The organism is Enterococcus sp. M-BR2 (assembly GCF_056612775.1).
On sequence record NZ_CM152743.1, the window covers coordinates 2,330,858 to 2,388,528 of the forward strand.

A 57,671-nucleotide genomic window follows, 5' to 3' on the forward strand; every position below is an offset into this window, starting at 1 on the left:
TCAATGTCTCTTTGATGATCATGCGCGGAGACGGCGGGGTAATGGAAATCAATGAAATGAAAAAGCGACCTGTTTTAACCATGCTTTCCGGTCCAGCAGCATCAGTCATGGGCTCTTTGATGTACTTGAGAGCGTCTAATGGGGTTTATTTTGAAGTAGGCGGAACAACAACCAATATCGGGGTCATTAAAAATGGACGTCCAGCAATCGATTATTCAATTGTAGGTGGCCACCCAACATATATCTCTTCATTAGATGTTCGGGTTCTAGGTGTGGCAGGCGGTTCGATGGTACGGGCCAATCAGTCAGGAATCATCGATGTCGGTCCACGTTCTGCACATATTGCCGGTTTAGATTATGCAGTATTTACGGAGACAGAAAAAATCAAAGGTCCTAAGGTTGAATTTTTCTCTCCTAAAGAAGGAGACCCTGCTGATTACGTCAAGGTAGTGATGGAAGACGGAGAAGAAGTGACTATTACAAATACATGTGCAGCCAATGTCCTTGGATTAGTGCAAGAAGAACATTTTTCTTATGGAAATGTCCCATCTGCACGAAAAGCCATACAGGCATTAGCAGACTATTGTCATACGACGGTTGAAGACATCGCAGAGCAGATCATGGAAAAATCCTATGCTAAGATTGAACCAGTGATTTTAGAATTGGCAGACAAGTATCATTTGGAGAAAGATCAGATTTCTCTTGTAGGTGTAGGGGGCGGCGCTGCCTCTTTGATTACTTACTTCAGCAATAAAATGGGTGTGAAATATTCCATCCCTGAAAATGCTGAAGTGATCTCTTCTATTGGTGTGGCACTTGCAATGGTCCGAGATGTTGTAGAACGTATCATTCCTTCACCAAGTAAAGAAGATATCCGATCATTGAAAAATGAAGCGATGAATAAGGCGATTGAATCAGGTGCTACGCCAGAATCGATCGAAGTCCACGTAGAAATCGATCCACAGACTTCAAAAGTAACGGCTATCGCTACTGGTTCTACGGAAGTGAAAGCAACCGATCTAACCAAGGAGATCACAACAGAAGAAGCACTAGAGCTTGCTGCAGAGGATATGCGATTAAATAAAAATGAAGTTTGCTTATTGGAAAATACACCTTTCTTTTATGTATGCGGCGAACAGCATCGTTCAAAAAATGCTGGAAGTCTTCGGATCATCGACCAAAAAGGATTTATCAAGGTCCAACGTGGACATGCTTCTTGTCTGAAAACAACTGCAGCCAATTATATGGCAGCAGTCGAACAACTTTGGGAAGATATGGCAGTTTATCAAACGGAGTTGATCGCCCGACCAGAATTTTATCTCTGTTTAGGAGCAAGAGTCTATGATTTTACAGCGACGGATCTGGAACAACTCCAGCTTTTGATGGATCTGGAAGTATCTACTATGGAACCAGAGGAAGAAGTGATCGTCGTTGCCGGAAATATCAAACAAACATAAGTTAGAAGAGTTACTAAACAAATTACAACAGATCCCCGAAGAAATTTGGGGATTCTATCAGTTTCAGCGAGATTTGTTTTGGAAAAAGATTCCTTTGTCCAAGCAGAAAATCCTCATACAACAATCAATCGATTGTGGTATCGAAACGGCATGTAGCATCCAAAAAAAGTACCCTTTTGCCGATGTAGGAGAAATTTGTGAACAAATGGCTATTCCAATCGTTCCTTGTGAATCAGAGCAAATAAACGAACGAATCACTTTTGCAACTTATGCAGAAGATGAAGGGATCCGATTGATGACGGAGCCGTTAGAAAAATTAAAATGTTCAGGACTTACTTCGATCTCTAAAGAAACAGCGCAAGCTTTGATTATTGGACATGAACTATTTCACCACATTGAAGCTTCTGTTAAGGGAATTTATACGCAAAACGAAAAAATTGTGCTATGGCGGCTGCCTTTTTATACACACCAATCAACCATTCGTGCATTGAGCGAGATAGCAGCGATGAGTTTTTCAAAAGAGATGAATCAAAGCCGTTTTTCGCCTTATGTATTAGAGGCAGTCTTGCTTTGGCCATATAATGAAACGCGTAGCCAAGGGATTTTAGAAGAAATAAAAGAAATAGAAAAAAGATGTGCGGAGTATGATTTTGCTCACAAATAAAGAGGTTGTGACAGAAGTAGTCAGCTTCAAGAAATAAGAAGGAATTTACGAAAATGGCTTCTTAAATTTTTGTGACATTTCGGCTTATTTCAAAGAAGCTACTTCTGGAACACCGTGTATAAGAGGTTGTGAAATCAGCGTTTGAGCTAATACCGAGGGTCAGCTGATTGAACACTGTTTAAGAAAGAGGTCGTGAGCCTGCCGTTTGACTATGAGTCACAAGTCACAATATTCAATAAACATGAGAATCTGTTTTTGGAAATTGCTCCTTGTGACTGAGGAGTTGGCAGGAGAAAACTGAAAGGGACTGTGACACGATTTTTGTCACAGTCCCTTTATTTGATGGGTCTTTCCTGAATATCTTCAAAATAATCGGGGTAATTATGAATCACGTATTCTTGCTCTTCGATAATCATATGTAAATGCATCGTACAAAGAAACCCGACTTCATCAAAGTTATGATCAATCATTGATTGAAGCATTGTCTGATGTTCATCCAATACTCGACCCCAATCTAATTCTGAAATCGTCAAACGCAACCATCTGAAACGGTTCAAGTGCGTACTATAACTTTCCAGCCAGTCCCAAATCTCTCGTTTTCCTGCAATTTCATAACAAGTTCGGTGGAAATCAGTATCCAAATCAAAAAAAGCTTTTTTATTTTGAGCGATCACTGCCTGATCGGTTTGTTCTAATATTTTTTCTAGTTTAGCTTGATCTTGCGCTGTCATTTTCGCACTACATTCTTGCAGGATCGGTTTTTCCAGCTTTTCCCGCGTATAACGGGCTAATGAAGCAGATCGGATATCGATTTTTGAAACATAGGTGCCGGACTGTGGAATGGTTTTTACAAGCTCCTGATTACGAAGCTGGATCAGTGCTTCCCGAATCGGTGTGCGCCCGATAGCTAGTTGTTCTTCTAACACTTTATCGGAGATTTTACTTCCAGGTGCTAACTCGGAATAAATGATCTGTTTACGGATAGATTCATAAGCTTGCTGCTGTAAATTATTGATACCCATTAAAACTTCCTTTCTGTGTAAGTATAATCTATTATAACATAAATCGCTTACAAAACGTGTGGGTGCAAAGACGTATTCTTGAAAAAAAGCCCTGATAGGCATGCCTATTAGAGCCTCGAAAAGAAAATACTGAATCAATCTGGTCGTACCTCTTGGATCGGTTTGACATGACCGCCAATTCTTTTAGCAAAAGCTTCGGATTCTTTTTTGTCTTTGAAAATGAGCAGATTGTCTAAGTTTTTTTCCCGAGTACGGCAGCCAGTTTTATCGATGTAACCGTGCATTACTTTAACGACATACATGGGGATCACCTGCTTTTTTCTTTTCATTATACGAACTACTCGACACAATACAAGAAAAATGCTTAGACGGTTTTTTATTAAGAAATAGCATTATCCAGAGAAGCGTACGCTTGGAATAACTGATCTAGCTCCGAATTGACTTTGCTCAGCTTCACTAATCGTTGCGAATCAGAAAGTAAGAAACAGTGTTTACTGCTACCAATAGTTTTTAATTTTTTGTCTTCAGTTCCCACAATTTCGTAGCTAAAATCCAAACGTGTCCCCGTATATTTTTGGATAGTTGGATGGATGCTCACTTTTTCTCCGTAATGGATCATTTCTTTATAGCTGCAATTTACTTCCAGAACGGGGATAATGATTCCAGATTCTTCGATTTTTTTATAGGGAAACCCTAGATGTACCAATAAGGCTACCCGAGCCTCTTCGAACCAGCGGATATAATTGCTATGATGAATAATCCCCATTTGATCTGTTTCATAATAAAAAGGTTCTCGTACATAACCTGTAAATTTCTCCATGATTCATGCCTCGTTTTCCATTGATTTTTTACAAAAATAATTCATCCACTTCGGAAGTGCTTCGCTGATCTGTGTCGGCAAAACGACATATTGTTCTCTTGCTAGCTGGTCTCCGATGAAACTATGAAGATAAACAGCTGCCGCAATCGTTTGGTCATTTTGAGGGAATTGGGCCAAGAACCCTGTGATCATCCCTGCTAAAGTGTCACCCATTCCGCCTGTTGCCATAGCAGCTGAACCTAAAGGATTGGTGTAGAAGTGTTGGTGACCATAAATTTTTGTCTCATGACTTTTCAAAACGACCGCAGCACCGATTTCCTGTTGCTTCTTTTTGTTTTCTTCATCTTGCTGTTCTTGTATCGGTAGAGCACTCAACCGTTGCCACTCCATTTGATGAGGTGTAAGTACTGTTTGTTCGGGATAGGGTAGCGAAAGATGGTTAGCAGCCAGTAAACTTAAAGCAGAGCCATCGATCACCAGCCATTGTTCTTTTGATTGGTTTTCTAGTACTTGTTTGAAACGTTCCAAACTCTTGGAAGAAGTACCCAATCCGGGACCAATCAAGAGTACATCTGCTTGCTTTATCACGGAAAGAAACTGGTCAGTATCCGTCCAATCTACGATCATTGCTTCTGGCAGATGACTGTGAAGGGCACTCCGATTTTTTTCATCCGTTACTACTGTTGTGAGACCTGCTCCACTGTGTACGGCAGCTAAAGCACTCATGATGATTGCTCCGCCGTATTGTTCATTGCCGCCAATCAAAACGACACGTCCAAATGTTCCTTTATGTGAAATTTTTGGACGAGGTGTGATGACTCTTTTCACTAGTTGTTCGTCTATCAGCATCAAAAAACCTCCTTTTACTCATTATAACGTATATTTTTTTTAGAGAAAAACAGATAAGAAAAGGAATTGTCAGATTTTTTGAACTATTTTTTTCTGTAATTTGTGGTATCATGAACACGAAGACTTAAATAAGTGGAGGATTAACTTTATGACAATTGATTGGCAAAAAGAAGTAGAAGCACGTAAAGAAGACTTGCTTGAAGACTTAAAAAATCTTTTACGTGTCAACAGCGAGCGAGACGACTCAAAAGTAACACCAGATGCACCATTTGGACCTGGACCTCGCGACGCATTGAAACATATGTTAGCTTATGGTGAACGTGATGGATTTAAAGTAAAAAATGTCGATAACTATGCAGGGCATATTGATCTTGGCGAAGGAGACGAAACACTAGGGATATTTGGACACATGGATGTCGTTCCTGCAGGAGATGGCTGGGACACAGATCCTTATGAACCAGTGATCAAGGATGGAAAGATCTTTGCACGCGGATCAAGTGATGACAAAGGCCCAAGTATGGCAGCTTACTATGCGATGAAAATCATTAAAGAACTTGACTTGAAACTATCGAAAAAAGTACGTTTCGTAGTCGGTAGTGATGAAGAAAGCGGCTGGGGCGATATGGCTTATTATTTCGAACATGAAGAAGAACCAGATTTTGGTTTCTCGCCAGATGCTGAATTTCCAATCATCAATGGTGAAAAAGGAAATGTTTCTTTAGCTTTACGATTCAAAGGCGACAATGCAGGAGATTACGTATTGAAATCTTTTGTTTCCGGACTTCGCGAAAACATGGTGCCAGGAACAGCAACTGCAGCACTTCAAGTACCAAGTGCAGATGCAGCTATCGCGATGGAAGAAGCATTTTACCAATTCATCGAAGCCAATCCAGTAAGCGGAACAATTGAAGCAGACAATACGTATGTAAAAATAGAATTAGTTGGTAAAGGCGCACATGGTGCAAGCCCACAATCCGGTATCAATGCTGGTTCTTTCTTGGCATTGTTCTTAGATAACTATGAATTCTTAGGATCTGCTAAACAATTTATCCATGTAGCAGCTGCTTATGTTCATGAAGATTTCTATGGAGAAAAACTAGGAGTCGCTTATGAAGATGAAAAAATGGGCAAATTGACAATGAATGCTGGACTATTTGCTTTTGAAGAAAATGGTACAGAGGAAGCGAACTTCATCAATATGAATTTCCGTTTTCCAAAAGGTGTAACAGTAGACGGATTGCAAAGTGATATCGAACAAACAGTCGGTCAAGAAGGTGCAACAGTTACTCGAGGTGCTCGCGTAATGGAACCACATTACGTACCGATGGATGATCCCTTGGTGGCTACATTATTGCAAGTCTATGAAGACCACACTGGAGAAAAAGGCTACGAACAAATCATCGGTGGCGGAACTTACGGACGTTTGTTGAAACGTGGCGTTGCTTATGGAGCGATGTTCCCAGGATATACTGATACAATGCACCAAGCAAACGAATTTATGAGTCTTGATGACTTGTTCAGAGCAACAGCAATCTATGCAGATGCCATCTATCGTTTGGCGAAATAAAAATACTAAAAAACTCCGGCTATCTCTGATAGCTGGAGTTTTTATGTTTAAAAATGAGTCAGTACATCGGTCTTCCTAAAAGTAATTCAGTTCGTCTTTTGATTTATCAGGAGGGATCAAAAAGGCGAAAGCACTAAGTATAGCAAAACTTGTGATGATTTGCGTACGATACGTAAACCAATAATGAATCTGTGAGTGATTAGCTAAAATGTTGTACCAAATATACGGCGTTACAGCAGCTAAGACAAACAAAACTAGAAGTTGGAACGGATGCCAGCTATTTCGTTTACGATAAGCAAAATAGAGAAAAACAAGGCAAGTAATCAATAGCAATAATATTGCTACTTTTGGATACATCAATCTAATATTGCTTTTCAGCATCTCTAATCGATGCAACGGGTATTTGTCGTTTCCTTCCGTTCGAAAGAGGATTTGGTTGATTGCATCTTTTACAATGTTTTTGTTCAATATGATCGATGATAGGATCCATTTAGTCACCCATGTCAAACCATAGCCTAATCCCCAAAAGATACCGGTAAAAACAAAACTGCCTACTTGTTTGCTCAATGAACTGCGTTTATCCATTAAATACTTATTTGTTACATAATAAATAATGATCACAGGTATTCCCCAAGAGATGACCGGTGTTGTCAACAAGTCAAAAAAGTTAGCTAAAGAACCAATGACAAAGAAATACAAGAATAATTGTTGATTGGTCTTGAACAATTGTGGTTTTGTTAAAAATAGTAATACAGACAATAATGTCAAAATCCAAATATTTGAAAACTGCATACTGAAGAAAAAGATTGCGGCATTTCCTATAACAAGCGAGATTAATAAGGCTATCGCTAAATAGATGTCGCTACGCTTGATTAAAAAGTAGCTCGTGAACCCAATCAACAGAAAAAGAACAGCTTCGTAGATCATCCGAATGCTACCTAAACTCATCACTAGCAATAAAGGTCTCAAAAAGAGCTGATAACCATGCCAATAACGAGGATAATCCGCCATAGACATCGCATTCTCCAATGGGTTCAATTCAGGGTCTGCTTTTGTTTTTCGTATCATCAAATGATCAGTAAAGTTATCTAACCGAGTACCTAGCATATTTCCTTGATTGATAGAAGGATACATCCCTTCTTTTTCAACCATCTGTAGAGATTTTTCTGCATTTGATTCAATAGAATGCTGCGGAATGACAAAAGTAATTGTCAGTAGTACGCAATAGCTAGCAATCAAGAAAACAAAAGCAAAAAATATCTTTTTAAATAGTTTCATGAGTATCTCCTATATCTGTTTTCATTTTTTCTCTTTTATCTAGTAAAAAAGGAGAGAGGATATAGACAGGCAAACTTAATGCTAAAACAAACACATACCGTAAACTAAAAGCCACAGGAGTAGCAATCATAATAGTAGCAAAAACAAGCATACCGGGAAGAAAAAGGAGTAAATACCGATATTTCTTCTTAAAGATTGCTAAAAGTGCACTGCCGATAGCTAACCACAATAATGTGCCGGAACCAAAGAAATCACGAGCATCAATGATTTTTTTCATTCCTGACAATCCAGTAAGATGTTCAATCAAATCTACTTGCTTTATCCCATAATTATTCGTATTTACACGAGTATCTAAAAAGCCGTAACTATTTTTTGTACCAGGTACCCAGAACCCGAACGTTTCTAAAATATAAGCATCAGTATAAATTTTTATATTATTTGGTAAATTTCTTGCCCATAGTGATAAAAATTCTTTTTTATGTGTATTCAAAAATTCATTGTTAAAATTTTTATGCCACTTGATTGAGTCTGCGAGACTAGGAGAATACGATTCATAATCTTTTATCGGGAGTAGCTGATTCATGAATGCTTTATCTTTCTTAGACAAGTCACCATCCATAACAATGGTTCTAGAAATTTGCTGCAAAGGAATACCTAATTGTTCGGCAGTTTCTGTAGGAATAGCATAACGAGCCAGCAACGGGTGGATGAGTAGTCCAGCAATCACTGTATAACCGAGTACCACTTGAAAGAACGCTTGATACCTTTTTTGTTTCAAAACAATCAAGCCGCAAATCAAACCTGTGCCGATTACTACATAAATCCCATTATTTCTTAGATAGGTAGTCAGTAAAGCAAGGATGATTACGTAAATCTGATTGAGAATCGTTGGCTTTTCTCGTTGAAAAATAAAGTCAAAAACCGCTAAGGAAAATAAAAAGCAGGCGATAGAGAACAAAGTATCTTTTTGCATGTTCAAGGCGTAGATTGGAAAAACCGGTGCAAATGCAAAATAGCATAAACTAATGAGTACCGGAAAAAAATGGATATTTCTTTTTAACAGCCAGCAAAGAGAATAGCTTATCGCTGAAGCTGTTATCAATGTTTGGAAAATAGAAAATAAAAATACACCGTGATTGATCGTATCAGTTGGTAAATCATGAACAAATAGCTTGACCAGCAAGGTGAATAAGACTGGATGATGATTGCTTATAGGAACATCACCCATAGATTGGGCGACCGAACTTAACGAATCAGGCAAAACCACTCCAGGATACAATGCCAACAGATAAGGAAGCCAACACAGAACTAAAAAGACAGTAAAGAATAAAAAATATTTTCTTGAAGAGAAAGCCTGTGCGTTTTTAGCAGTAAAAAATATTTCCAGTTTTGGCATTGATAAATAAATCGATTGTAAAAATAAAAAAGAATACACAAAAACGGAGAAAAAAACAAGAAAGTAAAAAATACTTCCATCAGCAATCGTTGTCTTTGTATAGTTTGCTGAGACATACTGAAATTGTATCTGTCTGCCAATAGAAAGTGTAAGAGCAAAAGCTACAGAAAAAAACAATCGGGCAATAGCTGCAACTTTGTTTTTTATTGAAAACAACTTTATTCTATATTGCTTAAAAGCAAGTAGCAAAACCATGGCTAAACCAATGATTACTACTGGATTCAAAGTTCCTAAACCATAAGAAGTAAAAAAAGCAAAACCTGACGCAAATAAAGTGGCAAAAAAAGCAGGAAATAGATTCTCCTTTTTCTTATGCATAAAAAAGGCCTCCTACTTCATTTCTTTATTTTGATATTCGTGGTAGACATGGTATAAATTCAATTCATATTCTTTCTTGGCATTTGTGACGACCGTATCCAAAATCAACCCTGTTACTAATGAAAGAAGGGCTAAAGTCATCAATCCCGTACTTAAAATCGCAGAAGGGATGCGTGTAATAAAGCTTGTCAGCATATATTCACGAATCACAGGAATCCCCGTGACCAATCCAAATAAAAAGAAGAAGATGGTCCAGACCCCAAAGAAAAGCAAAGGTTTATAATCTTTGCACATTTTGATGATCATCATGATCACTTTGAATCCGTCAGAGAATGTATTCAATTTTGATTCGCTACCTTCAGGACGATCGCGATAATCGATTGGGATCTCAACGAACTTGAATTTTTTATCTAAAGCATGGATCGTCAATTCTGTTTCGATTTGAAAACCAGAACTCATAATAGGGAAGCTTTTGACAAAAATTCGATTGAATCCTCGATAGCCGGTCATGACATCGCGAATTTTTGTTTTATATAAGTAAGTAATTGTATTTTTAACAAGATTATTCCCAAAATCATGGAAAGGACGCTTATTTTCATCAAAATAGGTTCCATTTGATAGACGATCGCCAATGACCATATCTGCTTCGCCAGAACGTAATTTCTCAAGCAAACCATGTGCAGCTTCTGCAGGATAAGTATCATCACCATCTACCATCAAATAATAATCGGCATCAATATCAAAAAACATTTGACGGATTACATTCCCTTTTCCTTGACGTGGTTCTTTCTTTACGATTGCTCCGCCTTGAACGGCCAATTCGTATGTTCGATCGGTCGAATTATTATCATAGACATAAATATCTGCTTCTGGCAATTCCCTTTTAAAATCTTCAATAACAGTTGAAATTGTCGCCTCTTCGTTATAACAAGGAATGAGCACGGCAATTTTTTCACGTGATTCCATTTGTCACTCTCCTTATATAATAAAACTAATCTTATTTCAAGAATACCGTATAATAACTACAAATACTAGCTATTCCAAGAGGAAATAGCCCTATTTTTATAAAAATCACCCACTATAAAAGAAGGATAGGATACCTCTCTTTTAGATAGTGGGTGCGTATTCGTTATTTCATTTTTTTGACGTATTAATCTATTGCGCCCTTTTTTCTTGAAATGTCTAATACGGTTCCTGTATGAGCATCTGCTAAAAATTCATAATAAACAGTTTCGCCATCTTCTATCCGGGAAAGCCCACCCCGATAAGCACTCGACCGAACGGCGAATTTCCGAATAGGTTCTTTTTCAAAAGAGATCCAAGCACCTTCGATTGCGCCTTCTTTTAAAAAAGATGTTTTGATATTTTCAAGCACTTGGTCTGCTGATAACACTTTTTTGCGATGATACCAAATCGTTGAAGCTACCCCACTCAATAATCCTAGACCGATCCCAACGGCTAAACCGCCTTTAAAATAGCTTAATTCGCTTTCTTCATACATGTGGATATACCTCCTTCTTCTCACTTGCTACTCTTTGTGTTTATTTTACCACACTCTCATATTTTCTTTGAAATAAATAACCGCTACCAGAAAAAATAAGCTATAATAAATACGATCGGTCTGCAGAAAAAATCATATTTTATCCGCAGATCAATATAAGTCTGAGAGGAGTTTAGTCTGAAATTTAGACGAATAGCATATGGAAGAAAAAACATTTCAACGAATCAAAGAGTTAACAGAATTACAAGGAACAAGCGGTTTTGAACAAGACGTTCGCGCCTATATGGAAAGTCATATGGAACCGCTGGTAGATGAGTTACAGTTAGATGGTTTGGGCGGCATTTTTGGGCTGCGCCACCATGAAGAAGCGGATGCACCTCGTGTAATGGTCGCAGCACATATGGATGAAGTCGGATTCATGCTGACACAAATCCAAGAAAACGGGCTTTTTAAAGTCGTACCTCTAGGCGGATGGAACCCTTACGTTGTTTCTGCTCAACGTTTTACACTTAAAACCTCTACTGGTAAGAATTATCCATGTATTTCTTCTTCCGTTCCCCCACATTTATTACGAGGAACAAGCGGACAAAAATCAGTAGAAGTAACAGATATTTTGTTCGATGCTGGGTTTGAATCAAGAGAAGAGGCAATGAGTTACGGTGTTCTTCCAGGAGACACAATCGTTCCTTACGCTGAAACGATCAAAACAGCCAACGGGAAGAATATCATCAGCAAATCGTGGGACAACCGCTATGGCTGTACAATGGTATTAGAAGCTTTAGAAGCGTTACAAAATGAAACATTAGGTCATACATTGATTGCAGGCGCGAATGTCCAAGAAGAAGTAGGCTTGCGTGGTTCTAAAGCTTCTGTCAATAAATTCAAGCCAGATCTGTTCTTTGCAGTAGACTGCTCTGCAGCAGATGACACAGTGACGAAAAATGGCACATTCGGACATTTAGGAGAAGGTACATTGATGCGTATCCAAGATCCAGGTTTGATCATGCTTCCTCGTTTGCGTGAGTACTTGCTAGATATCGCTGAAACAAACAACATCCCTTATCAATACTTTGTTTCAAAAGGCGGTACAGATGCAGGTGCTGCTCATACACAAAATGAAGGAATCCCAAGTACAGTGATTGGCGTAGTGGGACGTTATATCCATACGCATCAAACGATGTTCAGTATTCGCGATTTTGAAGCTGCACGAGAAATGTTGATTCAAACATTGAAAGGTTTAGATAAATCAACAGTGAACACAATCGTATACGGGAAATAACGCGATAGTGAAACTATAAAATCTGGCAAAAGCAACCTTTTGTCAGATTTTTTTTATAAAAAGAGGATCAATGTTTGTTAGTTCGAAAGAAAGGTGTATAATTTAATTGAAAAATACATAAACAGAAAGTAGAGGAAAAAGAATGATTATCCCAAATAGTTTAGAAGAATTAGCAGGCTACGTAGAAACTGGAAAAAGTGTATTTTTCTTTACTGCCGGCTGGTGCGGAGACTGCCGTTTTATCAAACCGCAAATGCCTGAAATCGAAAATGACTTTTCTGATTGGCAATTTATTGAAGTAGACCGTGACAAGTACATAGATGTAGCCGCTGAATGGAACATTTTTGGTATCCCAAGTTTTGTCGTGATCCAAGACGGAAAAGAATTAGGTCGTCTAGTGAATAAAGATCGTAAAACAAAACAGGAAATCGAATCGTTCCTAGAAAGTGTAATAAAAGGCTGACATCTGTTAGGAGGGGTCAAGATGAATCAAGAATATAAGAACATTTTAGTAGGTATTGACGGTAGTGAACAAGCACTTGCTGCTTTCAAAAAAGCGGTAGAAGTGGCTCGCCGTAATAATGGGAAAGTATATGTAGCAAATGTAATCGATCAGCAATTTTATAATTTTATGGGCTATGCTCCTATTGATCAAAATCTAGTCGATCAGCAAACTGAAACAGCCAAGCAAATGATCGAAGAATGTAAAGAATATGGAAAATCTGTTGATTACACAAATATAGAAGGAATTATTGCATACGGCTCTGTTCGTGAATCCATGGCAGTCAAATTGCCAAAAAAATATGCAATCGATCTAATCATGGTTGGGCAGTCTGGACTAAATGCAGTCGAACGCTTTATGACAGGAAGTGTAGCCAGCTACGTCATACGTCATTCACCTTGTGATGTCTTGATCGTTTCTGACGAAGAAGAACAGCCAAGTAATTAAGCAAGTGGAACTTGTATAACCTTTTTAATCAAACAGTAAAGGGACTGTGACAAAAGTCTTGTCACAGTCCCTTGTTACGAATAAATGGTGTTCCAGAAGAAGCTTCTTCGGAAATAAAGCATGAAAAAAATCTCATGCAGTGAATGCAATTTTTTGTTAAGATAAATCTCAGCAAAGGATAATGGAGGAAAGAACATGATTTTTGCTTATAACAAAGCACACGTCGGAGACACTTTGATGGTTATCATAGCCGACGATAAAGGAACAGAAAACACTGTCGAACGTAAATGGAATGTTGCTCGGATCAAAGATGAACAAGGTCAAGTTGTTGCTTGGAACTTTTTCCATATCTCCGATCATCTAACAATTGAAGGGAACGGCCAAGTAAGCTTAACAGATGAAGAATTAGCAAAATTGAATCGATTGATTAAAGAAGCAGGATTCGAAGAACAGCTTGAAGCTGATCATGAACCGAAGATCGTTGTCGGGTATGTAAAAACATGCGTCCCGCATCCTGACTCTGACCATTTATCGATTACTGAGACAGAAGTGGACAATGGGACAGTATTGCAAATTGTTTGCGGTGCACCAAATATCGAAGCTGGACAAAAAGTTATCGTTGCAAAACCAGGAGCCATGATGCCAGATGGAATGATGATCTGGCCAGGAACTTTGCGAGGGGTAGCCAGCTATGGAATGATTTGTTCTGCTCGTGAATTGCATTTGCCAAATGCTCCAGAAAAAAAAGGAATCTTAGTATTGCCTGAGGATGCCGTAGTCGGAGAAGTATTTCCAAAATAAAGAGGTTGTGACAAGTCTTTGTCACAACCTCTTTTTTATTAATTTTCACTATTTTGATTTTGTTTTAATGCCGATTGATCGATCGTCAATTCAACAGTAGTTGTTTTTTCTTTCGAGCCTTCATAGTAAGTGATTTTGACAGAATCTCCCACTTTTTTCTTATACAAAGCAGATTGAAGTTCTACACCAGAAGAAACTTCTTTGTCATCGATCTTAGTAATGACGTCGTATTGTTTCAACCCAGCTTTTTCTGCCGGTGTAGCTGTTTGGACATTTGTCACGATGACACCGTTAGTTACAGATGAAGGAATCTTCAAGATTTGTTCTTGTTGCTGAGTAGAAACGGCAGATAAGTCGACCATTGTGATACCTAGAGCTGGACGTGTCACTTTTCCGTCTTTTTCCAGTTGGTTGATAATATTCACTACATCGTTACTTGGGATGGCAAATCCCATTCCTTCTACGCTTACATTAGAAGTCGATTCAGAAGTACTTGCGATCTTACTTGAGTTGATACCGATAACTTGTCCTTCGATATTCACTAAAGGACCACCAGAATTTCCCGGGTTGATCGCTGCATCTGTTTGGATCGCATTGATATTGACTGTTTCGTTCGATTCATTCGTACTTGTTACTTGTCGGTTCAAGGAAGAAATGATTCCTGAAGTGACAGAATTCGCATATTCAGATCCTAATGGGGAACCAATCGCAATCGCAGGTTCACCAACCTTCAAAGCACTTGAGTCCCCAAAAGAGGCAACCGTTTCGACTTTGTCTGAACTGATCTTCAACACCGCTAAATCTGAATAGGCATCTGTTCCAACTAATTCAGCTTTTACCTTCGTACCGTCTTTCATCATGACTTCCAAACCTTGCTGTCCATCTACTACGTGATTGTTTGTGACTACATAAGCAGTATTCCCGTCTTTTTTGTAGATTACGCCGCTTCCTTCACTATAAGCTTCCAAATTACTATCATCTGAGCTGCTACTTTCTTCTTGCTGCCCGAATAATCCGCCAAAACCGCTTGATTGGTTTTGACTTTGTAAGTTGATAACAGAAACGACAGCGTCTTGAACTTTATCTACCGCTTTGGTGATATCAGAATCTACATTGACTTTGACATTTTCCACAACTGTTTCACCGGCAGAATTTTGATTGCCGCTTGTAGCAGTAGAACTATTGTTGCCAGTGCCCATCGCTGCATAAAAAATGCCAGCTGTCAGTAGTCCTCCAACGATCCCTCCAACAAGCCCCAGACCCAACTTACGCCAGAGGCTATTATTTTTATTTTTTTTCATCTTTGGTGTCACATTTTTTCTATCCATGTGTTCCTCCTCCAATTACATTCATTTATCTACTGTTAGTATAGTCTTATTTGTTGACTTTAGTCTACTTTGAGACTTTGAACTTTTTATGAAAAACTTTAGGAAAAATCATTGTTTTCAGATGAAAATATTTGATTTTCTTTTTCCACAGATATTGTGTAAAACTACGCGGATAGGATTGGAAAAATAAGGGATAAAACATATCCACAGCCTGTGTATAAAGTGGATAAATTCTTATAAAACGTATGTTTGCCTAATGAATGTGATGAAATAAGGTAAAACAATGCTGTTTTCTGTGGATAAACCTGTGGATGTTGTGCATAACTGTTGGGGAAATCTTTTTAACAAAAATAGTCAAAATAAACATATAGACGAAAAAATTGATTATAATAAACAAAGTGAGCGTGAAGATCAAAGGAGAGAAAACATGAATATCAAAATTATTTCAGTAGGAAAATTAAAAGAAAAATACTTGATCCAAGGTATCAATGAGTATGTCAAACGGCTGAATGCCTATGCGAAAATCGAATTGATCGAAGTTCCTGACGAAAAAGCCCCGGAGAATTTAAGCGAAGCGCAAATGAGACAAGTAAAAGAAAAAGAAGGAGAACGGATCTTAGCGAAAATCAAAGAACAAGAATACGTCTATGCCTTAGCAATTGAAGGGAAAAATCCCACAAGCGAATCTTTTGCTAAACAAATCGACCAATTAGGTATCCAAGGAAAAAGCCACCTTGTTTTTGTTATCGGCGGTTCTTTAGGACTCAGCGAAGCCGTCATGAAAAGAAGCAATGCTCAGATCTCTTTTGGCAAAATGACGTATCCACATCAATTGATGCGCCTGATCCTCGTCGAGCAAATCTACCGTGCCTTCCGGATCAACGCGGGGGCTCCATACCACAAATAATGATATTTTTTAAGAGAAAAAATTATCCCTATTTTAAATAATAGCAATAGGTAGTGGTAGGGAGAAATTTATAAATAACTTTTTTATTTGCTTTGGTAGCCAAGTAAGTTGCAAAAGAAAAATAGATACTGTTAAAAAGATAATGTAGACATAGAAACAAATACGTAAAATTTTAGTTAGAATAATGGCAAGGAGAAAAAACATGATAGATGAAAAAAAGTGTTTAAAAAATCTATTGGAGGATATGGATGATATTGAAGAAAAACTATCTAAATGGACTAGGAAAACAAATATATTTCAGATACTTAAGCTATCTAAAAATGAAATAAGACATAGTAATTTTTTAGCTTTTTTGTTTGCTCCAAATGAAACCCACAATTTATCTGATGAGTTTTTTAAAATGTTTTTGAAAAGGTATATAGATTCTAATGATGATACCAAAGTTGCTATCAATTATTTTGATGCTTTACTTAATAGCTATGAAGATTTAATTGTTTATAGAGAAAATAAGAATATTGATATTTTATTGGTATCGGAAAAAAATAAAATAGTGGTGTGCATCGAAAATAAAATTCTGTCTTCGGAGTCTGGAGGGCAACTTAATAAATACCAAAGATATATAGAACGCAATTATTCTAACTATAAAAAAATTTTTGTTTTTTTAACTCCAGATGGAAATGAACCCACAAATCCTAGTTGGGGCATAATTACTTACAAGAATATCGTTGAAGAGAGTGTAAAATATTTTTAGTAAAAGATCATCTTATAATTTCAATGTTAGTAATGAAGCAATACAAAATATGTATTGTTTATTCTAACTACAAAAGGTTATTGGAAAAAACAATAACTATTTAGTAAGATTTACCCGTGGTGCTAGTTAATTTTTTCCTAGAGGAAAATGTCTAAACATGTTGGTAAATCAACAAAAAAAACGCATATAGTAGTCTCAAAACTCCCAAGAAATGAGGACTACATATGCGTTCATCAAAATATACTGAACATTATACAGATACTTTTATAACATTCAAGGAAATTATGAGAACTGTTTCTAACATATACCACAATTGTGTACCAGATAAGATTAAAAACCGAAGAAATACTGATCAACTGAAGCAACGCGATACAGTGATTATTGCTTGTGTTATATGGGGCATAATTAATGGCTATACTAGCCAAAGAGCCACGTATAGAGCGGTTTGTTCCGTCTTATTTCCTAATGGTGACTTTCCTAGTAGGAGTCGATTCACTCGCTTAAGTTCAAACTTAGCTTACACTATCAAGATTATTCGATACTTTTTCATCAAGAAGCTCACCAAAGGTGAACTAGTCGGAATTATAGATAGTTTTCCTAGTCCATTATGTAAACCAGTTAGAAATAGACAAGCAAAACTATTGAATCAAATAGCCAAAGTTGGCTATAACTCAACAAAAAAATCTTATTTTTATGGTCTTAAAATTCATATGATCGTTACTAAGACTAGCTTTCCGATTACTTACTCAATCACGAATCCAGGTGTCCATGACGTGAAAGTGTTAGAGACTTTATCGGAAGAAGCGAATCTTCCCAATATCCTAGGGGACAAAGGATATATTAGCCATAAAATCCATGAAAAGCTTGCCCTTAAGGGCATTACTATATCCGTTCCGCCACGTAAAAACATGGATAAATCAGAAAAACTAGACCACAGCTTACTTGGAAAACAAAGAAAAACAGTTGAGACTGTTTTTTCTTCCTTAGAAAAATTAGGTTGTCAAAATTTCAACTCACGTTCTGTTAAAGGGCTTGAGAGTAGATTTGAAAGCATATTACTGGCTTACAGTGTTCTATTAAGTCGAGCACAACGACGTTTTGAAGGAACTTTGAGATATTCTTTAGGATATTAAAATTAACTAGCACCACGGGTGATATTATGTAATAATATAAACATGATGAAACAAAAATTATCCAAATCTAACTTAGGAGGACTAATATGGAAAATTCTCTATATTTAGTGAAAGAGCCTAATACCCATTTGAGAGATTGTTACTTTAATTTTTGTGGATACTCAAAAACAGAACCTAGACATAGTTTTGGACCAGCTATTCGAGAACAGTACTTAATACACATAGTCTTAGAAGGTGAAGGTTATTATTCAATTAATGAACAAAAATACTATCTGAAAAAAGGACAAGGTTTTGTGATTCCACCAGGAGTATCTACTTTCTATCAAGCAGATGAAAAAAATCCTTGGTCGTATGTATGGTTGGGATTAAGTGGAGAACTTGTAGAATACTATCTAAAAGAAATCGGTGTTGGAAAGGAACATCTTGCTTTTAAAGTCGAAAATTTAAATTCATTTAAAGGATTAATTTTTGAAACCTTATCGTATGATCAGGACAATCTAGTTAGTGAATTGTCCAGACAAAAACAAGTTTATAAATTTTTAGAACTCCTCTTAAGTTCAGCTAGTTATCTGAATGAAGGGATAATTACTAAAAAGATGAATCCTTTTGTTCGTCAAACAATTAAAATAATCCGCGAAAATGCGTATCAAAAATTATCTGTTAAAGATATTGCTGTCAGTCTATCGATACACGAAAATTATTTATCACGATTGTTTAAGAATGATATGGGAATATCAATAAAAGAGTATATTAGTGAAATCAAAATTTCTATTGCAAACGATCTGTTATCATCAACTGAATATTCAATCCAGCAAATCAGTGACAAGATAGGATTCTCAACAGTACAATCTTTTTCTAAAGCCTTTAAGAAAGCAAATGGTGTTTCACCGGTAGTATATCGAAAACGTAGATTAGGTCTAGGAATCATTAATGGTGAATAAACTAAACATTTGATTTTGATAAATATTCGTTACTTTAAACGCTTACTATTTATGTGAGCGTTTTTTATAATGCAATAAAGAAACGGAGGAGAGCTTATGTATAAGGATAATGAAATGAATATTATTTATCGATCAGAAAACCAACAATTTCATTTGTTTAATCAGGAGATAAGTTACATTTTTAAGATATCGGAAGATGGTAAATTATTGCATTTATATTATGGAGAAAACTTGCCAGATAGCGATTATAGCCATCTAATTGAAATGCACCATCGACCTATGACTACTTATAGAAAGGAAAACGATTTATTATACTCCCTAGAGCACTTGAAACAAGAGTTTCCTGAATATGGTACAACAGATTTTAGACATCCTGCCATTTCACTACTACAGAAAAATGGCTCTCGTCTAACAGATTTTATATATCAAGGATACGAAGTAGAAGAAGGAAAACCAAAATTAGAAGGTTTACCTGCTACCTATGTTGATAATAATGATGAAAGCAAAACATTGAAAGTTTATGTTTTAGATTCAGTTACAAATGTTCAAGTAGAATTATTATATACAATTTATAGAGATTATCCTGTTATTACTCGTAGCGCGCGAGTTATGAATAAAGGAAAAGATATTCAAATAATCGAGAATATTAGCAGTTTATCATTGGATTTACCCGATGCAAATTATGAATGGCAACAATTATCTGGTGCTTGGGGAAGAGAAAGAACTATTAAGTCGCGTACTTTACAACAAGGAATTCAATCAATTGAATCTACTCGAGGTATTTCAAGCCATCAGCATAACCCATTTGTTACTTTAAAAAGAAAAAATACTGATGAAAATCAAGGAGAAGCTATTGGTGCAGCACTAGTTTACTCAGGAAACTTCTTAATTCAAGCAGAAGTAGATACATGGGATGTTACTAGACTACAAGTTGGCATCAATCCATTTGGATTTAATTGGAAACTCAATCCAGGAGAAATATTTACAGCACCAGAAGCGATTCTGGTTTATTCAAGTAAGGGTTTAAATGCCATGAGTCAAACTTTTCATCAACTATTTAGAAAACGCTTAGCTCGTGGTAAGTGGCGAGAAAAAGACCGTCCTGTCTTAATTAATAATTGGGAAGCAACATATTTTGATTTTGACGAAGAAAAGTTGGTAAATATTGCTAAAAAAGCATTTGATGTTGGTATTGAATTATTTGTATTAGATGATGGCTGGTTTGGAGAAAGAGAAAACGATTGTGCAGGATTAGGAGATTGGCATGTAAATCCTAAAAGACTACCTAGAGGGATCGGCAGCCTTTCAGAAAAAATTCGTAGTTTTGGTATGAAATTTGGTTTATGGTTTGAACCTGAAATGGTGAATAAGGATAGTGAGTTATATCGCACACATCCGAATTGGATTATTTCTACACCTAATCGAAAACCTAATCATGGTAGGAACCAATATGTATTAAATTTTGGGTTAGATGAGGTTGTTGAAAATATTTTTGATCAAATGTGTGAGATTATTGATGAATCTAACTTAGATTACATTAAATGGGATATGAATCGTCCATTAACTGATGTATTTGATAGTCACTTGTCAGCAAACCAACAAGGAGAAGTATTTCACCGATATGTACTAGGTGTATATCGCTTATATGAAAAACTCATAACAAAATATCCTAACATATTATTTGAGTCTTGTTCTTCAGGTGGTGGACGCTTTGACCCAGGAATGCTGTACTATGCTCCTCAAGCCTGGGCGAGTGATGATTCAGATGCAGTTGAAAGGTTAAAAATTCAATACGGAACCAGCATGCTTTATCCTGTTTCATCTATTGGCGCTCATGTGTCAATCGTTCCAAATCATCAAACAAATCGTGTAACACCTATAAAGACTAGAGGAAATGTAGCTTTTTTTGGTGCATTTGGATATGAGCTTGACTTAAATGAACTAAGCGAAGATGATTTGAGTATTGTCAAAGAACAAATTAGCTTTTATAAAAAATATAGAACCATAATTCATAATGGTACTTTCTATAGATTATTATCTCCTTTCGATGATGATAATCAAACCGCATGGATGGTTGTTAGTCATGATAAGAAGATTGCTATTGTAGCCCATTATAAAACATTGAATGAGGTAAACGCTCCTTATCGCCGACTGAAATTGAGAGGGTTAGATAGTGATAGATTTTACAATGTGGGACAAAATAATTTACGATCTGGAACGGAATTGATGAGAGCAGGACTAGTCTGTTCAGATGCATCTAGTGGACAAATAAATGATCAGAATCGACGCCCAGAAACATTTGATTTTGATTCTAAAATTTGGGTTATAACACAGGAGGAAAAGTAGAGATGAATAACCAAAAAAGCTTACTTCAAAAAGGAGCAATCTTAAGTATTTCACTAATGTTAACAAGCTCTCAAGCAATTAATGGTGTTATTCCACAAATGAAACAGTCTTTGGGGATATCACAAAGTCAAAGTGAACTTTTAGGAACTGCACCAAGTATAACTGTTATTGTGTTTATCTTATTATCTAGTTACTTTGCCAAAAGAATAGGAATGAAAAATACAATAATTTTAGGTTTATTATTAGCTGGTATAGGAGGAATTATCCCAGTATTTACAGCTACCTTCCAAACCGTTCTTATTAGTCGAGTAATATTAGGAGCCGGTTTAGGATTATATAATTCATTGGCTGTGACATATATCAGTTCTTTATATTCTGGCAATACTAGAGCAACACTATTAGGTATTAGAAATTCAATGGAAGCTTTAGGTCAGACAATTCTTATTTTTCTTGCTGGAGTTTTAGTGAACATTAATTGGACGGCTTCGTTTTTAGTCTATGCAATTGCGTTTCCTGTAGCTCTCTTATTCGCGCTAAAAGTTCCTGAAATTAGAGATGAAAATAGCGACATACCTGAAAATCATATAAAAGAAAAGATGAATCCAATGGTTTTTGCTCTAGTCCTATTTGCAATCTTACTCGTAATGAATAGCATTGCTATTTCTGTCCGATTTGCATCGATTGCAACTGAAATTAAAGGGGTAAACTTTAATGCTAGTAACTATTTAGCTCTAATGCCTATCTTAGGAATACTAGCAGGATTTATGTTTGGACCAATAAATAAGTGGATAGGAAAAGGAACCCTATACTTGGGAATTATATTCTTTATAATTTCAAATTTGTTAATTGCTACGTCAAATGGTAATATGGCGTTCCTGCTAACAGGTTTATTTTTATCAAGTATAACAGGATCGTGGTGTTTCCCATTTATCTTTAGTAACTTAGATAAAGTAACTACAAAGGATACAATTAATTTTGCTACTTCATTGATTTTTATTGGCTGTAATATTGGCAATTTTATAGCTCCTATTTCTATGCAATTAGCACAATTGCTAACTAGAAGTACAAACTTAACTGCTCCATTTTTTGTATTTGCAGGAATATTTATGGTGGTCTTATTTGTAACGTTTTTTGCGACAAAGAAAAAAACTACCAGAGTAATGACAAACTTATAAAAAATAGTTAAACCTAATCTATGATATTGAATAAAGGTCAATAAATTCGTTAGTTAGCTAACATATTGTTTGTGTTGTTATAAAAAGCATTCCTTCAACGGAATGCTTTTTAGTATGTTAATAATATGTTATCTAATAAAAAAATTATATAAAATACAAATTCAAATACCTATAGAGAGTGTATAAAATATTTTGTGTAAATAGAAAAAAGGAAGTCCCTTCTGTAGAATAAAGTTACCACACCCATTCACAGAAAAGAGGACTTCCCTATGAACGATTGGAATGGCAACAGTTTTTTTGACAAATTTTATAAGGTGCAGAACTTCTTTCCGTATGCTATTCCGATTGTCCTTGACAATGAGCCTCCTCGGATGTGACGATCTTCGGCAGGAGCTAACAATTAAAGTTAGACTGCCTCGCTAGCGTTAGCACATCCGAGCTCATTATCAAGGATTCGCTGCGCCAATCTCTGGTTACGGTAACCAACCGGTGTCTCGTAGCCAAGTGTACCGTGCAACCGAAGGTGGTTCCACCAATTGACATAGTCAAATAACTCCAAATCCAATTGTTGTAAGGTTTCAAATGTGTATTGATAGACAAATTCTACTTTCAACGACTTATAAGTTGATTCAGCTACGGCATTATCAAAAGGACAGCCTTTATGACTCAATGATCGATTGATGTCAAAAGTTGTTAATAATTCATCAATAGCTTGGTTATCAAACTCTTTTCCACGATCAGTATGAAAAATCTCAACCTCTGTCAGAGGTTGTTTGATACGGCTAAATGCTTTTTTTACTAGAACGGCATCTTTATGTTCTCCACAAGAATAGCCGAGAATTTCTCGATTGAACAGATCCAAAATGAAACAGACATAATTCCATTTTTTCCCGACTCGTACATAAGTCAAGTCTGTTACGATCGCTTCTAATGGGTTGTCTCTTAAGAATTTACGATTCAATACGTTTGTCGTTTTGGCTTCATTGCAAGTAGAATGATGTACTTTAAAATAAGCAACAGTATAGCTCGATTTTAATCCTCTATTTTTCATGATTCTACTAATTTTTCGTCGGCTGATCTGAATGCCTCGTTTTGATAAGGCTTTTTTTATTTTTCTTGAGCCGTAGGCCTTTCGGCTGCGGATAAATTCTTCAGTGACTACTTCTTCAAGTTCTGATTCGTCTTTCTTTGGTTTTGATTGATAATAATAGGACTGACGTGATAGACCTAATATTCTGCACATCGCTGATATAGGGTAAAGATGCTTATTCGTATCGATTACTTGTCTCTTCGTCCGAATATCAGCGCTGCTTGCTTTAAAATATCATTTTCCATTTCTAATTGCTGGTTTCTTTTACGTAGTTCTAACAATTCTTTTTGTTCAGGCGTAAGATTATCTTTTTCTTTGAATGAACCACTCGTTTTAGATTGCTTTACCCATTTGTCAAATGCTGAAGCCGTTAGTTCATATTCTCGAATGATTTCTACACGTGGCTTTCCAGCTAAGTAAAGATTGACGATTTGTTGCTTGAATTCTTGTGAAAAAGTTCTTCGTGTTCTCTTAGACATAAAAATTCCTCCTGGTATTTTTTCTTCTAGTCTACACACCTTAATTTTTCTGTCTAGTTAATTGTAGCCTATCCAAACTTTTGTTAAATAAGAGTGAGATAGGTAATAGAGATCAATATATTAGAGCTAAAGGGCAAGAAATAATTGATTCATTAGGTGAAATGAGGTCATACAATTATTTGTATGTAACACATAGAGCTGATGGAATGGTCATTACTGTGGGGAAATCTTCTTCTAATGATATTTTTTTAGATGGAGATCTTTTTTATCAACTCAATACAAATCACTTGTCTGGCACTGAAAATATAATTTTAAGGACGGAATATGGCAATGAAATATTTGCAAAATATGATGAGATTTTAAAAAATTATTTGGACTGGGCTTGGATAATTCCGGTTGAGTCAGGAGATGCTAAGAAACTGGAGAGATTATTGGGCGATGAACTAATTAATAAAAAAGTACCAATTTTAAATTATTATTCCCATAGACAATAAAAGGCTATTTTTCATGATAATACTAGTTATAACTGTAAAAATGGAAGAAAATCTGGGAAAGAAGTTTTTAAATAAGTGTATTGTTCGATTTTAATAAATAATAAGCAATACCATCCGTCTGTGTTGCGCAACATCGTACTACAATGAATATTTTTTCACAAAAAGAAAATCATCCATCGAATGAATGGAAGGTTTTAGTATACACGAGGTTAATGCCCCCTCTTTTATAATCAGAGGAGTGAGGTTTTTTCTATGAATGTTTCTATTTTCTTATTGCTAGTCTAGTTTCTCTTACGATAAAATTGGGATTCTATTCCAGTTTTTATTGATTTGCTGATAAAATAACTTGAATGGTGGATATAAACATGATAAATAAGAGAAGAATAACAAAACGAGGTTGTGAAAAGATTCTCAAATGAGTATAATAGAAAGAAAAAGGAGGAAGAATCAATGAAAATAGCAATTGCAGGCGCTGGCGCAATGGGAAGTCGCTTTGGGTTGATGCTTCACCAAAGTGGGAACGAAGTATTATTAATCGATGGCTGGGCAGAACATGTCCAACAAATCAAAGAACATGGATTACAAGCAAATTTTAATGGTAAAGAGGTAGAAGCAAAACTACCAATCGTTCTTCAATCCGAAGTAGAAAAAGAAGATCAAGTTGATCTGATTATTCTATTTACCAAAGCGATGCAGCTGGAAAAAATGCTGCAGGATATCCAATCATTAATCAAAAAAGATACAGAGGTCTTATGTCTATTAAATGGTATCGGGCATGAAGATATTATTGAGAAATTTGTACCAATGGAAAATATCTATATTGGAAATACCATGTGGACGGCAGGTCTTGAAGGTCCTGGTCAGGTCAAATTATTTGGAAGTGGTTCAGTAGAATTACAAAATTTAGGTGATGGAAAAGAAGCAGCTGCAAAAAAATTAGCAGACAAATTGTCTGAATCAGGATTAAATGCTCATTTTTCTGACAATATTCACTATTCTATTTATCGCAAAGCATGTGTGAACGGAACAATGAACGGACTATGCACAATCTTAGACGTTAATATGGCTGAGCTAGGAAAAACATCGACTGCTCATAAAATGGTGGCGACGATTGTCAATGAGTTTGCCAAAGTAGCAGCAGTAGAGAAGATTGAACTAGATGTCCCAGAAGTCATTGCACATTGTGAATCTTGTTTTGACCCGGAAACAATTGGGTTACATTATCCTTCAATGTATCAAGACTTGATTAAGAACCATCGATTAACAGAAATCGATTATATCAATGGCGCAATTTCTAGAAAAGGGAAGAAATATGGTGTTGCGACGCCTTATTGTGATTTCTTGACTGAGCTTGTCCATGCAAAAGAAGATAGTTTGAACGTAAAATAAAGGAGAGATTGAATGGAAACTTCACAAAAAATATCACCGAAAATTTTTCTGAATAAAGTCCTCGCTGGTACAGCAACAGGAATCATTATTGGATTGATTCCTAATGCAGTATTAGGTGCCATTTTAAAATATTTTAGTGCGTATCCCTTTGCGGTAACGATCGCACAGTTAGCAGTTATTTTTCAACTAGCAACACCTTTGATCATTGGTGGTTTGATTGCCTTACAATTTGGATTTGATCCGATGAGAATGATGGTTGTAGCCGGAGCTTCTTTTGTTGGTTCTGGTGTAGTCAAATTCACACCTGATTTGGGTGAAACGGGTGTTTACGTTGGTGCTGGTACAGGCGATATTATTAATACGATGCTGACAGCATCGATTGCTGTCGGGCTGATTTTACTGATTGGAAATAGTTTTGGGTCAGTGTCGATTGTGTTAACACCGATTGTTGTAGGTGTAGGTGCAGGTTTACTTGGTTTTTATTTATTCCCTTTTGTAACAGCAATTACTTCTGCAATTGGATCATTGATTAATAACTTCACTACCTTACAACCGCTGTTAATGTCTATCTTGATTGGTTGTTCCTTTGCCTTTTTGATTATCTCTCCTATTTCAACAGTAGCAATCGGAATGGCAATCCAACTAGATGGTGTTTCTGCTGGTGCGGCTGCGATGGGCGTAGCTGCAACCACTTTTGTTTTAATAGTGAACTCTTGGAAGGTTAATAAGTCAGGTGTGACAATTGCGATTGCTTTAGGCGCTATGAAGATGATGATGCCTAATCTATTTAGAAAACCTGTGATTCTTATTCCTTGTTTAGTTAGTGCAGTGATTACAGCTATTCCTGTCGCTCTATTTTCTATTTCAGGTACGCCTGCTTCTGCTGGTTTCGGCGTGGTCGGACTTGTTGGTCCGTTGGCTTCTTTAGATGCAGGGCTAAATGGCTTTCTTGTTGTTCTTTGTTGGTTAGTCATCCCTGTTTTTGCGGCACTAATTACTCAATTTTTATGCGAGAAAGTATTTAAACTGTATGATCGAGAAGAAGTCTTCAAATTTTTAGGCTAGTAGATTTTACTAAGAAATTTTCAATCAATGGATGCGTAAGTGAGATGTCAACAACATCTGACTTACGTTTTTTTGCCTTTTTGAGTAGGAGATTGATGCTGACAACTGAACTCTTCAGTGCCATTCGATTTTTTAAAATGTAGAAGAAACTCACCTTTATGTTATTGATTGTTCAAAAGGCAACTAGAATAAAAATATGTGTTAAAATGTGAAAAAATTTGATTGTTGGATGTATCGAATAATCACTAAAAAGTAGGGGAAGAAAATGATTTTTTTGCAAAAATATGGTTTTTATTTTTTATTATTAGGTGTGATTAGTGATTTATCGACACCGTATATCCTTGGCCTTTTTTATCCCAAACTGAATCAAATGACTACCGTAATTAGTGTGTTTGGTGACGTAGATAGTCCAGTCAGACGTGCTTTCTTGGTCTGGTCAGTTGTATCTGGACTTTTTTTGTTCTTTCGTTGCCTGCGTTGTATCACCTATTTGTTGGAACATCAAAAACACTTGCAATACTTGCTGTTGCAACAGTTGGTTTATATGGGATAGGTGATTGTATTTTTACTGGGTTATTCAGTATCAATACGAATGAAAGCTCTTGGAATCTATCGACTTGGATCCATAATATAGGTTCTGGGCTAGGCTATGCAGGCTTTCTACTTTTCCCATTGTTACTTGTTCTGCTTTATCGTCAAAGTGGTCAAGGTACGCTTAGCCATTTTTATCTTGTTTTAACAGTTATTAGATTACTAATTGCAGGTCTTTACGGATTAGCACGGATTCCGTCGATTAGTCAGTTTGCCTTCTTTAAGCAATTGGCTTCTTTCAACGATTAAGTTTTTTCTTTAACTATTTGGGTTCTATGATATTTGGTGTCCTTACTCGCCTTGAGTAACAACACCAAATATCATAGAACCCTTCTTTTTTTGTATAGATAAACTGCTTCTATCACTGATCATCGATGTTGTCTAACTGATGTCGCCGAATGCAAGCATTACCTTTGTCAGATTAAAAAATACTCGTTACACTTAATATAGAACGACGAAAGAAAGGATGATCTCAATGAAAAAAATGTACGAAACAGCAATGATCAATCGTGGAGGCCGTGATGGCGAGGTTGAGGCACCAAACGGAAGTATGCACATGAAGATCGACCGCCCAGGAATCCATAGTGAAGGGACAAATCCGGAACAACTTTTTGCGGCTGGATACGCATCTTGCTTCAACGGCGCGGTTCAACACATGCTGGAAGAAAATAATCTTGAGTCTGATTCTGAAGTCAAAGCACGGGTATCTTTATTTCAATTAGAAGATGGGGGCTACCAAATCGGGGTTGTTTTAGAAGTTTCTTTGCCAGGACTTGAGAAGGACCAAGCAGAGAAAATCGCAGAAGAAGCCCACGCATTTTGTCCATACTCTAAAGCAACAAGAGGCAATATTGATGTGGAAGTGACTATAGTAGAATAAGGGATTCTTAATGTTACTATAAATGAGATTATGAAAGATCCTATAAAGAAACGCTAGTAAAAGAAACGCTAGTAAAAGAAACGCTAGTAAAAGAAACGCTAGTAAAAGAAACGCTAGTAAAAGAAACATGTAGTTACGGTAATTAATAGCGGTATATGTACGATTGATCGAATAGAACAAGGAGGCAAAAAAATGACACAGCGGGTAGCAATAATGATTTTAGTGTTGCTGGTCATTGGCCTCCTTGTTTACTATGTCCTAAAGTTTAAGCATTGGAAGCAGCAACGGATACATCAGGATATTGAAAAAAAGTTAAAACGGTATCCTATTGTTCAAGCAGCTTGGGAAAAGGCTGAAGCAAAACAATATAACATTCCTGGATTAACAGAAACAAGAATGGTGGTGCCGGAAACCGGCGAAAATGAGGTTTGTCAATGGATGACGCCGCAAGGGTTGGCTTTTTCTCAAGATTTTGTGTTTATTTCTGCCTACTGCTATGACCATCAGCATCATTCTATTATTCATGTACTGGATAGAGAAACAGGACAGCCGATCAAACTGCTGATTTTACCTAAACGGCCACATGTAGGGGGCTTAGTATATGATACAAAACGGGAACTTTTATGGTTGACAATCACAGGATCTGCTACTGGACGAGTAGCCGCTTTACGTTTGATCGATATCTTAGCAGATACATCTGAAGAGACGGGACAGCCAATCGCTTATTGGCTGACAACTGATCTCTCAGAGATTCCACAAGCATCGTATTTGACTCAAAACAATGATCAACTGGTATCTGGCAACTTCACACTAAAAGGTGAAGGACAGTTGACTTTCTATCTATTGCCGACGATAGCTGAAATGAAAACAGCAATTCGCCGCAAAGACAAAATCCAACCAACCGTGACAATGAGCAGAAAAACATCTGATAAGATTCAAGGTGTGGCTTTTTATGGCCATTATCTCTTAGCCAGTCGTTCTTATGGTCCTTATACCTCGGAACTCTTAGTGTCCGAGCGGGACTCTCCTAGCCGGATCCTAAAACGAATCAAATTTCCACCGTATTTGGAACAAATCGTTGTTGTAGAAGATCGTCTAGCAGTATTGTTTGAAAGTGGCGCCGCAGCGTATCGCGAGAAAGCCAATCCTGTGTTAGCCAATGTTTTGTTACTAGACTTAGCAACGTTGCTTCATGCAAATAAGCGTCCCAAAAAGATTGCTGCAACTAAAAAATAGTCGGATAACTCAAGATGATCACTGTTGTTCATAAAGAACGACAAGAAAAATCATCTAGCGATGTTCGACTATGGGTTTATTTAGGAAGTATTTCTACTAAGATTCAATATGGCTATACAGATTCGGCGAAAAAACAAGGCAATGTTAAGTTTTTGAGAATCACAGATATACAAGAGGGACGTGTAAATTGGTCCAGTGTGCCTTACTGTGATATTAGTAATTCTAAACTAGTTGATTTAAGATTGGAAGAAAATGACATTTTGATAGCAAGGACAGGAGGAACTATGGGAAAAAGTTTCTTGGTTAAGGAAATAAGTGAGGAATCTGTTTTTGCTTCTTACTTGATTCGAATTAGGTTAGTTGAGAAATTATTATCAGAATACGTAGACTGCTTCTTAGACTCGCCATTATATTGGAAGTTATTAGAAAAAATTTCTTACGGAACTGGGCAACCAAATGTAAATGGTACAAATTTATCTAAACTACTTATACCATTACCACCTTTAGAAGAACAACAACGCATGACTACTAAAATAGAAATGATAAGAAGATCTATTCGTAGAATCAATTTTGAGTAAATATAACGGACCTAGCATCCATTTTATACCAGATGATGCTAGGTCTATTATTTATATTTTATGGAATTTAATTGATTTGTTCTAGTGTTTTAATATTATTACGACAGTAAAAAAATAGTTTGATTCTTCTAACATGAATGACCATCTAGAAGTGGAAATGTATAAAAGATTTATTTTATGAAGTTTTCCTAATATCATTCACTCATGATACGCAGCTCCGTATCATAAGTGATGATATTTTTGTAATGTGTTCGGGCATGCTCTCTACTTACTAGTAGGTCAAGTGATTGATCATTAAATAGTAGAAATAGCATGTCCAAGGAGACATTCCACAAAATCATTAACATACATTAAATAAATTGAGCTGTTGCATAATAGACATAAGGATGTGTTCTTTTCTATATTTTGAAAAGCTGTCAGGGCGAAGTTTAAATATCACAAAAATTAATTGGAAAAGATAAACAACTGGAACTTGCTAGCGTTGCAAGTTGAATAAAAAAACAACCAAGATTAGATTGTAGGAACTTGTAGAAGATCATAATTTGAAGTTAACAAAAGAATTCCACGACACCTCTACTCTGTTAAGTACAGGAAACAGAGAGTTAAGGGCAAGAAAAATAGGCGAGGATACCGGGTTGAAAGGCCGATTGGAGAACATAAGTTAATAGTAAATAAAAAGACGAAGAAATCGCGTCAAGTGGATTCTTCGTCTTTTTATTGATGAGATTGTTGTGACAACGTGCTTATTTTATTAGAAGATATCTTTTTCTGATTTTTCTAATGCTAAAGCTAAACACCCAATGATTCCAGCATCATCTCCTAATTTTGGAGGTAATACATAGTTTTCGAATGCTGGGTAGTCTACATAGTGATTCATCAAACCAACCAAAGCTTCTTGGACTCGTTCTCTCAGATGTGCTTGTTTCATTACACCTCCGCCAAAGATGATGACATCAGGTGAAAATAGAAGAGTTGTGTTATAGACACATTGAGCGATGTAATAAGCTTCTAATTCCCAAGAAGGATCAGCGGCAGACAACTCTTGACCTTTCATGCCTGTTCTTTGTTCGATTGCAGGTCCAGAAGCCATTCCTTCCAGGCAATCGCTATGATAAGGACAAACACCTTTAAAGGTATCCACAGGGTGTCGGCGCACAAGCATATGTCCCATTTCAGGGTGGCTGAAACCTTCTACAAAAGTGCCATTTTGCAAGGCACCGCCACCAATACCTGTTCCAATCGTGTAGTAAACAATAGTGGAACGCCCTTTTCCATTCCCCGCGACATATTCTCCGTAAGCAGCTGCATTGACATCGGTGGTAAAGACAATCGGTAGTTCTTTTAAATTTTTATTTAAATAACCGATAAAATCAAAATTCTGCCAAGCTTTTTTTGGCGTAGAGGTGATATATCCGTATGTTGCTGAATTGGGATGAATATCAATCGGTCCAAAAGAACCTATTCCAATCGCTGCCAGTTGTTCTTGGTGTTTTTTGAAGAAACCAATAACGTTATTCATCGTTTCTATCGGCGTGGTTGTAGGGATTTGTATTCTTTCAATTACTTCTAAATCTTTCGTACCTACTGCGCAGACAAATTTTGTTCCGCCAGCTTCAATTGCTCCATATAACATAAAACATTTGCTCCTTTGCAGTTAAGTCGTTTTACCTTGAATCAGCTTTACTGGTAAAACGTAATGTGATTCCAGTGGTTTTTCAGCATCTTGGATTCTTTGCAGTAGCAAGTCTACAAGGATGTCGGCAATATCCGTTATTGGTTGAGCGATAGTAGACAGATGCGGAAAATAATTCTGGATAAATTTTGTTCCGTCATATCCAATGATTTTCAATTGCTCAGGGATGCGGATATCGAGCTCTTGACACAGATTGTATGCCAATACAGCTGTAAGATCATCTGTGCAAAAAATACTGTCAATCTCTTCATTTTGCAAAATCCGTTTAATTTCTAAATTTTTTAAAGCAGTGGAACGAGCAGTTGAATGGAATTGAAAAATCTGTGGTTCTAGCTGCTGCTCATCCATAAATTTCAAATAGCCGTTCATTCGGTCATTTGTGGGGGAGTTGGATTCTTGCGAGCCCGTCAAAATAGCGATTTTACGAGCTCCTTTTAGATAGAGATTTTCTGTCGCGAGATAACCGCCTCGGAAATTATCACTGCTGACGATTGGTGTTCCGTCTGCCAGATAGCGGTCAAAAGAGACGATTGGCAACTCAATATTTTCGTACTCCTGTATCCCGAGATTATGAGCGCCGGCGATGATGCCGTCCACTTTATTTGCTGCTAACATGTTGAGATAATTTCGTTCTTTTTCTTTATTATTAGCACTGTCACATAAGATCGAACGATAGCCTAAATCAAATAATTTACTTTCCAACTGTTCGACTAATTCGCCAAAAAACGGATTAGCAACTGTTGGGAAAATCAAGCCGATCAATTGAGTGTTTTTTCCTTTAAGTGAACGGGCTAACGAATTCGGCTGATAATTGAGTTCTTTCATTGCTTGATTCACTTTATCGATTGTTTTTTGACTTAAAGAACCATAATTATTTATCACTCTCGAGACAGTAGTAGGAGAGACTCCTGCTTTTTTTGCCACATCTGTCAATTTAACAGCCATTTTCTTCATCCTTTATTTGTTCATATTCCGCAGATGCCATAATTTCCCTTTAAATTCCCTGTCACTTTTTATATACAAGCCCGTTTGATCATCTGTCGGAAAGACACGGGCAGTCGCTGTTTGCTGTCCATCATTTACAAACACCTCTACAACGGAACAATCAACAAATATTTGTAATTTCAGCGGTTTCTTTTCAATTGAGAATTCACGTACAGTTCCAAAATTTTCAGCGAAAGATTTGCCGGCATGGCTGCGATCCATACTCATTTTACCATGTATCGTATCAAAGGATAGTGTTAAACCGTGTTTTTGTTGTTCATCTGCAAACAATAAAATAGTACCTTTCTGTGAGTAATCGAATTCTAACTGGAGTTCATATTGATTTATTTCCGCGTCAATAGTGGTTTCCAAACCGCTAAAGTGATAAGGTTTTCCTTTTCGCAACTGCGCTGTTTCTTTCACCGGTCGTTGATAGAGCTGCTCTTTTTCAATAGTAAGTTCTTTTACGATGCTCAAGCAGTGTGCCCATCCTTCTTCGTCAGTTGGATAGCTGATTTCAGGCAACCCAATCCAACTGATTGCCAAGGTTCGTCCATTTTCATCACTGAAACAATGCGTCGCGTAAATGTCAAATCCTTCATCTATATTTTTTATGTGAGTAGGGTCGGAAAGCTCATTTTTTCAAAATCAAATGTTTGACCGATCACGTAAGTATTCGGGTAAATATTACTGTATGAGTGGATCTCGTGAGATAAACCTTGTGGGCAGAAGACCAGTAGTGCTTTGCCGTTCACAAATAATAGATTTGGACACTCGATCATAAAACCCATTTCTTCCTCTGTAAAACCCAAAGTTACTAAAAACTGCCAATTTTGAAGATCTTTACTGTAATAAGTTAGGATACTTCCTTGTTTTTGTTCAGTTTGTGCTCCGACAATGAGCAAGTAACCGTCATCATAAGCAATCAGCTGAGGATCACGGATTTCTTGTGTATATCCCGGAGGTGGGGAGCTGATCAAAGGAGTCGGTATCTTAGTGATATTACCATTTTTGTCCATCCATGCCCCTAACTGGAAGGAATGACGTCCCCAATTCGAATCACGCACATTTCCGGTATATGCAAGGAACAGTTGATTATCAATCGGCAAAGCTGAACCTGAGTACACACCGTGACTGTCAAATGAATTATCCGGAATCAGTTTGAGGCCATCGTTTTTCCAATCTATCAGATTAACTGAGGAGAGATGGTACCAAGATTTCAGACCATGAACAGACCCCATCGGATATGCTTGATAAAATAGCTGCCATTTCCCGTCGAAATAGGAAAAACCATTCGGATCGTTCAATAAACCAGTAACTGGTTGTATATGGTAGCCTAAGCGCCAATGGGAAGAATTGATTTTTTTCTCTAAGGAATGCAAATGTTCTTCAGACCATTCTTTATATGGACGATAACGATCCGTTCGTGACCAATTTTCTTTAAGTTTCATGACAAACTCCTTGTAAACGTATTCTTGACGTTATAATATATTTTTCCTGATGAAATGTCAAACGAATATCAAAATAAAGTAGCTTATAAATGCTATTTTTTATATATAAAAAATTATTTTATTTAAGATTTGATAATCGATTGACAATTGTTTTAAATCATGGCATATTGTGCTTAAGAAAAATTTATAGTTACTGCTTCAATAATTTTGGATTAGGAGGAAATGAAATGGATTACAAAAAAGTAGCTGAAGAAATCAGCAAAGCGCTTGGAGAAGACAATGTACAAGCAGCTGCTCATTGTGCAACACGTTTACGGCTTGTCTTAAAAGATTCAGACAAAGTAGACCAGAAGGCTCTGGATGATAATGAAAGTGTGAAAGGAACTTTTGAAGCAAATGATCAATTTCAGATCATTATCGGAGCAGGTGATGTGAATAACGTATATGATGAATTCGTTAAGATCACCGGCGTAAAGGAAGCTTCAACTGACGTTTTGAAAGCGGTAGCATCGAATAAGAAGAATAATCCTGTCATGTCCTTTATCAAGGTGTTGTCAGATATCTTCGTTCCGATTGTCCCTGCATTGGTTGCGGGTGGACTGTTGATGGCTCTGAATAATGTTTTGACGGCACAGGATTTGTTTGGTCCTCAGTCAGTGGTTGAGTTGTATCCATCAGTGAAAGATTTTGCTGGCATCATTAATTTACTTGCTTCAGCGCCGTTTGCTTTTTTGCCGATTTTGGTAGGTTTTTCAGCAACTCGACGTTTTGGAGGCAATCCGTATCTTGGAGCAGCAATGGGGATGGCGATGGTCATGCCGGATTTAGTGAATGGATACAGTGTGACGAATGCTATTGCAGAAGGATCGATGCCTTATTGGAATATTTTTGGAATGAATGTGGCACAAGCCGGTTATCAAGGATCTGTTCTTCCAGTCCTTGCAGTTTCTTGGATTTTAGCTACTTTAGAAAAATTCTTCCATAAACGGTTGGCTAATGCTTTCGACTACACATTTACTCCAATGCTAGCTATTATTATTACTGGTTTTTTAACTTTTACAGTAGTAGGGCCGGTGATGCGTACTGTCGGAGACGGCTTAGCTGATGGATTAAGCTGGTTATACAGTACTACTGGAGCTTTCGGCTTAGGTGTCTTTGGTCTCTTCTATTCGCCGATAGTCATTACCGGATTACATCAAAGCTTTCCAGCAATCGAGACTACTTTACTAGCAGATGTTGCCAGAACGGGTGGCTCTTTTATCTTTCCAGTTGCCTCAATGGCAAATGTAGCGCAAGGAGCGGCTGCTTTGGCGATTATGCTGCTGACAAAAAATAAAAAGCAAAAGAGTCTAGCTACCACTGCAGGTGTTTCCGCTATGTTGGGGATTACTGAGCCAGCGATATTCGGTGTGAATTTGAAACTGAAATTTCCGTTTATTTGTGGAATGATTGCTGCAGGAATTGCTTCATTCTTTATCGGCTTGTTCCACGTATTAGCAGTTGCGATGGGACCGGCAAGTATCATTGGCTTTATTTCCATTGCACCTCGTTCGATTCCTTCATTCATGATCGGAATTGTTATCAGTATAATGATCGGTTTTTTAAGTACTTACTTCTATGGAAAAAAACATATGGAACTTCTAGCAGATGGTGAATCAAAAGGAACAGAAGCAGCTGAGTCAATCAGTTCAGCTCCTAAAGCGACTAGGAAACCGCAAGATGAAGTTTTAGCTGCATCAGTCAGCGGGAAGATTCTCCCTTTAACGAAGGTAAAAGATCCAGTTTTTTCCACTGAAATGATGGGAAGAGGTATAGCAGTCAAACCAGATGACGGGGTAGTCCATGCTCCAGCAGATGGTATATTGACAGTTGTCCACGAATCTAAACATGCATATGGCTTGAAAACAGAGAAAGGAGCGGAAGTACTGATCCATATCGGTATTGATACAGTGAATCTAAAAGGGGCCGGATTCACGACACAGCGACAATATGGTGAATTAGTGAAAAAGGGGATATTCTCGGTACATTTGATCGTAAATTGCTTAAAGAAGAAGGGTACGACGATACAATTATGGAAATTGTCACTAATTCCTCTGCATATGCTAATGTAAAAATTCTTGAAAAAAACACGGTCAAAAGTGGTGAAGATATTCTGATAGTGAGTGAAACAGATGAAAAATAAATGGTGGAAAAATGCAGTAATCTATCAAATCTATCCTCGAAGTTTTCAAGATACAAATGGAGATGGCATTGGAGATATTCCTGGTATTCTTTCAAGGTTAGATTATCTATAAAAACTGGGAATCAATGCGATATGGTTAAGCCCGGTTTATGAATCACCTAATGATGATAATGGCTATGATATCAGTGACTACAGAAAAATAGGCGCAGAATATGGAACGATGGCAGATATGGATTTACTGATAAAAGAAGCACGACAAAGGGGAATAAGAGTCATCATGGATCTTGTTATCAATCATACGTCAGACAGACATCCATGGTTTCAATCGGCAAAAAAAGTGTTACCAGTTCCTATCACGACTATTATGTTTGGCGTAAAGAACCGAATGGATTAGAGTCGAACTTCGGCGGTTCAGCATGGACCTATGTGCCCGAAGTGAATCAATATTATCTGCACTTGCATTCGAAAAAGCAGCCGGAACAATCTATTACTAAAAATGGTCCTCTTTTACATGATTTATTGCAAGAAATGTACCAAAAAACATTTGGTCATTATGATGTAGTGACAGTGGGAGAGACTTGGGGGGCAACGCCCAAGATTGCGCAGCTGTATTCAAAAGAAGAACGCAAAGAATTATCAATGGTCTTTCAATTCGAGCATATTAATCTAGACAAACAGAATGGCAAACGAAAATGGGATCTAAAGGATTTAGATCCACAGGAATTACATCGGACTTTTTCTAAATGGCAGATTGAATTAGATGGTTGTGATTGGAATTCTTTATTTTGGAATAATCATGATCTTCCACGAATCATTTCTCGCTGGGGGGACGATCAAGAATATCGAACAATCAGTGGAAAAATGCTAGCGATATACCTCCATTTTATGCAAGGTACACCTTATATCTATCAAGGAGAAGAGATCGGCATGATCAATTATCCAGTAAAGAGTATTGATGAGGTAGATGATATTGAAAGTCAAAGAATGTATGCAGAACGTATAAAAAAAAGGCTATTCGAAGGAAGAGTTGATCCAATCAATCAACTCGAAGGGGCGAGATAATGCTCGCCATCCGATGCAATGGAACAATCACAAAAATGGTGGATTTACAGAAGGAACTCCTTGGTTGCCAGTGGGGAATACAGAAGAGATCAATGTAGAAGCAGCATTAGCTGCTCAAAATTCCTTGTTTTATACGTATCAAAAACTGATCGAATTGCGCAAAGAATTACTTGTGATTGTCTATGGAAAATATCAAGTCATTAAGACAGAGAAACCGAATGTTTTAGCATATCTACGCAGTTTTAAAAAACAAAAAATACTAGTTGTAGTTAATTTTTCTAATCAAAAGACTACTTTTCCAATCGGTAAGTATCGTGTCAAACAAGTCTTGATTCAAAATTACAAAAAGAAAATTACTAACAATTTACTCCCATATGAAGCTTTTAGCGCGCTGATCTATTAAGTGTTTTTTTCTATAGATGAATCTTTGTTATGAGGTAGATAGTTCAATGAAACAGTTATTCGATTTGTTTATAGAAAACAATTTAGTCAGCAAAAAGGGGGACAAACTTTTAATTGTCTCCCTTTAATTGTTAGGATGGAATATTATCACTCTTAAACAATAAGTTAAAAAAATACTCATTTACATAAAAAAAGATTATTTAGATGCGATAATATCATAGATAAAGAAACATTCATCATAAGAAACAGTGATCCCAAATTCTGTTTCAATATTTTTGAAGGCCTTTTTTACATGAAAAATTGTTTCATGAGAAGGTCTTGTGTCATCTTCTGATATAATCTTAATTGTCAAATTAAGTTAGACAGATCATCAATACTTACGTAACTCAAAAATACTTCCAAAGGTGTTCGATAATCCAGTGATTTTCTAGGAATATTATTTCGTTTAGATGCGACAGATTGAATAAAAAATTCATCTACTGAATTGAAATCCATAGATTTCAATAAACCATCTCTACGTAACAATCCGTTAGAATTCTCGTTTAGGCCTCTTTGAGACGGCGTTCCTGGATCAGCGAAATAAATGGCAATATCATTGACATTACTGATCTGTTTCCAATTTGAAAATTCCTTTCCACAATCAAAAGTGATGGATTTGAATAGGTTTTTCGGTACAGATTCAAACCATTGATTTAATTTTTTTTCAATATCAATCGCTTGTCTACCACACGGTTTCAATGTGATGATAACTTTTGATAATCGTTCAACTAAGGTAATTACAGCACTTTTATGTTTCAGACCTACGATAGTGTCACCTTCAAGGTGACCAAACTCATTTGAGAATTGGCTATAATCCTTTTCACGTTCATGAATAGAGCGGCGGAAAGTTTGTTTTCCACGTCTTTCTTGATGTCCATTCGGTTTACGCTTGCCTTTCATCGGTAAGTCAGAAGAATCAAATAGCCCCTTTTTGAACATACGATAAATGGTACGAGCAGAACAACTAATAGGAAACGCTGCACGACCAACAATCACATCGGGTGTCCATCCTTGAACAACCTTTCTTTGAATATATTCTGATTGTTCCTCGGGTAAAACAAGCGGACGTCTACCACAGTTTGATTTGTTTTTCTTATACTGTTGATAATATTCTAAGGCTGATTTTCCTTGCTTGAAGAACAGATATACTTTATGGATCGTTTGTCTTGAACGATTCAAGCAATGGGCAGTTTTAGCAACAGATTGATTAATTTTGAAATAAGACTCTATTATTACAAGTTCATCCGTTGTAAGATGGGTATAGGTCATTTGTACTCACTCCTTATAATTCTTTGGTCGGAACTATTTTGAGTGTAGCACAAATGACTTTTTTAGTTGTCTAGCTTAATTTTACAATCGGCGTAATTTTAAGTTCATGACCGTTTATCAATGTACGCTCAATTAAACACGCTGTATGAATCAAAAGTTTTAAAAGAATGGAATGAGTGAATTTTTTGTGGAAAGTACATTCCAATTCTTGGATGAAATCCATTAAGCTTTTTTGGATCTTATTCCCAGCTAATAAGTAGAGATATTTGTCCACTGCTTCAATTCCCATATCAAAAACGATATTTCTTGTGAATGAGTGGCTGCTGCCCTTTTTTGATTGTTGTTCTTCAGTCGTAAGATGACAAAGCATCTTATCTTTGAATAAAAAAATAGAACTACCTAAGGAAGCGTCTCGGCGCTTCCTTTTTCTATATGATCGTTTAATGACTGTAGGAATTCAGTATACCAAAAGAAAACCACCTTTTTGACTAAACTTGATAGTGGTCAATTTTTTATGATGGATAAGTATCTATACTTAGTCTCGTAAGAACGAAAAGGAAAAGAGGGAGAAAGATGAAATTTCAAAAGTGGATCCAAGAGCATCGAAATCATATCACCGCCTTATCAGCTGTGTTGATTATTTTTGGTTTTATCGGAAAATTTACTGGATTTGTCTTGTTCTATAACATTGCTCTAGCCATAGCTTCTATTATTGCGGTCATACCTATTATGATCTATGCGTATCAGGCAGTAAAAGTCAAAGTTATCTCAATTGATTTACTCGTTACTATTGCTGTGCTTGGTGCCTTTATGATCGGAGAATACAAGGAGTCAGCTATCGTTACATTCTTGTTTTTGTTTGGTAGTTATCTGGAACAAAAAACATTGACCAAAACGCGGGAATCAATCAAGGATTTGACCGAGATGGCCCCATCGACTGCCAGCGTTGTCCAAGAAGATGGAACGACTGAAGAAGTGGAAATCGATGACGTGGAAGAAGGCGATATCGTCTTAGTAAAAACTGGTGGAGCTATTCCTGTGGACGGCCGAGTCATTGACGGGAAAGGGTATGCGGATGAAGCCGCAGTGACGGGTGAATCACGACAAGTCGTCAAAATCAGTGGAGATGACGTATTTTCTGGAACGATTTTAGCAGATGGCTACGTGACGATTAAAGCAACTAAGGTCGGAGATGATACGACCTTTGCCAAAATTATCGAATTAGTAGAAGAAGCACAAGATACCAAATCACATGCGGAAAAATTCATTGATCGATTTTCTCAGTATTATACTCCAACCGTTTTACTTATTGCATTGCTTGTTGGTCTGATCAGTCGTGATTTTCGTTTAGCCATCACTGTTTTGGTTCTTGGTTGTCCTGGCGCTTTAGTCATTGGTGCGCCTGTTTCGAATGTAGCAGGAATCGGTAATGGAGCGAAACGGGGCATCTTAGTCAAAGGCGGTGAAGCAATGGATACTTTTTCCAAAATCGATACTTTTGTCTTTGATAAAACCGGTACATTGACCAAAGGAACTACTGCTGTATCCACTATCAAGAACTATACAGAGGATGAAGGGGACAGCTTAGCTTTAGTGGCTCGATTAGAAACGTTATCCGATCATCCTCTGGGGCGCGCCGTGATCCATTATGCTCAGGAGAAAGTCCTTGATTTTCAACAATTAGCAGTCAAAGATAATCAGACGATCAAGGGACAAGGAATCACAGCTGAGATTGATGGTCATGCAGTTTGTGCGGGCAACACCAAATTGATTGCCGCTCACAAACTTTCTCTTACACCAAAGCAAGTACAAGATTTACATCAATTACAACAAACAGGCAGCTCAGTCATTATTGTAGCAATCGACAAAAAAATCACTCAAATCATTGGTGTGTCAGATGTGATTCGACCAGAAGTCGCTGAACAATTAGCTAAGTTGAAACAAGCAGGAGCAAAACATTTAGTGATGCTGACAGGTGATAATCAGATGACTGCTGATTATGTTGCTGATATGTTAGGCATTGATAAAGTCCATGCTGAATTATTACCAGACGAAAAGGTTCAATTTGTGAAAAAATACCAAGAAGAAGGATTGCGCGTTGCTTTCATTGGAGATGGAATCAATGATTCTCCATCTTTGGCTGCGGCTGATATCGGGATTGCTATGGGATCAGGAACGGATGTCGCTATCGAAACGAGTGACGTTGTCTTGATGCAATCTAGTTTTGGATCATTGGTTCATGCCTACCGTTTGGCTAAGAAAACTGTTTTGAATACCCGTGAAAATGTAGTGATTGCCATTGGTGTCGTCTCATTTTTACTCATCGGCTTATTTGCCGGATTTATTTACATGGCTAGTGGGATGTTCGTTCACGAAGCTAGTATCTTGATCGTTATCTTTAACGCAATGCGTTTATTGTATTTTGGACACGAAAGCAAAGAAAAAAATCGTAAAACTTGATAAGAATCAATTTTTTTATGGAAGCTGTAATCTAGAATAAGACTATCAAGAAAAAGGAAGGAAGAACTACGATGAAAAAAATGATTATGCAATTAGATACACTAACTTGTCCAAGCTGTATGCAAAAAATCGAACATGCGGTTTCTCAACAGCCTGGGGTAAGCAATACGAAAGTTTTGTTTAATGCGAGCAAAATCAAAGCAAACTTTGATCCAGATGAAGTCCACCCTGAACAATTAGCTGCAGTTGTGGAAAAATTAGGTTATGAAGTCCAATCAACAAAAGTAAAAGAGGCGTAAATCAATGAATATAGTGGAAGAAAAATTTGCTCAAGAAACAAAACAAGCAGATATCGACCATCATAAACCAACTGCTGGCGCCATGGTGGGACATGTATTAGCAAATTTTAAATTAGAAGAAATGAAATTGATCCAAGCACAATTGTATGTTTTGGGTACATCTTCGCAAGAATTAAGTACCCTTTTTTCGGAATATGCTGATCAAGAAGCGAGATGGTTCAATAAAATCTCTCATGAGTTAGTGATTGAGAATGAAATCGTTCCGTCTACTTTAGAAGAAGTCATGCGTTATGGAAAAATTTACGAACATGGTCAAAACAAATATTTACCAGCCTCAACAATGTTAGAAAACTTTGCAAAAGATTTCGATTTCCAAAATGTCTTTATCACACGGGCAATCAAGTTAGCTGAAAAAGAAGAAAAGTATGGCTTGCAACAATTGCTTGTTGAACTTTTAAGTTTCAATAAAGAAATCATCTACCAAGTACAAAGACTCCAAGGAAAAACTCTCCGACAAGATTTGGATGAAGAAGACGATGATGACTAAAAGTCTATGTTTCTTCAAATACAAATATAAAGTGTGAGAAAAACAGGAAAAAAACACAACGTTTTGTCTTAAAAATAAAATAAAAAGAAGCACCCGCTGATGCTGTCTATAAGACATCAGCGGGTGCTTCTTAGTTTTTAAATGGTTTAAAAGATGGATGAGAAAATACAAAAAATCAATAAAATCACATTGCTTATTTGATAGAATAAAGAAGTGGGGGAGTAATCGAAAGGAGTTTTTTTAATTGAAAAAGAGGATTTTATTAACAATGGGCCTAGCTTTTTTGTTAGCTGGTTGTACCAACGGGAATGAACCAAGAAAAGAATCAACAAAAGAAACAATTGCAACTATTACAACAACTAGCACAGAGAGCAAGTCAACTGCAACAAGTACAGAAACAGCAGATACCTCTACTTCGTCAGAGTCTTCCAAAACGACTGAAACGACTCAAACATCTACTTCAAGTTCTTCTTTAGAGGCTTCATCTTCCTCTTCAGAAAGCAGCGAACAAGTTGAACAAACACTGTGGAATGCAGACAAAGCCGCACAATTAGAGGCATTTATGACCACATGGGGCCAAACAATGGGGCAACAATACAAAAGTTATACGAATCAAATGAGTGTGGACTTATATGGTCTTAAAGTCCCTCAAGCTATTTTGAATGGGGAGTGGAAGATGGCTATTGGTGGAGTGCCTGCTTCTGCAGAATGGTCAGAAAGTGGGACAGGTCAAGCAGATTATCAAATTACAGCCGTCTATTCCGATGCAGAGACAGAACCATATCTGAAAAAGCACGTCTATCTATTTGGATTTCAGCAAAATCAGCCAAAAGTATTGGTGACACAACAAAATCAGGGGAATCCCGATAATTATCTTTACTTCAACGAGACAGCGAATAATGAATTGAAAAATGGCTTTAATCAAATCGTTTATGGGTAAGTAAATTAGTGAGAGAAAGAAGAGACTCAGTGGAAAATATTAATTGATTGCTATGTCTAAGAATTAAGATGAAGGATGAAACTTCCAGTTTCATCCTTCATCTTAATTACGTTTTACTTGGATAACTTTAATAATAACGATAAATAGTTTTCTCTCGACTTCTTTAGAGATTGAATAAACCCTCCAATACTAAAACTGAATGTTGCAAGAGCATGAATTGCCAATTGTATTGTTAGAATTTTTAGAAAATTACACCTTTAGTTTCTTTAGATAAAATGATACAATGATTGTTAAAATTGTGAAAGGGTGGTCATTTGTTAGAGAAGTTTTTGGATATGTCGTTAGTTCAACGTATTGTTGTTGGTATTTTAGTCGGAATATTGTTGGGTATCTTTTTCCCCACATGGACATTTATTTCAATATTGGGGACGTTGTTTGTCAGTTGCTTGAAAGCAATTGCGCCTCTTTTAGTTTTTTTCTTGACGATGGCTTCAATTGCCAAACATAAAATAGGAAATAAGACATTTGTGAAGCCTATTTTAGTCTTATATTTAGTAGGAACATTGCTTTCGGCACTTGTAGCAGTGATTATAAGTTCAATTTTTACTGTTCCTATTACTTTACAAGAAACAGTAACTGAACAAGCACCGCAAAATTTGGAAAGTGTTTTATCTACGATGTTGACAAATGTCACACAAAATCCTGTTCAATCGCTTATTGATGCGAATTATCTTGGTGTCTTATTCTGGGCTGTGTTGTTAGGTCTAGCTTTTCGATCACGTTCAGAATCGACAAAAGAATTGGTGGATCAAATATCTGTAGCATTATCACAAGTCGTACAAGTGATTATTGCATTCGCTCCGATAGGGATTTTAGGATTGGTTTATCAATCGATTGCCACGACTGGAATCGCTGGATTGGCAGAGTATCTGCAGCTTTTACTTGTGTTGATCGGCACGATGCTGTTTGTCACATTAGTTGTGTACCCGTTCCTCACGTTTTTGTTTATTAAAGAAAACCCCTATCCATTGATTCTCTTTTGTTTGAAAGAAAGCGCGCTTCCAGCTTTCTTTACCCGAAGTTCTGCCGCAAATATTCCGATAAACATGATGCTGGCTGAAAAATTGAAATTGACGAAAGAGTCTTATTCCATATCGATCCCATTAGGTGCTACGATCAATATGGGCGGTGCTGCGATTACCATTTCCGTGATGTCATTGACGGCTGTACATTCCTTAGGGATTGAAGCACCGTTTGTTTTGAAAGTCCTTTTATGTATTTTGTCTGCTTTAGCTGCTTGTGGGGCTTCAGGTGTTGCGGGCGGTTCACTGTTATTGATTCCACTAGCATGTAGTTTGTTTGGTATCTCTAATGATGTTGCGATGCAAATCGTCGGTATCGGATTTATTATCGGTGTTATCCAAGATTCAATGGAAACTGCCTTAAATTCGTCAAGTGATCTGTTGTTTACTGCAATAGGAGAATTAGGCGCGCGTAAAAGAAGTGGAGAAAAAATCAAATTGAAAGATCGATTAGACGGATTAAATGAACATTGAACATTAGATATTTAGGGATGAACCTTAAGACGATTCAAATTTTTAATGAGTTATATAGATGTTCCTGTAGAATAGAGGTTCCTGTTAAATCGAGATAAAGTCGTTTATAATAACAATTAAAAGCATAGGTAATTGTTATTGGAGGCGCATCATGGATTTTTTACGTAAACTTGGTTTTTTCTTTTTACTATTAGGCGTGTTGAGTGATTTTTTGACTCCGTACGTATTAGGATTGTATTATCCTGAATTAGATCAAATGAAGAGTGTGATCAGTGTATTTGGAGAGGTTTTCAGTCCTGTAAGAAAGGCGTTTCTTATTTGGTCAGTGGTTTCAGGGATTTTTTTCATCCTGTCATTGCCTGCGTTGTATGCTGCATTTGCAAGTATATCTCGTGTGTTAGCTACCTTAGTTACAGCATCTATCGGTTTCTATGGTATAGGTGATTGTATTTTTACAGGTTTGTTCAGTATCAATACTCATGAATCTTCGTGGAATGTCTCGACATGGGTTCATAATATCGGATCAGGTTTAGGTTATAGTGGTTTTTTATTGTTTCCAGTTCTTCTTTTCTTGATCTATCGAAAAAATGAGCAACTGGACGTAAGCCACTTATACCTTGGACTGTCTGTGATCAGTTTGCTTTTTGCGGCGATTTATGGTCTGGCAAGAATCCCTTCTATAAATTCTTGGCCATTACTGAATAAAATAGGATTTTGCCAAAGAATCAGTTTTTTCTTTAATTATGTGCCCATTGCCTGGTTGAGTATCTTGCATCTCAAACAGTAAAACTTGAGTCGTCAAATTGAACAGTCAGCGGACATTTCGTCCGTTGGCTGTTTTTTTGTTTTTCTGAAATATAGTTCCATAATTTTCTTGTATAACTTCTGTTTTAGCGTATATTAACTGAGAAAGAGCAGTGTATGATTTCTCAGGTTATTTTAATCTTTTATTTGGTCTAGTTCTCCTTATAAGAAAAAATTATAGTGAATATAGAAGGTGATGGAAATGAGTGTAATACAATATCAAGAAAGCAAACTTCGAAGAGTAGCGATCCTGAACAGACTGTCCAATTTCGAGCATGTAAGCTACCAGCAACTTTCTGAAGAATATTATGTTTCCAGAAGCAGTATCGCAAATGATATTTCTTACATCAAATATGTATTTGCGAAAGAAGGGTTGAATCTCAGTTTTGATCGTTTCGGGACATATTTTGAAGGAAATGAAATACAGGTTCAGAAGGTACTGAAGCGTATGATCCTGAATCATTTTGATGAATTGGAGATCGTAAGAGAAATAGTGGATCGAAAGCTTCTAGAAACAGTCGAACGATCTTTTCGCGAGAGCATTGCAGACAAGCAAATTGAGATACCAGAAAGCTACTTTTCAAGTATCATCGTTTCGATCTTATTGATGATTCAGCGTTCAAGAGAAGGGAAGAAAATCAGCTTAAAAGGTAAAAATCAATATGGAAAGTATTTTTTAGAATTCAATAAATATCCCCTCGTTTGTGAATTGCTGCATCAGTTAGAGGAACAGCGTATTTACCAATTTTCGCAAGAAGAAGTACAGTATTTGACTTATGTTATTGTGGGAAGTGGTTTACGCTTTTTCATGAAAAATGAAACGATCCCTTTGGTATTTCGAGAAAAAATCCGGCAATTGATCCAAAAAGTGAGTAGAGGCATTCAGATAGATCTTACCCAAGATAGTCGTTTAGAAGAAGATCTGCTTGTACATCTGTATCAGCTGCTTTTACGTATTGAGGCTCAAACGACCATCGTAAATCCTTTGATAGATGAGATAAAACAAAATTATCCTTCTTTGTATGGTGTTGTCTGGTTTGCGTTAAATGATTTTCGCTGGCCTTATCAAGTAAGCTTGTCCGAAGATGAAGTAGGTTTTGTAGCTATCCATTTCCAAGCAGCAATCGAGCGTGTCAAACGATTAAATAGACTCTTATTCGTATGTCCCAATGGCATGGGAACCAGTTCATTTGTTTCTGCAAAAATCAGAAGAATCTTACCTGATATCGATAGTATCGAAACAGCATCTGTCGATAAATTGAACAGACTAGATTTGTTTGACGTAGATTTGATTATCTCCACTGTCGATATACCTAAGCAAATTAGACCAGTAGTAAGAATTTCTCCAATGGTTACTGCTAGAGATATGAAACGTATCATGAATCATTATATCGATCTGGTCATAGATAACGAACAAATAAACATCGAAGGCTCGATATCTGAAAAAGTGAAACATCTTATTTCCTCTAATGTCTATTTTGATCACTTGGATTCAAAAGAAGCTGCTATCCGTTTTTTGGTTGATCAGCAACAGTTTGAGAATGAAGATTTGAAACAACGATTTCTCCACTCTATTTTTGAGCGTGAGGAAATCCAATCAAACATACTTGGAGAATGGTTTTGCTATTCCTCATGGCAATCCTAATGTCGTTAAACAAACTTCGGTTGCTGTATTGATAGCAGACAAGCCATTTTCATGGGGATATCAAAAGGCAGATATCGTTGTTCTGCTAATGATCCGAGAAGAAGATGTGAAAGAAGTCGAACCTGTGATGAAAATGGTCATGCAAGGAATAGAGGATAAAAATTGGTTTATTTCAAAAATGTTGGAGGTCAGAGAATGAGTACTATCAATAAATTGCTGCCGAAAAATCAAATCCAAGTAATAGAAACGGCTGAAAATTGGATGAAAGCAGTCGAAATCGCTAGCAATCCATTATTAAAAAACAAAATGATAACGCATACGTATTTAGAAAACATGATCAGAAGTGTAGAGGAAAATGGACCATATATGGTGTTGGCTGATTATTTTGCGCTGATGCACGCAAAACCAGGTCTTGGAGTAAACGAGCAAAGTATGAGTCTTTTAGTCGTAAAAGATGCCGTAGATATGAAAGGGAAACCAGTCCATATTTTTTTGGTTTTAGCTGCCAAAAACCACGAAAGCCATCTGGAGAGATTGAAAGATATCATGGAAATATTTATGGACAATGAAAAATATCAAACGATTTTATCAGGAAATAAAGAAACGATCATTCAGTTATTTGCATAAGGAGGAAGAAAAATGAAAATTTTAGCAGTATGTGGATTTGGTGTGGGGAGTTCTATGGTTTTGAAAATGTCTCTTGATAAAGTAATTAAGGAGCTTGGTTTAAAGGCGACAGTGGAAAATACAGATTTATCCACTGCCAAAGCAACGATGGCAGATGTTTATTTTACAAGTCATGAATTACTTCCAGAACTAAAAGTTTCTGTAAAAGCGCCTGTTTATCCTATTAAAAAGTATATGGATACTTCAGAAATAAAGGCGCAATTGGAACAATATCTAGCTGATAAGGGGGAATAAAAGAATGAATTTCATTAGTGAACACATCTTGAAGAATCCGCCCGTCTTGTTAGGTTTGATTGCGATGCTCGGGCTGATCATCCAGCGAAAATCATTTTCAGAAACGATTAAGGGAACTTTGACCGCTGCATTTGGTATGGTTGCTTTGACCGCCGGAGTCAATATGCTGGTCGGAACGATTTCTCCAATCAATGTAGCTGTCCAAACACAGTTGGGTGTAGAAGTGACAGAAGGACTATCTGATGTGACGTTTACTGCAGAATATGGCGGAACGGTCGGATTAGCTATGTTTTTAGGATTAGTTATCCATTTATTGATTGCTCGGTTTACACCTGTGAAGACGATCTTTTTAACAGGTCATATGCTTTGGTGGTTTCCTTTCGTATTTGTAGCAGCTGGTGTGGAAGCAGGACTGTCAGGGGGAGCATTGATTGGAATCAGCGGGATTTTATCGGCTTGTTATTGGTCTTTCATGCCGTGGATCATGCGCAAATATGTCTGGGATGCTACGGGAGATGATTCTTTCCTGATTGGTCATCCAACGGGTGTTTTGTCTTTAGTTTCAGGATTTGTAGCAAAACGAGTAGGAAATAAAGAAAAATCGACAGAAGATATCAAAGTACCTGAGAATCTTTCATTTTTCCGAGAAATCTCAATTACAGGTGCACTAGTCATGTTCTTGATGAATACCGTAGTTGGGATTATCGCACCTGTTTTGATACCAGAAGGGGATAATCTCCTGATGTTTTCGATTGAAGCAGGGTTGAATTTTGGTGCAGGACTACTCATTATGCTATATGGTGTCCGACTACTGATCAATCAAATCATTCCAGCGTTTCAAGGGATTGCAGAAAAAGTCGTACCGGGAGCGAAACCAGCATTTGATGTGCCTATTTTATTCAATTATCGACCAAATGCAGTGATTATCGGTTTTATCGTGGCAATGATCACTTCTACGATTTTAGTTGTTTTGGCGAATTCATTCCATCTATTCGGCGTGTTGCTTGTGCCATTAGTAATCACAAGTTTCTTTGAATGCGGTGGTGCAGCAGTCATCGGTGAAGGTCAAGGTGGCTTTCGTGGAGCGGTTGTCGGAACAATCACAGCTTCATTTGTCATGGTCATATTAGCTGGTTTTTCAGCTATTGTTTTTAGTACGACGATCCAAAGCTGGATATTGATTTTCGGCGGAAACGATTTGTCGTTATGGGGAATGATCGGTAGAGGATTCAGCGGTTTGTTTGGAGGGTTCTAGATGTTCAAATATATGGATAAAATCAAACAGTTATTAGATTTGGTTGAAAAGGAAGAAAAAAAGTCAATCAAAGAAGCAATCGATGTATTGACCCAAGCGAATCTGCAAAAACGTTCGGTCTATATTTTTGGTGCTAGTCATGCTGGTATCTTAGCGGAAGAGATGTATTATCGGGCTGGTGGGATGATGACCATCAATGCTATCTTTGGACGAGAAGTGATGCTAGATCGTTCCCCTATTACCTTTACCAGTCAAATGGAACGTTTAGAAGGATATGGAACGAATTTAGCAAAAACAGTTTCATTTAAAAATCAAGATGTATTGATCCTTCACTCAGTATCGGGAAGAAACCCAATCATTATTGATTTAGCGTTAGCTGCAAAAGCGAAGGGCGTAAAAATCATTAGTTTGACGAATGTCCAATATTCACGATCGGTGACTAGTCGTCATTCATCAGGGAAACGATTGTTTGAGGTTTCTGATATAGTTATCGATAACCATGGGGATATAGGAGATGCTTGCTGTGAGCTGACAGGTATCGTACAAAAAGCCGGTCCTTCCTCTACTGTAATCGGTGCAGCCATCCTCAATACGATCATCGTGGAAGTTTGCGAACAGCTTATTGCAAATGGGATAAAACATCCTCCTATATTTTATTCGGCGAATTTAGATGGGGGCGATCTGCGAAACGCGGAATTATATGAGGAATATAAAGAAGTGATTCATTATGAATTCATGTAATTCATAATGGCAATTTATCTTTTAGAATATAAGTGAAATAAAAAGGGCTGCGACAAAAGTATTGTCACAGTCCCTTATTTCGAACAAAGGGTGTTCCAGAAATATCTTTCGGAAATAAACCCAAATTTCTTGAATTATTTAAAAGAAAATCGGTTTTTCAAGATAATAGTGAATAAGAAGATGATCCATCCAACGATAGTGAGTATCCAACCTGTCGTTAAACCAGGTGTATGATAGATCAGTTTGATTTGATGATTACCTGGATTGAGGAGTAGTCCTGTATACATATAATTCGATTGGATAATTGGTATTTTCTTTCCGTTATCATAAGCAGTCCATCCTTTTTCATAAGGGATGGTTAATAAAAGCAGTTTTTCTTTTTCTAGATTTAGTTCACCAGATACTTCATTTGCCGAAAAATGGACATTCTGAAGTGTGTTTTCCCTTAATTTAGCTATTTCCGTACTTAATTGACTATAGTCACGCGTATATAACTCAATAGAATCAAATGTATAGACTCCTTGATTTCTAAAGCTGACTTGAATAGTTTGATTAGGTTGCACTGCCCCTAAATTAAGTAAGGAATTTTTGATCCCTACGTACCATCCTTGATATTGATTTCGAAAATTAAACTCTTTTGACAGTTGTCCATAAGTTACTTTTAAATACGTGGCAGTCTCAGTTGGAAGAAATAATCCTGGTTGTGTATTAGGATAATTTATTCCCTTAAACCGTAGAAACAAATAATTATTTGTCAATTCAGATGGAGCGTCTACAGAGAATGTAACAGTTGCATTGTTCTTAGAAACGATATACTGATTTCCTTTTATCTCTACTCCATCCGTTTGCTGAATATGATCGTTCAGTTTTTTGATTCCTTTATCGGTCATCTGATTTTTCTTTAGACCAGAGATATCTTTATTTATAATAACACTTTTTGTCATACTATCCATAATAGCTAATGAACTAGTTTGAGTATCATTTTGTTTGATATAGGAATCGTACGTATAGCCAAAAGGTAGGAAATTTGTATTCTGATAGATTTCTACATCTTGACCATTTTTATTGATTGTTTGTAAATAAGTATAACCAAAAGGAATATCTTGATTAGTGTCAGTTTTTAGTTTTGCGTAATATTTGCTATTTGCTAAAGTGCCTAATTCTGCACGACTATCTAGCCCATAATATTCATAGTCACTGTTGATATTGTTCTCAATAGACTGATTGAAGGAAAAATATTTTTATTTGCTAAACTAAAATAAAAATTCGTACTATTTATTCCCCTTAACAAAGCATTGTTTTCTTCGGAACGAGGATTTCCAGTTTTAGACAATTCATACCGAGACCAGTCAGTATCTTTATTGATAATATCTGAGATAGCTGAACTTTTTGGTGCCCAATAATCATTTTCTACGATATTTTTATCAGTATAACTGTTAATGATAAGGGGATTGATTTTGATATTTGTTTGAAAGGCTCCATAAACTAGAGCATTCAAAAATACCAGTATACTCAACGCGATTTTTGTTTTTTTCGAATTAGCAAACAATAAAAAGATAGTTGAATAGAGCAACAGGAAGATCAAACCGATATAAGGCGGTACATCTCGCTTATAGTTTGCAAAAGTGAAAAGGATAAAGAAAAAGAAAACAATAAAAGAAATATGCACAAACCGTTTTCTTTTTGATAAATCAGTTGCGGATTCAACTAAAACAGGTAAGTATTTTGCTGTTAGAAAAGCCCAAAAGAATGCATAACCAAACATCCAACGATTCGTGCTATAAGAGAATCCGTTGAAAAGACTACCAAAAAATGGAAAGAATAAAAAAATAGTCAACAAGCTAATGGCTAAAAGATCAAGTCTTGCAAAATTATTTTTTTGCTTAGAACGATATAAAATAACGGATAATACAAAAATGATGATTGGGAAAAAGGCTGTGACAGTTGAGGCTTCTCCTCCGTAAACTGGTGAAATAAAGTTTTTCACAAAATTCAAATAAAATGATTTCGTGTAAAAAGGTAAGAGCGTTGAATGAATCTCCCCGCGTCCAGCATTGAAAAATTGATTAATTACGGGAATGAAAATAACGGAGCCCATCATTATTCCTAATACGTAACTACCAATAGATTTGAATAAAAGAGAAAACAACACTTTATAGTCCTTTAAAGTATAAAGTTCAAAATATCTGTAAACAGCGTATAAAAAGATTAAGATAGAAAGCATATAAAAGAAATAAAAGTTGCTGATAACAGAAATGAAAATCATAAACGTAAAGAGTTTATATCCTCTTTTCTCGAAGATATACTCAAGCCCCAAACATAGCAATGGTAGATAAATCATCGGATTGATGAAGTAAGGGTGTTTCCAAGCAGAACTTAGTACGAAACCAGAGAATACATAAATGAATGTGGCGATAAAAGTTTGATAGTTGGCCATTTTCTTATATCGAAGAAAGATCGATATAGAGATTCCGGAAAAGAAAATGCGTAACATGATTGCTAATGAAAAGGCAAATTCTGCATACTTTGGTTTAGCAAATACTGCTAATAGTGAAAACGGATCACCAATGATATAGTAATGTAATGTTCCTAAAATATCTTGACCATAACCAATACTAAAATCATAAGTTGGGATAGAAAAGTTATGATCAATCAAAATATTTTTGATTATTTCCCGAATATATTCGCCAAAATAAACAAATGAAACAAAGTGTTGGGATTGACCATCCCATAGCTCAACAGGGGCTTTTCCAGCAATAGGCCACCACATATAAAGACTAACGATAACGACCCATAAGCAGATGCTTAAAATAGAATAGTAAGTGAAAGCATCTTTTTTTAACAGTTTTTTCAAAACAAGTTCCTCCGATAATAGATTAAAGAATATATATCAAGTATAGACAATGAGAATTAGGAAAACTAGCATTATTTTAAAATGAGTATCTGAAAATCAAGGGGACATCAATAGTTTGCAAGCTACGCTATTTAGATTATGTTATACTCATGAAGCAAATAAATTGTAACTGATCATAAAGGAGTTAAATAAATATGAGAAACATCAAGTTGACAATCGAATATGACGGAAAAAGATATTCAGGCTGGCAAAGACTTGGAGATGACGATAAAACCATCCAAGGGAAAATCGAAAAAGTGTTGCATCAGATGACAAATGAAGAGATAGAAATTATTGGATCAGGAAGAACAGACGCCGGCACGCATGCGCGAGGACAAGTGGCAAATTTCAAAACAAACACAGAAATTGAGCTGTCAGAAATGATCGACTTTATGAATCGTTACCTTCCGCGAGATATTGTCATCAAAAGAATCGAAGAGATGCCTGAGCGCTTCCATGCAAGATATAATGCGGTGGGCAAAAAATACAGCTATTATGTTTGGAACAACGTGATTCCTTCAGCATTTGAACGAAACCACAGCTTTTATTTTCCTCAAGAGTTGGATATGGATAAGCTGAATGCAGCTTGCGAAAAATTGATGGGTACACATGATTTCATTGGTTTTTCTGCATTGAAAAAATCAAAAAAATCTACGGTACGTACGATTGATGAATTATCTATCGAACGTAAGGGAGAAATGCTTCATTTTACTTTTGTCGGAGACGGATTTCTATATAAAATGGTGCGAATCATCATGGGAACATTACTAGAAATCGGTACAGGTGCCATGCCGATAGAAACAATCGATGAAATATTCGAAAGCAAAGTGCGGCAACATGCAGGAGAAACCGTCCCTGCCCAAGGTCTGTTTTTGGATGAAGTTTATTATCGTTCATAAAAAAAGAATCATCTTTACTCGACTTCTGAGAACTGGAGAACATCCCTTTTTTCAGAGGTCGTTTTTTAGTTAAATCAAACCATAGACCATAGAGTATGCTTTTTAAGATAAAGATCATCTTATATCATCTGAAGCCGCTTATCTTCTTTGAATAAATACGATTCAATCGCTTATTTCCTCACTTTATGATAAATTACAGCTAAAGTCACTAGCTTGTCTTCTTCGGAAAGGAGGAGAGTCTATGGATAAGGAACAAGTATTCATTCAAACACTTTATAATCTGATTTTAAATCCGAATACACGAGATTGGGAACGAAAAGTATTGATCCAGACAAAGAATGACATAAGAGAAAATACATCCGTTAAAGAACAGTTATCGAAACTAGAAGCAACACTACGTCCATTAGCTATCCGGATGAACCTAACGCCTGATGTAATGGATTTTTATTTATTGCTTACAGAAGGATTTGACACGCAGCAAAAATATGACTTTTCCAAGCATGCTATGCAAGATGCTGACTATCAAGAACGTGCAGTATTTGCAGGGGGATGTTTCTGGTGCATGGTCGAGCCGTTTGAATCGAAAAAAGGGATCCTATCTGTTTTGTCAGGATACACGGGCGGACATGTTGAAAAACCAAATTATGATCAAGTGAGCGGTGGCTACACAGGTCACATGGAAGCTGTGGAGATCATTTATGATACGAGAGAGATAAGTTATAGCGATTTATTGACAATCTATTGGCAAATAACTGATCCCACAGATGCCTTTGGACAATTTCAAGATAGAGGGAAGCAATACCGTCCGGTGATTTTTTATCAAAACGAACCTCAGAAAGAATTAGCGGAGCAATCGAAACAGGAACTAGTCAGTTCAGGAACGTTCCACCAACCAATCGTCACAAAAATTGAACCAGCTAGTACGTTTTGGCCAGCAGAAAATTATCATCAGCAATTTTACAAAAAACAACCGAAACGCTATAAAAAAATTCAGCAAGCACGTAAGCAATTTCTGATTTATCAACGAATAAAAAACAAATGGTAAAAAAATACAAGAAAAAATCATTTTGACTAACTCCTTTTCTTTAAAATGTAGTAAACTAAAAGCAGAATAAAAGAAAGCGTTTTAAAAATGGCGAGGAGGAGAAAATTTGTATATTGCAGATAGTGCACGTTATGAAAAAATGGAATATCGTAAATCCGGTCATTCAGGTTTAAAATTACCAATTTTATCTCTCGGATTATGGCAAAATTTTGGAGATTATGATCCTATCCATAACCAAAGAGAGATTTTAAGAGGTGCTTTCGATATGGGAATTACCCATTTCGACCTTGCGAATAATTACGGAGGCCCTGCTGGAGCTGCAGAGAAAAACTTCGGGCGTATTTTTAGAGAAGACTTTCAAGCCTACCGTGATGAACTGATTATTTCTAGCAAAGCAGGTTATCATATGTGGGAAGGTCCATACGGAGAATGGGGCTCGCGTAAATCTATCATTTCAAGTTGTGATCAGAGTCTCCAAAGAATGGGGCTAGATTATGTTGACATCTTCTATCATCATCGTCCAGACCCTGATACACCTTTGGAAGAAACAGCAGAAGCATTGATGCAACTTGTAAGACAAGGAAAAGCATTATATATTGGTATATCCAACTATAATGGAGAAGACACCAAAAAAATGACTGAAATTTTAAAAAGAAAAGAAGCACCGTTCATTATTCATCAGATGCGCTACAATATGTTTTCTCGCGAACTACTAGAAGACGACTTATCTCCAGTATTAGAAGAAGGGCTAGGAGCAATCACGTTCAGCCCGCTTGCCCAAGGTTTGCTGACAAATCGTTATCTGCATGGGATTCCTGAAGATTCTAGAGCACATCGTAAGGAAATACCATTCCTTTCAGAAGAACAAGTTGGATCAACTTTGGAAAAAATCAAAGCACTGCAGACAATCGCCGTATCACGAGGGCAATCATTAGCGCAAATGGCCCTTGCATGGAATTTGCGACAAAAATCTGTTACGAGTGTACTGGTTGGAGCAAGTCGGTTAAGTCAGTTACAAGAAAGTGTTCGAATGATGGATAATTTAGATTTCTCACCAGAAGAAGAATTGAAAATCGACCAAATTCTAGAATAGAAAAGATGTAATCAAATTTTTTATCCATCTATCAAAAAATGAACAAAAAATGTCATCAAGAATCGAATGAAGAACATCTATTATTGAACATCATACGTTTTGTCGTTCAAAATAAAAAGGATCGAAGGCTAGGAGTGAATTTTATCCTAGTCTTTTTTTATGGTAAATAGCTTCGTTTGTATATCCATGAACGGATGAATCGATTTTTTATACAAAAAATCATCAGATGATTCAAACGTGTTATAATAATTACGAAAAAATACATCAGATGAAAAGGAGGTATGTGGTTTGGAAGAAAATAAAACCCTAGTAGAAGTAACCACGGACAAGATCCTTAGATATTTAAAGGAAAAGCAGTTGCAAGTAGGAGATAAGTTGCCGAATGAATATGAGTTATCCGATTATTTAGAGGTGGGACGCAGCACGGTGCGAGAAGCTGTCCGAGCGCTTGCTTCTAGGAATATTCTTGAAGTTCGGCAAGGGGCGGGGACATTCGTCAGTGATAAGCGAGGGATTGCTAATGATCCGCTCGGTTTTTCTTTGATTGAAGATCAGGACCGGATGATACGAGACTTGTTTGAGCTGAGATATTTATTGGAGCCAAAGATGGCAGGGTTAGCGGCGGAATATGCAACGAAAAATCAAATCAGCCGAATGAAAAGCTTAACGCAAAAGATTGAAACGTCTTTTCGAGAAGGTACACAAGATCATGTTCAATTAGACATCGATTTTCATACGACGATTGCAGAAGCTAGCGGAAACGTAGCGTTACTGCATATCATTCCGATCATTAATGAATCGATTGCTTTATTTAATAAAAATTATGATATCCAGCATTTGAAAATCGAGACGATCGATATCCATACAGAAATCGTTCAGGCTATCGAGAGGCGGAATGTACTTGCGGCATTTGATGCAATGACTGTCCATATGGCAATAAATCGGAGAGAATTACAGAAAATAATTGGGAAGAAAGAAACTAATTGACAGTTCATCTGATGTATTTTATGATGAATACATCAGATGAATTTTTGTTTTATATTTGGTAAAACGGACAAGCAAATAGTTTTTATTCACCGAAATGTAAGCGCTGACTAACAGACAAAAAGAGATGACGGCAAGGAGAAGAAGTAGGAATGAGGGGATC

49 protein-coding genes and 6 pseudogenes (2 of these 55 running past the window's edge) are annotated in these 57,671 nt (G+C 36.7%); 38 read left to right on the forward strand and 17 right to left on the reverse strand.

From position 1 onward, the window contains the following. Positions 1-1,457 carry the 3' portion of a hydantoinase/oxoprolinase family protein gene (locus AC1F25_RS11350; protein ID WP_479994114.1) on the forward strand. 673 nt of this gene lie to the left of the window's left edge, so the window shows 1,457 of its 2,130 coding nt (coding positions 674-2,130); its start codon lies off the left edge, out of view; the stop codon is at positions 1,455-1,457. Beyond that, positions 1,432-2,121, forward strand: coding sequence for a hypothetical protein (locus AC1F25_RS11355; protein ID WP_002344704.1), 690 nt, complete (start codon positions 1,432-1,434; stop codon positions 2,119-2,121). Before AC1F25_RS11350 ends, AC1F25_RS11355 begins: the two co-directional genes overlap by 26 nt. Positions 2,122-2,456: 335 nt before the next feature. On the opposite strand, the gene AC1F25_RS11360 is transcribed toward AC1F25_RS11355, so the two are convergent. The 4 genes from AC1F25_RS11360 to AC1F25_RS11375 all read right to left on the reverse strand — a co-directional run bounded on the left by AC1F25_RS11360 (position 2,457) and on the right by AC1F25_RS11375 (position 4,812). Beyond that, positions 2,457-3,143 (reverse strand): GntR family transcriptional regulator, encoded by a 687-nt coding sequence (locus tag AC1F25_RS11360; protein ID WP_002312480.1) that lies wholly within the window; start codon positions 3,141-3,143, stop codon positions 2,457-2,459. Positions 3,144-3,277: 134 nt separating this feature from the next. After that, positions 3,278-3,445, reverse strand: a complete 168-nt coding sequence (locus tag AC1F25_RS11365; protein WP_172966971.1) for a hypothetical protein — start codon at positions 3,443-3,445, stop codon at positions 3,278-3,280. 77 nt (positions 3,446-3,522) lie between these two features. After that, positions 3,523-3,963 carry an acyl-CoA thioesterase gene (locus AC1F25_RS11370; RefSeq protein WP_002309714.1) on the reverse strand — a complete coding sequence of 147 codons (441 nt, stop codon included), beginning with the start codon at positions 3,961-3,963 and terminating at the stop codon, positions 3,523-3,525. Between the two features lie 3 nt (positions 3,964-3,966). Next, positions 3,967-4,812 carry an NAD(P)H-hydrate dehydratase gene (locus tag AC1F25_RS11375; RefSeq protein WP_151668842.1) on the reverse strand — a complete coding sequence of 282 codons (846 nt, stop codon included), beginning with the start codon at positions 4,810-4,812 and terminating at the stop codon, positions 3,967-3,969. A 148-nt stretch (positions 4,813-4,960) separates the two neighbouring features. Here AC1F25_RS11375 and pepV point away from each other — a divergent pair, with 148 nt between their 5' ends. Further along, the gene (gene pepV, locus AC1F25_RS11380; RefSeq protein ID WP_002294157.1) at positions 4,961-6,379 is read left to right on the forward strand and encodes a dipeptidase PepV; all 1,419 of its coding nucleotides are present in this window, start codon (positions 4,961-4,963) and stop codon (positions 6,377-6,379) included. Positions 6,380-6,454: 75 nt separating this feature from the next. Here the strand turns inward: pepV and AC1F25_RS11385 are convergent, their stop codons facing one another. From AC1F25_RS11385 to AC1F25_RS11400, 4 genes are all read right to left on the reverse strand, one after another. Further along, a complete protein-coding gene (locus tag AC1F25_RS11385; RefSeq protein WP_086309937.1) occupies positions 6,455-7,657 on the reverse strand; it encodes a hypothetical protein in 1,203 nt (400 codons plus the stop codon). Beyond that, positions 7,644-9,431: a DUF6020 family protein gene (locus AC1F25_RS11390; RefSeq protein WP_479994115.1), complete on the reverse strand. Its 1,788-nt coding sequence runs from the start codon at positions 9,429-9,431 to the stop codon at positions 7,644-7,646. The genes AC1F25_RS11385 and AC1F25_RS11390 overlap by 14 nt, the downstream gene beginning before the upstream one ends. Positions 9,432-9,443: 12 nt before the next feature. Continuing rightward, positions 9,444-10,397, reverse strand: coding sequence for a glycosyltransferase family 2 protein (locus tag AC1F25_RS11395; protein WP_002312486.1), 954 nt, complete (start codon positions 10,395-10,397; stop codon positions 9,444-9,446). 184 nt (positions 10,398-10,581) lie between these two features. Then, a complete protein-coding gene (locus AC1F25_RS11400; protein ID WP_002309710.1) occupies positions 10,582-10,932 on the reverse strand; it encodes a PepSY domain-containing protein in 351 nt (116 codons plus the stop codon). A 199-nt stretch (positions 10,933-11,131) separates the two neighbouring features. Here AC1F25_RS11400 and pepA point away from each other — a divergent pair, with 199 nt between their 5' ends. From pepA to ytpR, 4 genes are all read left to right on the forward strand, one after another. Continuing rightward, complete coding sequence (gene pepA, locus AC1F25_RS11405; protein WP_002294156.1) at positions 11,132-12,211, forward strand: glutamyl aminopeptidase; 1,080 nt, start codon at positions 11,132-11,134, stop codon at positions 12,209-12,211. 142 nt (positions 12,212-12,353) lie between these two features. Then, the gene (locus tag AC1F25_RS11410) at positions 12,354-12,674 is read left to right on the forward strand and encodes a thioredoxin family protein (RefSeq protein WP_002292632.1); all 321 of its coding nucleotides are present in this window, start codon (positions 12,354-12,356) and stop codon (positions 12,672-12,674) included. A 21-nt stretch (positions 12,675-12,695) separates the two neighbouring features. Next, positions 12,696-13,160, forward strand: a complete 465-nt coding sequence (locus AC1F25_RS11415) for a universal stress protein (protein WP_002292633.1) — start codon at positions 12,696-12,698, stop codon at positions 13,158-13,160. Positions 13,161-13,355: 195 nt separating this feature from the next. Continuing rightward, positions 13,356-13,961 (forward strand): YtpR family tRNA-binding protein, encoded by a 606-nt coding sequence (gene ytpR, locus AC1F25_RS11420; protein ID WP_479994116.1) that lies wholly within the window; start codon positions 13,356-13,358, stop codon positions 13,959-13,961. A gap of 38 nt (positions 13,962-13,999) precedes the next feature. Here the strand turns inward: ytpR and AC1F25_RS11425 are convergent, their stop codons facing one another. Continuing rightward, the gene (locus AC1F25_RS11425) at positions 14,000-15,289 is read right to left on the reverse strand and encodes a S1C family serine protease (RefSeq protein ID WP_151668840.1); all 1,290 of its coding nucleotides are present in this window, start codon (positions 15,287-15,289) and stop codon (positions 14,000-14,002) included. Positions 15,290-15,716: 427 nt separating this feature from the next. Between AC1F25_RS11425 and rlmH the strand changes: the two genes are divergently transcribed. The 6 genes from rlmH (at position 15,717) to AC1F25_RS11455 (ending at position 22,542) form a co-directional block, all read left to right on the forward strand. Then, on the forward strand, positions 15,717-16,196 hold the full coding sequence (gene rlmH / locus AC1F25_RS11430) for a 23S rRNA (pseudouridine(1915)-N(3))-methyltransferase RlmH (protein ID WP_002287841.1): 480 nt from the start codon (positions 15,717-15,719) through the stop codon (positions 16,194-16,196). Positions 16,197-16,398: 202 nt separating this feature from the next. Then, the gene (locus tag AC1F25_RS11435; protein WP_253248154.1) at positions 16,399-16,947 is read left to right on the forward strand and encodes a PDDEXK-like family protein; all 549 of its coding nucleotides are present in this window, start codon (positions 16,399-16,401) and stop codon (positions 16,945-16,947) included. Positions 16,948-17,171: 224 nt separating this feature from the next. Continuing rightward, positions 17,172-18,080, forward strand: a complete 909-nt coding sequence (locus AC1F25_RS11440) for an IS982-like element ISEfm1 family transposase (protein ID WP_002331980.1) — start codon at positions 17,172-17,174, stop codon at positions 18,078-18,080. Between the two features lie 86 nt (positions 18,081-18,166). Then, a complete protein-coding gene (locus tag AC1F25_RS11445; protein WP_151669101.1) occupies positions 18,167-19,021 on the forward strand; it encodes an AraC family transcriptional regulator in 855 nt (284 codons plus the stop codon). A gap of 96 nt (positions 19,022-19,117) precedes the next feature. After that, positions 19,118-21,367, forward strand: coding sequence for an alpha-galactosidase (locus AC1F25_RS11450; protein ID WP_002331978.1), 2,250 nt, complete (start codon positions 19,118-19,120; stop codon positions 21,365-21,367). 2 nt (positions 21,368-21,369) lie between these two features. Continuing rightward, the gene (locus AC1F25_RS11455; RefSeq protein ID WP_086325337.1) at positions 21,370-22,542 is read left to right on the forward strand and encodes an MFS transporter; all 1,173 of its coding nucleotides are present in this window, start codon (positions 21,370-21,372) and stop codon (positions 22,540-22,542) included. A 406-nt stretch (positions 22,543-22,948) separates the two neighbouring features. Here the strand turns inward: AC1F25_RS11455 and AC1F25_RS11460 are convergent. Beyond that, positions 22,949-24,111 (reverse strand): IS3 family transposase gene (locus AC1F25_RS11460; RefSeq protein WP_479994117.1). Its coding sequence is split into 2 segments (ribosomal slippage): positions 22,949-23,835 and positions 23,835-24,111, totalling 1,164 coding nucleotides; the frame shifts between segments, so codons are not numbered across the junction. A 71-nt stretch (positions 24,112-24,182) separates the two neighbouring features. Between AC1F25_RS11460 and AC1F25_RS11465 the strand changes: the two are divergent. From AC1F25_RS11465 to AC1F25_RS11495, 7 genes and pseudogenes are all read left to right on the forward strand, one after another. Continuing rightward, positions 24,183-24,605 (forward strand): annotated as a pseudogene (locus tag AC1F25_RS11465) (hypothetical protein); the annotation flags it as partial. A gap of 450 nt (positions 24,606-25,055) precedes the next feature. Next, entirely contained in the window at positions 25,056-25,994 is a 939-nt protein-coding gene (locus tag AC1F25_RS11470) for a 2-dehydropantoate 2-reductase (protein ID WP_002291914.1), read from the forward strand. A gap of 12 nt (positions 25,995-26,006) precedes the next feature. Continuing rightward, positions 26,007-27,059, forward strand: a complete 1,053-nt coding sequence (locus tag AC1F25_RS11475) for a PTS sugar transporter subunit IIC (RefSeq protein ID WP_151669094.1) — start codon at positions 26,007-26,009, stop codon at positions 27,057-27,059. 265 nt (positions 27,060-27,324) lie between these two features. Continuing rightward, positions 27,325-27,958 (forward strand): annotated as a pseudogene (locus AC1F25_RS11480) (DUF998 domain-containing protein). A 167-nt stretch (positions 27,959-28,125) separates the two neighbouring features. Next, positions 28,126-28,530: an organic hydroperoxide resistance protein gene (locus AC1F25_RS11485; RefSeq protein WP_002292291.1), complete on the forward strand. Its 405-nt coding sequence runs from the start codon at positions 28,126-28,128 to the stop codon at positions 28,528-28,530. A 192-nt stretch (positions 28,531-28,722) separates the two neighbouring features. Further along, positions 28,723-29,766, forward strand: a complete 1,044-nt coding sequence (locus AC1F25_RS11490) for a YncE family protein (protein WP_002292292.1) — start codon at positions 28,723-28,725, stop codon at positions 29,764-29,766. Between the two features lie 14 nt (positions 29,767-29,780). Then, positions 29,781-30,344: a restriction endonuclease subunit S gene (locus AC1F25_RS11495; protein ID WP_002294754.1), complete on the forward strand. Its 564-nt coding sequence runs from the start codon at positions 29,781-29,783 to the stop codon at positions 30,342-30,344. A gap of 751 nt (positions 30,345-31,095) precedes the next feature. Here AC1F25_RS11495 and AC1F25_RS11500 read toward each other — a convergent pair. The 3 genes and pseudogenes from AC1F25_RS11500 to AC1F25_RS11510 form a co-directional block, all read right to left on the reverse strand. Then, complete coding sequence (locus AC1F25_RS11500; RefSeq protein ID WP_479994118.1) at positions 31,096-31,977, reverse strand: ROK family protein; 882 nt, start codon at positions 31,975-31,977, stop codon at positions 31,096-31,098. 21 nt (positions 31,978-31,998) lie between these two features. Next, positions 31,999-32,982: a LacI family DNA-binding transcriptional regulator gene (locus AC1F25_RS11505; protein WP_479994119.1), complete on the reverse strand. Its 984-nt coding sequence runs from the start codon at positions 32,980-32,982 to the stop codon at positions 31,999-32,001. A gap of 12 nt (positions 32,983-32,994) precedes the next feature. Next, positions 32,995-34,472 (reverse strand): annotated as a pseudogene (locus tag AC1F25_RS11510) (sucrose-6-phosphate hydrolase). Between the two features lie 227 nt (positions 34,473-34,699). On the opposite strand from AC1F25_RS11510, the pseudogene AC1F25_RS11515 reads away from it, so the two are divergent. Together AC1F25_RS11515 and AC1F25_RS11520 are read left to right on the forward strand one after the other, a co-directional pair. Next, positions 34,700-36,654: pseudogene (locus AC1F25_RS11515) on the forward strand (sucrose-specific PTS transporter subunit IIBC). Further along, positions 36,644-38,119: pseudogene (locus AC1F25_RS11520) on the forward strand (glycoside hydrolase family 13 protein). Before AC1F25_RS11515 ends, AC1F25_RS11520 begins: the two co-directional pseudogenes overlap by 11 nt. Positions 38,120-38,466: 347 nt before the next feature. On the opposite strand, the gene AC1F25_RS11525 reads toward AC1F25_RS11520, so the two are convergent. Both AC1F25_RS11525 and AC1F25_RS11530 read right to left on the reverse strand, forming a co-directional pair. Continuing rightward, entirely contained in the window at positions 38,467-39,426 is a 960-nt protein-coding gene (locus tag AC1F25_RS11525; protein WP_002336308.1) for an IS30 family transposase, read from the reverse strand. A gap of 70 nt (positions 39,427-39,496) precedes the next feature. Then, positions 39,497-39,796, reverse strand: a complete 300-nt coding sequence (locus AC1F25_RS11530) for a hypothetical protein (RefSeq protein ID WP_479994120.1) — start codon at positions 39,794-39,796, stop codon at positions 39,497-39,499. 203 nt (positions 39,797-39,999) lie between these two features. Between AC1F25_RS11530 and AC1F25_RS11535 the strand changes: the two genes are divergently transcribed. The 11 genes and pseudogenes from AC1F25_RS11535 (at position 40,000) to AC1F25_RS11585 (ending at position 50,594) form a co-directional block, all read left to right on the forward strand. Beyond that, positions 40,000-41,886, forward strand: a complete 1,887-nt coding sequence (locus AC1F25_RS11535) for a heavy metal translocating P-type ATPase (RefSeq protein WP_479994121.1) — start codon at positions 40,000-40,002, stop codon at positions 41,884-41,886. 71 nt (positions 41,887-41,957) lie between these two features. Further along, the gene (locus tag AC1F25_RS11540; protein ID WP_002310613.1) at positions 41,958-42,185 is read left to right on the forward strand and encodes a heavy-metal-associated domain-containing protein; all 228 of its coding nucleotides are present in this window, start codon (positions 41,958-41,960) and stop codon (positions 42,183-42,185) included. Between the two features lie 4 nt (positions 42,186-42,189). Beyond that, positions 42,190-42,732, forward strand: coding sequence for a ferritin-like domain-containing protein (locus AC1F25_RS11545; RefSeq protein WP_002310614.1), 543 nt, complete (start codon positions 42,190-42,192; stop codon positions 42,730-42,732). Between the two features lie 244 nt (positions 42,733-42,976). Continuing rightward, the gene (locus AC1F25_RS11550; protein ID WP_002344641.1) at positions 42,977-43,672 is read left to right on the forward strand and encodes a DUF4767 domain-containing protein; all 696 of its coding nucleotides are present in this window, start codon (positions 42,977-42,979) and stop codon (positions 43,670-43,672) included. Between the two features lie 335 nt (positions 43,673-44,007). Continuing rightward, a complete protein-coding gene (gene sstT / locus AC1F25_RS11555; RefSeq protein WP_479994122.1) occupies positions 44,008-45,228 on the forward strand; it encodes a serine/threonine transporter SstT in 1,221 nt (406 codons plus the stop codon). A 151-nt stretch (positions 45,229-45,379) separates the two neighbouring features. Further along, entirely contained in the window at positions 45,380-46,015 is a 636-nt protein-coding gene (locus AC1F25_RS11560) for a DUF998 domain-containing protein (RefSeq protein WP_002330725.1), read from the forward strand. Positions 46,016-46,234: 219 nt separating this feature from the next. Next, positions 46,235-47,876: pseudogene (locus AC1F25_RS11565) on the forward strand (BglG family transcription antiterminator). Then, positions 47,873-48,304, forward strand: coding sequence for a PTS sugar transporter subunit IIA (locus tag AC1F25_RS11570; protein ID WP_002310620.1), 432 nt, complete (start codon positions 47,873-47,875; stop codon positions 48,302-48,304). Before AC1F25_RS11565 ends, AC1F25_RS11570 begins: the two are co-directional and overlap by 4 nt. 12 nt (positions 48,305-48,316) lie before the next feature. Then, on the forward strand, positions 48,317-48,598 hold the full coding sequence (locus AC1F25_RS11575) for a PTS sugar transporter subunit IIB (RefSeq protein WP_479994123.1): 282 nt from the start codon (positions 48,317-48,319) through the stop codon (positions 48,596-48,598). Positions 48,599-48,602: 4 nt separating this feature from the next. After that, a complete protein-coding gene (locus tag AC1F25_RS11580) occupies positions 48,603-49,853 on the forward strand; it encodes a PTS ascorbate transporter subunit IIC (RefSeq protein WP_479994124.1) in 1,251 nt (416 codons plus the stop codon). Further along, on the forward strand, positions 49,854-50,594 hold the full coding sequence (locus AC1F25_RS11585; protein WP_086286267.1) for a sugar isomerase domain-containing protein: 741 nt from the start codon (positions 49,854-49,856) through the stop codon (positions 50,592-50,594). It abuts the gene before it with no gap. 134 nt (positions 50,595-50,728) lie between these two features. Here the strand turns inward: AC1F25_RS11585 and AC1F25_RS11590 are convergent, their stop codons facing one another. Both AC1F25_RS11590 and AC1F25_RS11595 read right to left on the reverse strand, forming a co-directional pair. Beyond that, the gene (locus AC1F25_RS11590) at positions 50,729-51,811 is read right to left on the reverse strand and encodes a YfhO family protein (RefSeq protein WP_479994349.1); all 1,083 of its coding nucleotides are present in this window, start codon (positions 51,809-51,811) and stop codon (positions 50,729-50,731) included. Then, positions 51,769-53,448: a YfhO family protein gene (locus AC1F25_RS11595; protein ID WP_479994125.1), complete on the reverse strand. Its 1,680-nt coding sequence runs from the start codon at positions 53,446-53,448 to the stop codon at positions 51,769-51,771. The genes AC1F25_RS11590 and AC1F25_RS11595 overlap by 43 nt, the downstream gene beginning before the upstream one ends. Positions 53,449-53,642: 194 nt before the next feature. Between AC1F25_RS11595 and truA the strand changes: the two genes are divergently transcribed. The 5 genes from truA to AC1F25_RS11620 form a co-directional block, all read left to right on the forward strand. Next, a complete protein-coding gene (gene truA, locus AC1F25_RS11600) occupies positions 53,643-54,386 on the forward strand; it encodes a tRNA pseudouridine(38-40) synthase TruA (RefSeq protein ID WP_002312684.1) in 744 nt (247 codons plus the stop codon). Between the two features lie 241 nt (positions 54,387-54,627). After that, positions 54,628-55,431: a peptide-methionine (S)-S-oxide reductase MsrA gene (msrA, locus tag AC1F25_RS11605; RefSeq protein WP_479994126.1), complete on the forward strand. Its 804-nt coding sequence runs from the start codon at positions 54,628-54,630 to the stop codon at positions 55,429-55,431. A 139-nt stretch (positions 55,432-55,570) separates the two neighbouring features. Further along, positions 55,571-56,524 (forward strand): aldo/keto reductase, encoded by a 954-nt coding sequence (locus AC1F25_RS11610; protein WP_195943565.1) that lies wholly within the window; start codon positions 55,571-55,573, stop codon positions 56,522-56,524. A 288-nt stretch (positions 56,525-56,812) separates the two neighbouring features. Beyond that, entirely contained in the window at positions 56,813-57,511 is a 699-nt protein-coding gene (locus AC1F25_RS11615; RefSeq protein WP_002310628.1) for a FadR/GntR family transcriptional regulator, read from the forward strand. Between the two features lie 149 nt (positions 57,512-57,660). Further along, positions 57,661-57,671: the start of a PTS sugar transporter subunit IIC gene (locus tag AC1F25_RS11620; protein ID WP_002312687.1), read on the forward strand. It continues 1,306 nt past the right edge of the window; only the first 11 of its 1,317 coding nucleotides appear in the window; its start codon is at positions 57,661-57,663; its stop codon lies beyond the right edge, outside the window.

What these genes read in the sequence shown, in the direction of transcription:
- AC1F25_RS11360 (WP_002312480.1), bottom strand. Translation starts at nt 3,143, where the DNA reads ATGGGTATCAATAATTTACAGCAGCAAGCTTATGAATCTATCCGTAAA.
- AC1F25_RS11365 (WP_172966971.1), bottom strand. Translation starts at nt 3,445, where the DNA reads ATGTATGTCGTTAAAGTAATGCACGGTTACATCGATAAAACTGGCTGC.
- AC1F25_RS11370 (WP_002309714.1), bottom strand. Translation starts at nt 3,963, where the DNA reads ATGGAGAAATTTACAGGTTATGTACGAGAACCTTTTTATTATGAAACA.
- AC1F25_RS11375 (WP_151668842.1), bottom strand. Translation starts at nt 4,812, where the DNA reads ATGCTGATAGACGAACAACTAGTGAAAAGAGTCATCACACCTCGTCCA.
- pepV (WP_002294157.1), top strand. Translation starts at nt 4,961, where the DNA reads ATGACAATTGATTGGCAAAAAGAAGTAGAAGCACGTAAAGAAGACTTG.
- AC1F25_RS11385 (WP_086309937.1), bottom strand. Translation starts at nt 7,657, where the DNA reads ATGAAACTATTTAAAAAGATATTTTTTGCTTTTGTTTTCTTGATTGCT.
- AC1F25_RS11390 (WP_479994115.1), bottom strand. Translation starts at nt 9,431, where the DNA reads ATGCATAAGAAAAAGGAGAATCTATTTCCTGCTTTTTTTGCCACTTTA.
- AC1F25_RS11395 (WP_002312486.1), bottom strand. Translation starts at nt 10,397, where the DNA reads ATGGAATCACGTGAAAAAATTGCCGTGCTCATTCCTTGTTATAACGAA.
- AC1F25_RS11400 (WP_002309710.1), bottom strand. Translation starts at nt 10,932, where the DNA reads ATGTATGAAGAAAGCGAATTAAGCTATTTTAAAGGCGGTTTAGCCGTT.
- pepA (WP_002294156.1), top strand. Translation starts at nt 11,132, where the DNA reads ATGGAAGAAAAAACATTTCAACGAATCAAAGAGTTAACAGAATTACAA.
- AC1F25_RS11410 (WP_002292632.1), top strand. Translation starts at nt 12,354, where the DNA reads ATGATTATCCCAAATAGTTTAGAAGAATTAGCAGGCTACGTAGAAACT.
- AC1F25_RS11415 (WP_002292633.1), top strand. Translation starts at nt 12,696, where the DNA reads ATGAATCAAGAATATAAGAACATTTTAGTAGGTATTGACGGTAGTGAA.
- ytpR (WP_479994116.1), top strand. Translation starts at nt 13,356, where the DNA reads ATGATTTTTGCTTATAACAAAGCACACGTCGGAGACACTTTGATGGTT.
- AC1F25_RS11425 (WP_151668840.1), bottom strand. Translation starts at nt 15,289, where the DNA reads ATGGATAGAAAAAATGTGACACCAAAGATGAAAAAAAATAAAAATAAT.
- rlmH (WP_002287841.1), top strand. Translation starts at nt 15,717, where the DNA reads ATGAATATCAAAATTATTTCAGTAGGAAAATTAAAAGAAAAATACTTG.
- AC1F25_RS11435 (WP_253248154.1), top strand. Translation starts at nt 16,399, where the DNA reads ATGATAGATGAAAAAAAGTGTTTAAAAAATCTATTGGAGGATATGGAT.
- AC1F25_RS11440 (WP_002331980.1), top strand. Translation starts at nt 17,172, where the DNA reads ATGCGTTCATCAAAATATACTGAACATTATACAGATACTTTTATAACA.
- AC1F25_RS11445 (WP_151669101.1), top strand. Translation starts at nt 18,167, where the DNA reads ATGGAAAATTCTCTATATTTAGTGAAAGAGCCTAATACCCATTTGAGA.
- AC1F25_RS11450 (WP_002331978.1), top strand. Translation starts at nt 19,118, where the DNA reads ATGTATAAGGATAATGAAATGAATATTATTTATCGATCAGAAAACCAA.
- AC1F25_RS11455 (WP_086325337.1), top strand. Translation starts at nt 21,370, where the DNA reads ATGAATAACCAAAAAAGCTTACTTCAAAAAGGAGCAATCTTAAGTATT.
- AC1F25_RS11470 (WP_002291914.1), top strand. Translation starts at nt 25,056, where the DNA reads ATGAAAATAGCAATTGCAGGCGCTGGCGCAATGGGAAGTCGCTTTGGG.
- AC1F25_RS11475 (WP_151669094.1), top strand. Translation starts at nt 26,007, where the DNA reads ATGGAAACTTCACAAAAAATATCACCGAAAATTTTTCTGAATAAAGTC.
- AC1F25_RS11485 (WP_002292291.1), top strand. Translation starts at nt 28,126, where the DNA reads ATGAAAAAAATGTACGAAACAGCAATGATCAATCGTGGAGGCCGTGAT.
- AC1F25_RS11490 (WP_002292292.1), top strand. Translation starts at nt 28,723, where the DNA reads ATGACACAGCGGGTAGCAATAATGATTTTAGTGTTGCTGGTCATTGGC.
- AC1F25_RS11495 (WP_002294754.1), top strand. Translation starts at nt 29,781, where the DNA reads ATGATCACTGTTGTTCATAAAGAACGACAAGAAAAATCATCTAGCGAT.
- AC1F25_RS11500 (WP_479994118.1), bottom strand. Translation starts at nt 31,977, where the DNA reads ATGTTATATGGAGCAATTGAAGCTGGCGGAACAAAATTTGTCTGCGCA.
- AC1F25_RS11505 (WP_479994119.1), bottom strand. Translation starts at nt 32,982, where the DNA reads ATGGCTGTTAAATTGACAGATGTGGCAAAAAAAGCAGGAGTCTCTCCT.
- AC1F25_RS11525 (WP_002336308.1), bottom strand. Translation starts at nt 39,426, where the DNA reads ATGACCTATACCCATCTTACAACGGATGAACTTGTAATAATAGAGTCT.
- AC1F25_RS11530 (WP_479994120.1), bottom strand. Translation starts at nt 39,796, where the DNA reads ATGCTTTGTCATCTTACGACTGAAGAACAACAATCAAAAAAGGGCAGC.
- AC1F25_RS11535 (WP_479994121.1), top strand. Translation starts at nt 40,000, where the DNA reads ATGAAATTTCAAAAGTGGATCCAAGAGCATCGAAATCATATCACCGCC.
- AC1F25_RS11540 (WP_002310613.1), top strand. Translation starts at nt 41,958, where the DNA reads ATGAAAAAAATGATTATGCAATTAGATACACTAACTTGTCCAAGCTGT.
- AC1F25_RS11545 (WP_002310614.1), top strand. Translation starts at nt 42,190, where the DNA reads ATGAATATAGTGGAAGAAAAATTTGCTCAAGAAACAAAACAAGCAGAT.
- sstT (WP_479994122.1), top strand. Translation starts at nt 44,008, where the DNA reads ATGTCGTTAGTTCAACGTATTGTTGTTGGTATTTTAGTCGGAATATTG.
- AC1F25_RS11560 (WP_002330725.1), top strand. Translation starts at nt 45,380, where the DNA reads ATGGATTTTTTACGTAAACTTGGTTTTTTCTTTTTACTATTAGGCGTG.
- AC1F25_RS11570 (WP_002310620.1), top strand. Translation starts at nt 47,873, where the DNA reads ATGAGTACTATCAATAAATTGCTGCCGAAAAATCAAATCCAAGTAATA.
- AC1F25_RS11575 (WP_479994123.1), top strand. Translation starts at nt 48,317, where the DNA reads ATGAAAATTTTAGCAGTATGTGGATTTGGTGTGGGGAGTTCTATGGTT.
- AC1F25_RS11580 (WP_479994124.1), top strand. Translation starts at nt 48,603, where the DNA reads ATGAATTTCATTAGTGAACACATCTTGAAGAATCCGCCCGTCTTGTTA.
- AC1F25_RS11585 (WP_086286267.1), top strand. Translation starts at nt 49,854, where the DNA reads ATGTTCAAATATATGGATAAAATCAAACAGTTATTAGATTTGGTTGAA.
- truA (WP_002312684.1), top strand. Translation starts at nt 53,643, where the DNA reads ATGAGAAACATCAAGTTGACAATCGAATATGACGGAAAAAGATATTCA.
- msrA (WP_479994126.1), top strand. Translation starts at nt 54,628, where the DNA reads ATGGATAAGGAACAAGTATTCATTCAAACACTTTATAATCTGATTTTA.
- AC1F25_RS11610 (WP_195943565.1), top strand. Translation starts at nt 55,571, where the DNA reads ATGGAATATCGTAAATCCGGTCATTCAGGTTTAAAATTACCAATTTTA.